52 protein-coding genes and 1 pseudogene (1 of these 53 cut by a window edge) are annotated in these 55516 nt (G+C 75.5%); 25 read left to right on the forward strand and 28 right to left on the reverse strand.

All coding sequences use genetic code 11. The features are described from left to right. The 3 genes and pseudogenes from M3185_RS03600 to M3185_RS03610 form a co-directional block, all read left to right on the forward strand. Positions 1-703: pseudogene (locus tag M3185_RS03600) on the forward strand (hypothetical protein); the annotation flags it as partial. A 144-nt stretch (positions 704-847) separates the two neighbouring features. After that, on the forward strand, positions 848-1726 hold the full coding sequence (locus tag M3185_RS03605) for a class E sortase (protein WP_445298418.1): 879 nt from the start codon (positions 848-850) through the stop codon (positions 1724-1726). A gap of 4 nt (positions 1727-1730) precedes the next feature. Beyond that, positions 1731-1895, forward strand: coding sequence for a hypothetical protein (locus M3185_RS03610; protein WP_251332314.1), 165 nt, complete (start codon positions 1731-1733; stop codon positions 1893-1895). Positions 1896-1965: 70 nt separating this feature from the next. Here M3185_RS03610 and M3185_RS03615 read toward each other — a convergent pair whose 3' ends face one another. From M3185_RS03615 to M3185_RS03625, 3 genes are read right to left on the reverse strand one after another with little or no spacing between them, the layout of a single operon-like run. Next, the gene (locus M3185_RS03615; RefSeq protein WP_251332315.1) at positions 1966-2820 is read right to left on the reverse strand and encodes a transglutaminase family protein; all 855 of its coding nucleotides are present in this window, start codon (positions 2818-2820) and stop codon (positions 1966-1968) included. Next, a complete protein-coding gene (locus M3185_RS03620) occupies positions 2817-3743 on the reverse strand; it encodes an alpha-E domain-containing protein (protein ID WP_251332316.1) in 927 nt (308 codons plus the stop codon). Before M3185_RS03620 ends, M3185_RS03615 begins: the two co-directional genes overlap by 4 nt. Further along, positions 3737-5347 carry a circularly permuted type 2 ATP-grasp protein gene (locus M3185_RS03625; protein WP_251332495.1) on the reverse strand — a complete coding sequence of 537 codons (1611 nt, stop codon included), beginning with the start codon at positions 5345-5347 and terminating at the stop codon, positions 3737-3739. The genes M3185_RS03620 and M3185_RS03625 overlap by 7 nt, the downstream gene beginning before the upstream one ends. 138 nt (positions 5348-5485) lie before the next feature. On the opposite strand from M3185_RS03625, the gene M3185_RS03630 reads away from it, so the two are divergent. From M3185_RS03630 to ppgK, 4 genes are all read left to right on the forward strand, one after another. Further along, positions 5486-5638 (forward strand): hypothetical protein, encoded by a 153-nt coding sequence (locus M3185_RS03630; RefSeq protein WP_251332317.1) that lies wholly within the window; start codon positions 5486-5488, stop codon positions 5636-5638. Then, positions 5635-6534: a glycosyltransferase family 2 protein gene (locus M3185_RS03635; protein WP_251332318.1), complete on the forward strand. Its 900-nt coding sequence runs from the start codon at positions 5635-5637 to the stop codon at positions 6532-6534. The genes M3185_RS03630 and M3185_RS03635 overlap by 4 nt, the downstream gene beginning before the upstream one ends. Further along, the gene (locus M3185_RS03640) at positions 6531-7481 is read left to right on the forward strand and encodes a glycosyltransferase family 2 protein (protein ID WP_251332319.1); all 951 of its coding nucleotides are present in this window, start codon (positions 6531-6533) and stop codon (positions 7479-7481) included. The genes M3185_RS03635 and M3185_RS03640 overlap by 4 nt, the downstream gene beginning before the upstream one ends. A gap of 137 nt (positions 7482-7618) precedes the next feature. Then, entirely contained in the window at positions 7619-8410 is a 792-nt protein-coding gene (gene ppgK, locus M3185_RS03645; RefSeq protein WP_374238461.1) for a polyphosphate--glucose phosphotransferase, read from the forward strand. A 40-nt stretch (positions 8411-8450) separates the two neighbouring features. Here ppgK and M3185_RS03650 read toward each other — a convergent pair whose 3' ends face one another. From M3185_RS03650 to M3185_RS03690, 9 genes are all read right to left on the reverse strand, one after another. Then, entirely contained in the window at positions 8451-9467 is a 1017-nt protein-coding gene (locus tag M3185_RS03650) for a UDP-glucuronic acid decarboxylase family protein (RefSeq protein WP_251332320.1), read from the reverse strand. Between the two features lie 80 nt (positions 9468-9547). Continuing rightward, positions 9548-10543, reverse strand: coding sequence for a glycosyltransferase family 9 protein (locus M3185_RS03655; RefSeq protein ID WP_251332321.1), 996 nt, complete (start codon positions 10541-10543; stop codon positions 9548-9550). After that, positions 10533-11942: a D-glycero-beta-D-manno-heptose 1-phosphate adenylyltransferase gene (gene rfaE2, locus M3185_RS03660; protein ID WP_251332322.1), complete on the reverse strand. Its 1410-nt coding sequence runs from the start codon at positions 11940-11942 to the stop codon at positions 10533-10535. Before rfaE2 ends, M3185_RS03655 begins: the two co-directional genes overlap by 11 nt. Further along, positions 11939-13813 carry a glycosyltransferase gene (locus M3185_RS03665; protein WP_251332323.1) on the reverse strand — a complete coding sequence of 625 codons (1875 nt, stop codon included), beginning with the start codon at positions 13811-13813 and terminating at the stop codon, positions 11939-11941. The genes rfaE2 and M3185_RS03665 overlap by 4 nt, the downstream gene beginning before the upstream one ends. Then, a complete protein-coding gene (locus tag M3185_RS03670) occupies positions 13810-14769 on the reverse strand; it encodes a glycosyltransferase (protein ID WP_251332324.1) in 960 nt (319 codons plus the stop codon). Before M3185_RS03670 ends, M3185_RS03665 begins: the two co-directional genes overlap by 4 nt. Then, complete coding sequence (locus M3185_RS03675) at positions 14757-15851, reverse strand: glycosyltransferase family 9 protein (RefSeq protein WP_251332325.1); 1095 nt, start codon at positions 15849-15851, stop codon at positions 14757-14759. Before M3185_RS03675 ends, M3185_RS03670 begins: the two co-directional genes overlap by 13 nt. 2 nt (positions 15852-15853) lie before the next feature. Then, entirely contained in the window at positions 15854-17467 is a 1614-nt protein-coding gene (locus M3185_RS17315; RefSeq protein ID WP_251332326.1) for an HAD-IIIA family hydrolase, read from the reverse strand. Then, positions 17464-19101, reverse strand: coding sequence for a carbamoyltransferase family protein (locus M3185_RS03685; protein ID WP_251332327.1), 1638 nt, complete (start codon positions 19099-19101; stop codon positions 17464-17466). The genes M3185_RS17315 and M3185_RS03685 overlap by 4 nt, the downstream gene beginning before the upstream one ends. Before the next feature lie 49 nt (positions 19102-19150). Next, a complete protein-coding gene (locus M3185_RS03690; RefSeq protein ID WP_251332328.1) occupies positions 19151-20092 on the reverse strand; it encodes a polysaccharide pyruvyl transferase family protein in 942 nt (313 codons plus the stop codon). Positions 20093-20264: 172 nt separating this feature from the next. On the opposite strand from M3185_RS03690, the gene M3185_RS03695 reads away from it, so the two are divergent. Together M3185_RS03695 and M3185_RS03700 are read left to right on the forward strand one after the other, a co-directional pair. Next, the gene (locus tag M3185_RS03695; protein WP_251332329.1) at positions 20265-20621 is read left to right on the forward strand and encodes a hypothetical protein; all 357 of its coding nucleotides are present in this window, start codon (positions 20265-20267) and stop codon (positions 20619-20621) included. Then, on the forward strand, positions 20618-20866 hold the full coding sequence (locus M3185_RS03700) for a hypothetical protein (protein ID WP_251332330.1): 249 nt from the start codon (positions 20618-20620) through the stop codon (positions 20864-20866). The genes M3185_RS03695 and M3185_RS03700 overlap by 4 nt, the downstream gene beginning before the upstream one ends. Positions 20867-20894: 28 nt before the next feature. On the opposite strand, the gene M3185_RS03705 is transcribed toward M3185_RS03700, so the two are convergent. Together M3185_RS03705 and M3185_RS03710 are read right to left on the reverse strand one after the other, a co-directional pair. Continuing rightward, the gene (locus tag M3185_RS03705; protein ID WP_251332331.1) at positions 20895-21686 is read right to left on the reverse strand and encodes a cytochrome c oxidase assembly protein; all 792 of its coding nucleotides are present in this window, start codon (positions 21684-21686) and stop codon (positions 20895-20897) included. Beyond that, the gene (locus tag M3185_RS03710) at positions 21683-22180 is read right to left on the reverse strand and encodes a DUF2243 domain-containing protein (protein ID WP_251332332.1); all 498 of its coding nucleotides are present in this window, start codon (positions 22178-22180) and stop codon (positions 21683-21685) included. The genes M3185_RS03705 and M3185_RS03710 overlap by 4 nt, the downstream gene beginning before the upstream one ends. Before the next feature lie 104 nt (positions 22181-22284). Between M3185_RS03710 and pepN the strand changes: the two genes are divergently transcribed. From pepN to M3185_RS03725, 3 genes are all read left to right on the forward strand, one after another. After that, a complete protein-coding gene (gene pepN, locus M3185_RS03715) occupies positions 22285-24897 on the forward strand; it encodes an aminopeptidase N (RefSeq protein ID WP_251332333.1) in 2613 nt (870 codons plus the stop codon). Positions 24898-25020: 123 nt separating this feature from the next. Further along, positions 25021-26181, forward strand: a complete 1161-nt coding sequence (locus tag M3185_RS03720; RefSeq protein ID WP_251332334.1) for a hypothetical protein — start codon at positions 25021-25023, stop codon at positions 26179-26181. Then, the gene (locus tag M3185_RS03725) at positions 26178-27860 is read left to right on the forward strand and encodes an ABC1 kinase family protein (RefSeq protein WP_251332335.1); all 1683 of its coding nucleotides are present in this window, start codon (positions 26178-26180) and stop codon (positions 27858-27860) included. The genes M3185_RS03720 and M3185_RS03725 overlap by 4 nt, the downstream gene beginning before the upstream one ends. Before the next feature lie 37 nt (positions 27861-27897). Here the strand turns inward: M3185_RS03725 and M3185_RS03730 are convergent, their stop codons facing one another. Beyond that, complete coding sequence (locus M3185_RS03730; RefSeq protein ID WP_251332336.1) at positions 27898-29328, reverse strand: aldehyde dehydrogenase family protein; 1431 nt, start codon at positions 29326-29328, stop codon at positions 27898-27900. 215 nt (positions 29329-29543) lie between these two features. Here M3185_RS03730 and M3185_RS03735 point away from each other — a divergent pair, with 215 nt between their 5' ends. The 6 genes from M3185_RS03735 to M3185_RS03760 all read left to right on the forward strand — a co-directional run bounded on the left by M3185_RS03735 (position 29544) and on the right by M3185_RS03760 (position 35144). Then, entirely contained in the window at positions 29544-30245 is a 702-nt protein-coding gene (locus tag M3185_RS03735; protein ID WP_251332337.1) for an SDR family oxidoreductase, read from the forward strand. A 220-nt stretch (positions 30246-30465) separates the two neighbouring features. Beyond that, positions 30466-31152 (forward strand): hypothetical protein, encoded by a 687-nt coding sequence (locus tag M3185_RS03740; protein WP_251332338.1) that lies wholly within the window; start codon positions 30466-30468, stop codon positions 31150-31152. Positions 31153-31315: 163 nt separating this feature from the next. After that, on the forward strand, positions 31316-32215 hold the full coding sequence (locus tag M3185_RS03745) for an oxygenase MpaB family protein (protein WP_251332339.1): 900 nt from the start codon (positions 31316-31318) through the stop codon (positions 32213-32215). 92 nt (positions 32216-32307) lie between these two features. Further along, complete coding sequence (locus M3185_RS03750; protein ID WP_251332340.1) at positions 32308-33231, forward strand: ABC transporter permease; 924 nt, start codon at positions 32308-32310, stop codon at positions 33229-33231. 3 nt (positions 33232-33234) lie between these two features. Then, positions 33235-34299 (forward strand): taurine ABC transporter substrate-binding protein, encoded by a 1065-nt coding sequence (locus tag M3185_RS03755; protein WP_251332341.1) that lies wholly within the window; start codon positions 33235-33237, stop codon positions 34297-34299. Further along, entirely contained in the window at positions 34296-35144 is an 849-nt protein-coding gene (locus tag M3185_RS03760; RefSeq protein ID WP_251332342.1) for an ABC transporter ATP-binding protein, read from the forward strand. Before M3185_RS03755 ends, M3185_RS03760 begins: the two co-directional genes overlap by 4 nt. 16 nt (positions 35145-35160) lie before the next feature. Here M3185_RS03760 and M3185_RS03765 read toward each other — a convergent pair whose 3' ends face one another. The 5 genes from M3185_RS03765 to M3185_RS03785 form a co-directional block, all read right to left on the reverse strand. Next, positions 35161-36822, reverse strand: coding sequence for a glycosyltransferase (locus M3185_RS03765; protein ID WP_251332343.1), 1662 nt, complete (start codon positions 36820-36822; stop codon positions 35161-35163). A gap of 265 nt (positions 36823-37087) precedes the next feature. Beyond that, positions 37088-38149, reverse strand: a complete 1062-nt coding sequence (locus M3185_RS03770) for a lipoate--protein ligase family protein (protein ID WP_251332344.1) — start codon at positions 38147-38149, stop codon at positions 37088-37090. A gap of 133 nt (positions 38150-38282) precedes the next feature. Beyond that, positions 38283-38543 carry a type B 50S ribosomal protein L31 gene (locus M3185_RS03775; protein WP_251332345.1) on the reverse strand — a complete coding sequence of 87 codons (261 nt, stop codon included), beginning with the start codon at positions 38541-38543 and terminating at the stop codon, positions 38283-38285. 401 nt (positions 38544-38944) lie between these two features. Next, the gene (locus tag M3185_RS03780) at positions 38945-39499 is read right to left on the reverse strand and encodes an AMIN-like domain-containing (lipo)protein (RefSeq protein ID WP_251332346.1); all 555 of its coding nucleotides are present in this window, start codon (positions 39497-39499) and stop codon (positions 38945-38947) included. 160 nt (positions 39500-39659) lie between these two features. After that, entirely contained in the window at positions 39660-40484 is an 825-nt protein-coding gene (locus M3185_RS03785) for a TrmH family RNA methyltransferase (protein WP_251332347.1), read from the reverse strand. A gap of 147 nt (positions 40485-40631) precedes the next feature. On the opposite strand from M3185_RS03785, the gene M3185_RS03790 reads away from it, so the two are divergent. Further along, on the forward strand, positions 40632-41687 hold the full coding sequence (locus M3185_RS03790) for an alpha/beta fold hydrolase (protein ID WP_251332348.1): 1056 nt from the start codon (positions 40632-40634) through the stop codon (positions 41685-41687). Between the two features lie 60 nt (positions 41688-41747). On the opposite strand, the gene M3185_RS03795 is transcribed toward M3185_RS03790, so the two are convergent. The 5 genes from M3185_RS03795 to M3185_RS03820 form a co-directional block, all read right to left on the reverse strand. Beyond that, positions 41748-42560 carry a sulfite exporter TauE/SafE family protein gene (locus M3185_RS03795; protein ID WP_285859450.1) on the reverse strand — a complete coding sequence of 271 codons (813 nt, stop codon included), beginning with the start codon at positions 42558-42560 and terminating at the stop codon, positions 41748-41750. Between the two features lie 66 nt (positions 42561-42626). Then, entirely contained in the window at positions 42627-43412 is a 786-nt protein-coding gene (locus tag M3185_RS03800) for an ABC transporter ATP-binding protein (RefSeq protein WP_251332350.1), read from the reverse strand. Between the two features lie 96 nt (positions 43413-43508). Then, positions 43509-44444, reverse strand: coding sequence for an enoyl-CoA hydratase/isomerase family protein (locus M3185_RS03810; RefSeq protein ID WP_285859430.1), 936 nt, complete (start codon positions 44442-44444; stop codon positions 43509-43511). Then, complete coding sequence (locus tag M3185_RS03815; RefSeq protein ID WP_251332351.1) at positions 44441-45703, reverse strand: CaiB/BaiF CoA transferase family protein; 1263 nt, start codon at positions 45701-45703, stop codon at positions 44441-44443. Before M3185_RS03815 ends, M3185_RS03810 begins: the two co-directional genes overlap by 4 nt. Positions 45704-45755: 52 nt before the next feature. Then, positions 45756-47123 carry an SLC13 family permease gene (locus M3185_RS03820; protein ID WP_251332352.1) on the reverse strand — a complete coding sequence of 456 codons (1368 nt, stop codon included), beginning with the start codon at positions 47121-47123 and terminating at the stop codon, positions 45756-45758. 198 nt (positions 47124-47321) lie between these two features. Between M3185_RS03820 and M3185_RS03825 the strand changes: the two genes are divergently transcribed. Further along, a complete protein-coding gene (locus M3185_RS03825; RefSeq protein WP_251332353.1) occupies positions 47322-48020 on the forward strand; it encodes a FadR/GntR family transcriptional regulator in 699 nt (232 codons plus the stop codon). A 55-nt stretch (positions 48021-48075) separates the two neighbouring features. Then, positions 48076-49005 carry a phosphoserine phosphatase SerB gene (gene serB / locus M3185_RS03830; protein WP_251332354.1) on the forward strand — a complete coding sequence of 310 codons (930 nt, stop codon included), beginning with the start codon at positions 48076-48078 and terminating at the stop codon, positions 49003-49005. A 73-nt stretch (positions 49006-49078) separates the two neighbouring features. On the opposite strand, the gene M3185_RS03835 is transcribed toward serB, so the two are convergent. Beyond that, positions 49079-50527: a CitMHS family transporter gene (locus M3185_RS03835; RefSeq protein ID WP_251332355.1), complete on the reverse strand. Its 1449-nt coding sequence runs from the start codon at positions 50525-50527 to the stop codon at positions 49079-49081. Positions 50528-50767: 240 nt separating this feature from the next. Between M3185_RS03835 and M3185_RS03840 the strand changes: the two genes are divergently transcribed. After that, positions 50768-52582: a sensor histidine kinase gene (locus M3185_RS03840; protein ID WP_251332497.1), complete on the forward strand. Its 1815-nt coding sequence runs from the start codon at positions 50768-50770 to the stop codon at positions 52580-52582. Then, positions 52579-53250 (forward strand): response regulator, encoded by a 672-nt coding sequence (locus tag M3185_RS03845; protein ID WP_251332356.1) that lies wholly within the window; start codon positions 52579-52581, stop codon positions 53248-53250. Before M3185_RS03840 ends, M3185_RS03845 begins: the two co-directional genes overlap by 4 nt. 10 nt (positions 53251-53260) lie before the next feature. On the opposite strand, the gene M3185_RS03850 is transcribed toward M3185_RS03845, so the two are convergent. Further along, complete coding sequence (locus M3185_RS03850; protein WP_251332357.1) at positions 53261-53653, reverse strand: hypothetical protein; 393 nt, start codon at positions 53651-53653, stop codon at positions 53261-53263. A 176-nt stretch (positions 53654-53829) separates the two neighbouring features. Between M3185_RS03850 and M3185_RS03855 the strand changes: the two genes are divergently transcribed. Continuing rightward, positions 53830-54624, forward strand: a complete 795-nt coding sequence (locus M3185_RS03855) for an amidohydrolase family protein (RefSeq protein ID WP_251332358.1) — start codon at positions 53830-53832, stop codon at positions 54622-54624. Here M3185_RS03855 and M3185_RS03860 read toward each other — a convergent pair. Then, positions 54585-55139 (reverse strand): dihydrofolate reductase family protein, encoded by a 555-nt coding sequence (locus tag M3185_RS03860; RefSeq protein WP_251332359.1) that lies wholly within the window; start codon positions 55137-55139, stop codon positions 54585-54587. The genes M3185_RS03855 and M3185_RS03860 overlap by 40 nt on opposite strands. 109 nt (positions 55140-55248) lie before the next feature. Between M3185_RS03860 and M3185_RS03865 the strand changes: the two genes are divergently transcribed. Next, positions 55249-55516 carry the 5' portion of a VOC family protein gene (locus M3185_RS03865; protein WP_251332360.1) on the forward strand. Its footprint extends 149 nt past the window's final position, so only the first 268 of its 417 coding nucleotides appear in the window; the start codon lies at positions 55249-55251; its stop codon lies off the right edge, out of view.

Consider the following 55516-nt stretch of genomic DNA (forward strand, 5'->3'; position numbering starts at 1 on the left):
CCGCGACCACGACCGCGACTGGGACAAGGACCGCGACCACGACCGCGACTGGGACAAGGACCGCGACCACGACCGCGACTGGGACAAGGACCGCGACCACGACCGCGACTGGGACAAGGACCGCGACAAGGACTGCGAGTGGGTGCCGAACCCGGACAAGGGCCACGACTGGGGCTCCGACTGGGGCTCCGACAAGGGCCACGACTGGGGCTCCGACAAGGGCCACGACTGGGGCTCCGACAAGGGCCACGACTGGGGCTCCGACAAGGGCCACGACTGGGGCTCCGACAAGGGCCACGACAAGGGCCACGACTGGGGCCACGACTGGGGCTCCGAGGACTGCGAGGATGAAGCTCCCGTAGAGGAGCAGCCCACCGAGGAGCAGCCCACCGAGGAGCAGCCCACCGAGGAGCAGCCCACCGAGGAGCAGCCCGTGGCGGAGCAGCCCGTGGCAGAGCAGCCCGTGGCAGAGCAGCCCGTGGCAGAGGTGCCGGATGGAGCCGGTGTCGTTGCGGACGTGGAGTCGGAGGTCCTGCCTGCGAGCACGGACACCTTCGTGGAGTCCGCACCGGAAGTGGTGAGCGATGAGGAGTCCTTCGACGTGCTGGCTGACACCGGCGTCGGCTCCGGGGCGCTGATCGCCGCCGGACTGGGCGTCGTGCTGCTCGGCCTTGGCGTGGCACTGCGGCGCAAGTGGGCCTGATCCGGGTCACCAGTCCCGCTGCCTGATCGGGGGATGACCCCGGGTCCATGACCCGGGGTCATCCCCCGATCACCGTCTCGTCGAGACGTCCGCCGGCAACGACCCCGAACCGACCAAGAATCCGACCAAGAAAGAGTGGCACTCGTGGACGTCAGGACAGTCACCGCTCCCCACCCCGCGGAGCCGACCGGACCGGCCACGACGGGTGGACGCGACGCAGTGCGTCGGGCCGCGCGGACAGCGGGTGAGCTCCTGATCACCGTCGGCCTGGTGCTGGTGCTGTTCGTGGTGTGGCAGCTGTGGTGGACCAATCTCGATGCCTCCGAGACCCACGGCCAGGCGGTGACGCGAATGGCCGACGAGTTCGGCGGACCCACCGCTCCAAATCTGGAGGCGCCCGTGTGGACACGACCTGACGACCCCCCCGGGGGCAACGCCGTGGGCGGGTCCGGTGACGCCACCTCCTCCGCGGGGCGCCGGATGGACGACGGCGAGGTCGGGACGCCTCCGGTGGCAGCCCCGCCCGGCTACGGGGAAGCCCTCGGCATCGTCTACGTGCCGCGGTTCGGGGCGGACTACGCGCGCCCGGTGATGCAGGGCACCGGGCGAGACGTTCTGGACACCCTGGGACTCGGGCACTACCCGTCCACGGCGATGCCCGGGCAGGTCGGCAACTTCGCCCTCGCCGGGCACCGGCAGACGAACGGGAAGGTGCTCGATCTCGTCCACACCCTGGTGCCGGGCGACCGGATCCACGTACGGACGGCCCAGGGCTACTACACCTATGTCTTTCGTGACAGCGAGATCGTGCTGCCGACGGAGACCAGGGTGCTCGCGCCCGTGCCATCGGACCCGGCGGCACGACCCACCGAGAGAGTGCTCACGCTGACCACCTGCCACCCGCGCTACGGAAGCACCGAGCGCTTCATCGCGTACGCCGTCCTGGAGTCCTGGAGACCGACCGCGGCGGGCCCGCCCGCGGAGATCGCCGCGACGGTCGCCGACGAGACCGAAGGGAGGTGAGCCGATGTACGGATGGATCTTCTCCCGGCTGCCCGGCCCGCTGTGGGTGCGCGTCCTCCTCGCCGCCGCGATGATCGTCGTGGCGGTGGCGGCGCTCATGGAGATCGTCTTCCCCTGGGCAGCTCAGTTCTCCCCGCTGACCAGCGGGGTGACCCTGGCGCGGGAGTGACCGCCCGCTCAGCCGCGGCCGGGGCACCCGCCGCGGCAGGTGCCCCGGTCTGTCGGGCAACGCCGCGGCGTCAGGCGGTCTGGGTGACCTCGACGCGCACCTGCAGCCCCGAGGTCCCGCCCCCGCCGGTGACCATGCCCTTGAGCGGGGTGACGTCGGAGTAGTCCCGGCCGCGGGCCACGGTGACGTGGAAGTCGGTGAGCCGGGTGTGGTTGGTCGGGTCGTAGGCGTACCAGCGGTCGTTCCACCACTCGACCCAGGCGTGGGACTCCCCCGGCACCGTCCGGCCGATGCCGGCCTCGTAGTCGGGGTGCAGGTAGCCGGAGACGTACCGGGCGGGGATGCCGATGTGGCGCATCATGCCGATGGCGACGTGCGCGAGGTCCTGGCACACGCCCTTGGCCTCCCGCCAGGCGGCCTCCGCGTCCGTGTGCACGCCGGTGACCCCGGGCACGTACTGCATGTGGGTGGCGATGCCCTCGAAGATCGCGCGCGCGGCGTCGGCGGGGTTCGCCGCCGCCGCCCGCAGCTCCTCCGCCACCCCTTCCAGCTCGGGGCCGATCCGCGTCAGCGGGGTCTGGGCCCCGTAGTCGGAGACCGCGTCCTGGAGCTCGGGGGTGGCCAGCTCCTCCCAGCTCAGCCCGTCGGCGGCCTCGTCGCCGGCGGCGCGGTGGACCTCCACGGTGGCCGTCGAGCGGATCTCGAGGTGCCGGTGCCGGCCCTGGATGTCAAAGGCGGCGACCCGGGTGCCCCAGTAGTCCCGGTAGTTGCTGACCGTGGCGGTGCCGGGGCTCAGCGTCAGCTCGGCCTCGAGCACCACCTGCTCGTCGTCGGAGATCGGCGTCATCCGGGCCTCGTTGTAGGACTTGGAGACGCTGTCGTTGTAGTCGTAGCGGGTCACGTGGTCGATCTTGAGCCGGGTCACAGGATCCCTCCGAACCAGGACGCCTCGACGGCGTGCGAGAAGTACTTGGCGCCCACGGCCTCGGAGGCCCGCGCGCAGGCGGCCTGGACGTTGTTGAGGTGCTCGGGCAGCACGGCGATGAGGTCCTCCGCGTGGTGGAACTCCAGGGCGGTGCGCGCCTCGCCGATGATCCGGCGGGCGTCGTTCTTGAACCCGACCCGCTGGATGCCGGGCTCCAGCTGGACGAGGACCTCCTCGGCGGTGGTGAGGCTGTGCAGGATCGAGCCCGGGAAGAGCCGGTCCAGGAGCAGGAACTCGGTGGCGGACTCGTCGTTGAACGTGCCGTAGCGGGTGCGCAGGAACGCCTCGTAGGCGCCGGCGCAGTGCAGGATCGACACCCAGGACATCCCCGAGGTGGACGTGGAGCGGGTCCACAGCAGCCGGGAGGTCATGTCCGCGCGCTCGATGGCAGCACCCAGGGACAGGAACATCCAGGACTCGTCGCGGGACATGGTCATCTGCACCTGCCCGCGCACCGTGGCCATCCGCTCGACGGTCCAGTGGCAGACGCGGAAGGTGCCCACCACGTCGCGGCGGTGCTGGCCGAGTCCGTAGAAGGTGGAGTTCAGCGCCTCCCACATGGGCGAGGACATGCTCTCCCGGGCGCGGCGGGCGTTCTCGCGGGCGGCGTGGAGCGCGCCCGAGATGGAGGTCAGGCAGTCCCGGTTCCACGCCAGCTCGTGGATCATCGACTTGACGCTGTAGACCCCGTCGGTCGGGGTCACGCCCATGACCTCCATGATCCGCCGGACCTCGGTCTCCTGCTGGCCCGGGGGCAGCTGGGTGATGCGCTCCAGGTGGACGTCGAGGATGCGGGCCACGCCGTCGGCGCGCTCGACGTAGCGGCCGATCCAGAACAGCGACTCGGCGATGCGGCTCAGCACGACGGCTCCTTCCCGGCGGCCGGGCGACCGGCCTGTTGCTGCTGCTGCTGCACCTGGCCGCCGTCGCCCTCGTCCTGCCACGAGGCCGAGACGGGCCAGGTGTGCACGGTGTCGTCGACGTCCGCGTGCCGGGCCAGGCCCGGGTCCAGGTCCTGGTTCTGCGGCCGGCCGAGCACCCAGGTGTCCTTGGACCCCCCGCCCTGGGACGAGTTGACGATGAGCGAGCCCTTCTTCATGGCCACGCGGGTGAGCCCGCCCGGCAGCACGTAGATGTCGTCGCCGCTGTTGACGGCGAACGGGCGCAGGTCGACGTGCCGGGGGCTGAACTCCCCGTCGGCGAACGTCGGCACGGTCGACAGCTGCAGCACCGGCTGGGCGATCCACCCGCGGGGGTCGGCGAGCACCTTGGCGCGCAGCTCCTCCAGCTCGGCCTCCGTGGCGTGGGGGCCGATCACCAGGCCCTTGCCGCCGGAGCCGTCCACCGGCTTGACCACGAGCTCGTCGAGGTGGTCCAGGACGTACGCGCGGGCGTCGTCCTCCTCCAGCCGGTAGGTGTCCACGTTGGGCAGGACCGGTTCCTCGTCCAGGTAGTAGCGGATGAGGTCCGGCACGTAGGAGTACGTGAGCTTGTCGTCGGCCACGCCGTTGCCGATCGCGTTGGCGATCGTCACGTTGCCGACCCGGGCCGCGTTGACGAGCCCGGAGCAGCCGAGCACGGAGTCGGAGCGGAAGTGCAGGGGGTCCACGAACTCGTCGTCGATCCGCTTGTAGATCACGTCCACCCGCTGCTCGCCGGCGGTGGTGCGCATGTACACCTTGTCCCCGCGGACCACGAGATCCCGGCCCTCGACGAGGCGCACGCCCATCAGCCCGGCCAGCAGCGTGTGCTCGAAGTAGGCGGAGTTGAACACGCCCGGGGTCAGCACCACGACCGTGGGGTCCTCGGCGGCCTCCGGCGCGGTGGCGCGCAGCGCCCGGTAGAGGTGGCGGGGATAGGCCTCCACCGCCCGGATGGACTGGGACATGAACGCCTCGGGCAGTCCCTTGGCCATGGCGCGGCGGTTCTCGATGACGTAGGACACGCCCGAGGGGACGCGCACGTTGTCCTCGAGGACGCGGAAGACGCCCTGCTGGTCGCGGATCACGTCGATCCCGGCCACGTGGATGCGCACCCCGCCGGCGGGGTGGAAGCCCCACACCGCGCGGTGGAAGTGCGCCGACGACGTGATCAGCGAGCGCGGCACGATCCCGTCGGCCACGACGCGCTGCTCGCCGTAGACGTCGTCGAGGAAGCACTCGAGGGCGCGGACCCGCTGCTTCACGCCGCGCTCGATGATGTCCCACTCCTCGGCCGTGATCACGCGCGGGACGAGGTCCAGGGGGAACGGGCGCTCCTCCCCGGCGAAGTCGAAGGTCACGCCCCGGTCGAGGAAGGACCGGGCCATGGAGTCCGCGCGGGCGTTGACGTCGCTGAGCGAGAGGGCGTCCAGGACCTCCCCGATCTGCTCGTACCCGGGCCGCGTGCCCCGCTCCTCGGTGAACATCTCGTCGTAGGCCGCCGCTGTGGCCATGTCGGCGGCGTAGTTCTCGAACAGGTCGGACATCTGGGGGGTCACGCCCCTTTCCGGGTTCTCGCTGGCTGTACGGGGAGTATGGACGGTCCGTGTTTCGCCGCTGTAACCCGATTGTGTCACGCGCCATGGGCCCGGGCCGGGCAGGACGTGCCCCTACGATGGGATGACGTGCCCGCGCCCGCGGGCGCGTTCCCCCGCCCGTCCCTGCCGCTCGTTCCCACGGAGGACCTCGTCTTGCGCACCGACCACGCCCGCGCCCGGGCGACCGACCGGACCGCCGACCTGCCCCGGGGCGGGTCCCTGCTCCGCCCGGTGCGATGAGCGCCGGCGTCCCGCAGCGCGTCACCGTGGTCGTGGCCACCCGCAACCGGCGGGACGAGCTCGTCGCGAACCTGGGCCGGCACGAGGGTCCCGTGGTCGTCGTGGACAACGCCTCGACCGACGGCTCGGTCGAGGCCGTGCGCGCGGCGCACCCGCACGTGCAGGTGGTGGCGCTGGGGACCAACGTGGGCGCTGTGGCCCGCACGATCGGCGTGCGCCTGGCGGGCACCCCGTACGTGGCGTTCGCCGACGACGACTCGTGGTGGGCCCCCGACGCGCTGGCCCGCGCGGCCGCCGTCCTCGACGCCCACCCGCGCCTGGGCCTGATTGCCGGCGCGATCGCCGTGGGCCCCGATGAGCGCCCGGACCCGCTCAACGCCGTGCTGGCCGCGTCCCCGCTCGGCATCCCCCGGGGCTGCCCGGGCCCGGCCCTGCTGGGCTTCGTGGGCTGCGGCTCGATCGTGCGTCGGTCGGCGTTCCTGGAGGTCGGGGGCTTCGACGACGTCGTGCGCTTCCCCGGCGAGGAGGAGCGCGTGGCCCTGGACCTCTTCGACGCCGGGTGGCGGCTGGCCTACGTCCCCGAGGTCCGCGCGCACCACCACCCGTCCCCGAGCCGGGAGAGCGACGACCGGCGGCAGGCGGAGCTGGTGCGCAGCCGGCTGCTGACCGCGCTGATGCGCCGGTCCTGGCCGGCCGTGGCCCGCGAGCTCGCCGGCGCGGTGCGCGGCGGCCGCCGGGGACGCCGCGGCCTGCTGGGCGCCCTCCCCCGCGTCCCCGCCGCCCTGCGCGCCCGGCGGCCGGTGTCCGCCTGCACGGAGAGCGCGCTCGCCCTGCTGCACGGCGACGCCCCCGCGACCCCTCACCCCGACCCCGTCCTCCCGGAGGAGACCCCGTGACCGAGACCGTCCCCACCGCCTCGACCGAGCCCGCGCGCGATCCGCAGGCGGGCCCCGACGGCCGGGTGGCCGTCGTGATGATCACCTACAACCGCCGGGACGAGGCGCTGCTGGCGCTCTCCCGGCTGCGCGAGCTGCCGGAGCGCCCCCACGTCGTCGTCGTGGACAACGGGTCCGCGGACGGCACCGCGGACGCGATCCGGCGGGCGCACCCGTGGGCGGAGCTCGTGGCGAGCCCCGTGAACCTGGGCGCCGTGGGCCGCAACGTGGCGATGGATCGGGTGGGGACCCCCTACGTCGCATTCTGCGACGACGACACGTGGTGGGAGCCCGGCTCCCTGCGCCGGGCCGCCGACGCCCTCGAGGCGCACCCCCGCCTGGGGGTCGTCACGGGCAGGATCCTCGTCGAGCCCGGGGCCCGCGAGGACCCCATCAACGCCGAGCTGCTGTACTCCCCCGTCGAGGGTCCCGCGTGGCTGCCGGGCCCCGCACTCGGCAGCTTCCTCGCCGGCGCCTCCGTGGTGCGCCGGGAGGCCTTCGCCGAGGTCGGCGGGTTCAGCGAGCGGCTGTGGCTGGGCGGTGAGGAGGAGCTGCTCGCGGCGGACCTCGCCACGGCCGGGTGGGAGCTGTGCCACCTGCCCGACGTCGTGGTCCACCACCAGGCCTCCACGGTGCGCGACCCCCACCTGCGGCGCCGGCACGGGCTGCGCAACACGCTGTGGTTCATCTGGCTGCGCCGGCCCCTGCGGGCCGCGCTGCGCCGGAGCCGCGACGTCATCGGCGGCGCGCCCCGGGACCGGGTCACGGCCCTGGCCCTGCTCGACGCCCTGCGCGGCGCCCCGTGGGTGCTGCGGGAGCGCCGGCCCCTGCCGGAGCACGTCGAGCGGCGCTTCCTGGCGCTGGAGGAGTCCCAGCGCACCAGCGCCGCGCGCCGCTACGTCAGCTGACCGGGTGGCGCGGCGCCCGCGCCCGCCCGGTCCGCCCCCGGACCGCCCACCAGGACCCGCGACCAGGACCACGGAGGCCCCTCTTGGACCCGCACCCCGTTGACCGTGCCGCCCCGGCGAGCTCCGGCTGGTCGACCCTGCACCGCCACCACATCGGCATCGACGTCGGCAGCGCCTCGATCACGTACGCCGTCGTGGACACCGCCGCGGGCCGCCCCACCGGCCCGGTCCGGAAGGTGCCCACGCCCGATCCGGCCAGCCCGGTGGCCGTCGCCGAGGTGCTGTGGGCGCTGGTCGAGGCGCTGTCGGCCGAGCCGCGGGCCCCGCACCCGGAGGCCAGCGTCGGGGTGGCCCTGCCGGCCATCATCCGCCACGGCGTGGCCCGCTCGGCCGCGCACATCGACGACGCCTGGATCGGCCTGGACGTCGGGCGCTTCCTCACCGACCGGCTGGGGCGCGCCGTGCACGTGATCAACGACGCCGACGCCGCGGGCCTGGCCGAGGCGCACTACGGCGCTGGCCGCGGGGAGGCGGGCCGCGCGGTGACGGGGACGGTCCTGGTGATCACCCTGGGCGCCGGGATCGGCTCGGCGCTGATCGTGGACGGACGGCTGGTCCCGAACCTGGAGCTCGGCCACCTGGAGATCGACGGGGCCGCGGCGGAGGTCCTGGCCTCCGCCGCGGCCCGCGAGCGGCAGGGCCTGGACTGGCCCGCCTACGCCGAGCGGCTCCAGCGCTACCTCTCCCACCTGGAGTTCCTCTTCTCCCCCGACCTGATCGTCGTGGGGGGCGGGATCTGCGTGGACCACGAGCAGTTCCTCCCGCGCCTGCGGCTGGGCACCCCCGTGGTGCCCGCGGGGCTGCGCGACGCGGCCGGCGTCATCGGCGCGGCGCGCCACGCCTACCTCGCGCTGCCGCCCCTGGGATGAGGCCGGACGGCGGAGCGGTCCGCCCGCCCGGGCGGCGGCGTCAGCGGAGCCGGCCGGCGGCGGGCACCTGCGCGGGCCGGGCCGCCTCGCGGAACCACTCCACGGTCCGGGCCAGGCCCTCCGTCCAGGGCACCTCGGGGACCCAGCCGAGCACCTCGGTGGCCAGCGCCGTGTCGGGGCGGCGGACCTTCGGGTCGTCGACGGGGCGGTCGACGAACGCGATCTCCGACGCCGAGCCCGTGGCGGCGATCACGTCCTGCGCGATCTGCAGCACGGACAGCTCGTGCGGGTTGCCGATGTTCATGGGCCCGCTGTGGCCGCTGCCGGCCAGCGCCAGGATGCCGCGCACGAGGTCGGAGACGTAGCACACCGAGCGGGTCTGCGCGCCGTCGCCGGTGACGGTCAGCGGCTCCCCGGCCAGGGCCTGGCGGATGAAGGTGGGGATCGCCCGGCCGTCGAAGGGCCGCATCCGGGGTCCGAAGGTGTTGAAGATCCGCACGATCGCGGTGTCGACGCCGTGCTCCGCGCGGTAGGCGACGGTGAGGGCCTCCGCGAAGCGCTTGGCCTCGTCGTAGACGCCGCGCGGGCCGACCGGGTTGACGTGGCCCCAGTAGCTCTCGGGCTGGGGGTGGACCTGGGGGTCGCCGTAGACCTCGGAGGTCGACGCCAGCACGAAGCGGGCGCCCTTGTCCTTGGCCAGGCCCAGGGCGTGGTGGGTGCCGATGGAGCCGACCTTGAGGGTGTGGATGGGCAGCTTGAGGTAGTCGATCGGGGAGGCCGGGGACGCGAAGTGCAGCACCAGGTCCACGTCGCCGGGCACGTGCACGTAGTCGGTGACGTCGCACTGGACCAGCCGGAAGCCGGGGTCGCCCACGAGGTGCTCGATGTTGGCGGCGGAGCCGGTGAGGAAGTTGTCGAGGCAGACGACCTCCACCTCGCGCCGGCGCAGCTCGGTGCACAGGTGGCTGCCGAGGAAGCCGGCGCCGCCGGTCACGACCGCCCGGCGGACGGGGCGGCCGGCGCCGGGGGTGGTGGTCGCGTCTGTCGTGGGGTTCACGGTGCTCCTCGGGGTCGAACGGGCAGGGTCTCGGGCGGGCGGGATCTTCCAGCGGGCGGGCAGGTCTTCGGGCCCGGCGGTCAGGGACCGGCGCGGACCGGGGCGGGGCGGGCCAGCTGGGCCCGGGCGGCGGCGAGGACCTCGGCCACGGTCACGGCGGCCAGGCGCTCGTCGAGCACGTCCGCGTGGGGGTCGCCCCACGCGTCCGCGGCCGGGTCCCCGTGCCATAGCACGGTGTGCAGCTCGTGGTCCACGGCGGGTCCCCACCAGGCGGGCGGGGTGGGGCCGAAGAGCACCACGGAGCGCACCGCCAGGGCGGTGGCCACGTGGGCGACGCCGGTGTCCGTGCTCAGCACGGCGGCGGCGGCCCCGACGGCCGCGGCGAGCTCCGCCAGGGACAGTGCGCCGCAGACGTTCTCGGCGGCGTCCAGGCCGTCGGCCACGGCGGCGGCGAGCCCGGCCTCGGCCGGGGACCCGGTGACGAGGATGCGGTGGCCGTCGGCGGCGAGGGCCTCGGCGACGCGGCGCCAGCGCGCGGCGGGCCAGCGGCGGGAGGCCGAGGCCGCCCCGGGGTGGAGCACCACGGGTGCGCCCTCGGGCGCCGGCACGTGCGGGCGCAGCCGCAGGTCCTCGGGCCCGCAGGCCCCGCCGGCCGCGTCCACCAGCCGGCACCAGCGCCGCACCTCGTGCTCGTCGGCCCGCCACGCCGGCCCGTCGTGGCCGGCCGCGGCGAACGCGACGAGCCGCTGCGGGCGGGTGGCGAGCAGGAGCTCGTGGCTGCGCGGCCCGCGGCCGTGCAGGTTGACGGCCACGTGCCCGCCGGGCAACGCCGGCAGCGGCTTGAGGCCCGCCGTGGGCAGCACGGCGTCGACGACGCCGAGCTCGGCGAGCCAGGTCCCGATCCCCTCGGGGGCGGCGAGGACCAGCCGGTGGCCCGGCAGCATCCGGCGCACGCCCCGCAGGGGGGCCACGCCGGCGAGGGCGTCGCCGAGGCCGAGCGCGCGCAGCACGAGGACGTCGCCGGGCCCGACCGTCGCCGGGTCCACGGTCGCCGCGCGGCGGGGCTCAGCGCTCACGGCCGGCCCGCTGCAGGATCGCGGTCGTGGACCGGCCGGAGAGGTAGGGCAGGACGGTGACCTCCCCGCCCCAGCTGCGCACGTCGGCGGCCTCGGGCAGCTGCTCGGGGGTGTAGTCCCCGCCCTTGACCCACACGTCCGGGCGCAGCAGGTTCAGCGCGGCGCGCGGGTCGTCCTCGTCGAAGACGACGACCGCGTCGACGCTGCGCAGGGCCGCGAGCACCCGGGCGCGGTCGCCCTGGCCCACGACGGGGCGGCCCGGGCCCTTGAGCCGGCGCACGGACCCGTCGGAGTTGAGCAGCACCACCAGGGCGTCGCCGAGCCGGCGGGCGGCGTCGAGGGAGGCGATGTGCCCGGCGTGCAGCACGTCGAAGCACCCGCCGGTGGCCACCACGGTCCCGCCCCGGGCCCGGACCTCGGCGAGCAGGTCCTGGACCTCGCGCGGCAGCCGCTCGGCCCCGGGGTGCAGCCCGGGGCGCTGCCGGGTGCCGGCGGCGCGGCGGGTGCGGTACGTGGCCGCCCCGCCGGCCGCGACCCACTGCCCGGCGGCCTCGACCGCGGTCTCCACGGCGGCGGTCACGTCCGCGCCGCCGCCGAGGGCGAGGGCGGCCGCGGAGGCGAAGCGGTCACCGGCCCCGCACGGGTCCGTGTTGCGCACGGGTGCGGCCGGGAGCAGCTCGGTGCCGGCGGCGGACGCCAGGTAGGCGCCCTCCGCGCCGGCGGTGACGGCCACGGCGCGGGCGCTCCAGCGGCGGCGCAGCGCCCCCGCGAGCTCCCGGGGCCCGGCGCCGTCGTCCTCGAGGGCGCCGGCGGCCTCGGCGGCGTTGGGGGTCACGAGCGCGCACCCGGGGACGGGCTCGCCGCCGCGGGGGTGCGGGTCCCACACGACCGTGCCGGTGCGGGCGTGCTCCTCGAGCGCGGCCCGCACGGCCAGGTCACGGGTGATGCCTCCCCCGTAGTCGGAGACGAGCACGGCGTCGGCGCCGGCCAGGACGGCGGCCACGTGCGCGGCCGAGACGCCGACCGGGGTGCCCGGCCCGCCCTCGTCGACGCGCAGGAGCGTCTGCCCGGCGCTGCGCACGCGGGTCTTGGTGCGGGTCCCGCCCTCGTGGCCGAGCCGCTCGAGGGCGACGTCCCCGAGGGCGGCGGCGAGCTCGTGGCCGGCGGCGTCCGCGGCCACGGGCGCCAGCAGGGTCACGGAGACCTCCGCCGGGACGGAGCCGACCGCGGGCGGCTCGGCGCACAGCAGCGCGGCCAGCCCCGCACCGCCCGGGCTGGCGAACACGTCGTCGACGTCGACGACCGGCACGGGCGCGTCCGGGCTCAGGCGCGTGGAGGTGCCGGCGACGTCGCGGTCGAGCAGGGCGTCGCCGACGACGACGATGCGGGCGGCGCTCATGCGACCCCCGCCCGCACGGTCGCCGGCTCCTCGTCGGCGGGCTCCCCTGCCGCCTCCCCGGCGGGCGGGACGAGCAGCTCGTCGACGGGCCGCGGGGCCAGCCGGGCGTCGACGGCGGCGCACACCGCGTGCAGGAGCATGAGGTGGACCTCCTGGATCACCGAGGTGCTGGGCGCGGCGACGGTCAGCACCTCGTCGGCGAGCTCGGCCAGCGGGTTGGGGCCGGGTCCGGTCAGCGCCCACACGTCCAGCCCGTGCTCCCGGGCGCGCTGCGCGGCGGCGAGCACGTTGGGGCTGCGCCCGCTCGTGGAGAGGACCACGAGCACGTCGCCGGGCCTGCCGTGGGCCTGAACCTGGCGGGCGAAGACCTCCTCGATGCCGTAGTCGTTGGCGATCGCGGTCACGCTGGAGGTCTCGGCGGAGAGGCAGACGGCGGCGAGGGGCTGCCGGTCGTCGACGAAGCGCCCCACGAGCTCGGCGGTGAAGTGCTGGGCCTCCGCGGCGCTGCCGCCGTTGCCGACGGCCAGGACACGGCCCCCGGCGGTCAGCAGGCCGGCGAGGCGGGCGCCCCAGCGGTCCACGACGCCGGCGTGCCGGGTGGCCTCGCCCGCGGCGACGGTGAGCTCGTCGAGGTGGCTGCCCAGCCACCTCTGCGTCTGGGCGAGCAGCGGGGGGTGCTCGCGGCGGTGCCGCTCGAGCACGCGCTCGTAGGCGCGCTCGGTCTGCTCGGCCACGCGGGCCCAGCCGAAGAGCCGCTCGACGCGGGCGCGCCCGGCCCGGCCCATGCGGGCGGCCAGCGCGGGGTCGTCGAGCAGGGTGCGCAGCGCGTCCGCGGTGCCGGCGACGTCGCGCGGCGGGACGAGCAGGCCCGTCACGCCGTCCTCGACGCTGTCGAGCAGCCCGCCCACGGCGGTGCCCACCACGGGGCGCGCGCAGGCCATGGCCTCGAGGGGCACCATGCCGAACGGCTCGTACCACGGCAGGCAGGCGACGACGTCGGCGCCGGCCAGCAGGGCGGCGGCGTCGCCGTGGTCGACCCGCCCGAGCAGCTCCACGCGCTCGGCCACGCCCAGCTCCCGGGCCAGGGCCCGCAGGCGCAGGGCCTCGGGGTCGCGGTCGAGCTCGGCGCGGTCGGGGCCGCCGGCCACCACCAGCTCGGCGCCGGGCAGCTGCGCCAGGGCGCGGACGACGACGTCGACGCCCTTGCGCTCCACGAGCCGGCCCAGGGCGAGGATCCGGCGCGGGTGCGCCTCGGCGCGCGCGGGCGCCGGGGCGAAGGCGTCGAGGTCCACGCCGCAGGGCACCACCTCGATCCGCGACGGGTCCCCGCCGAGGGCCAGCAGCTCGGCGCGCTCGTCCCGGCAGGTGGCCAGGACGAGGTCGGCGGCGGCGACGATCTCGTTCTCCGCCGCGAGCCGGCCCGCGGGGCTGGTGTCGGCGGCGCCCTGGTGGCGGCGCTTGACGGCCCCCAGGGCGTGGAAGGTCTGCACCACGGGGATCTGCAGGGTCCCGGCGGCGCGGCGGGCGGCGAGCCCGGACATCCAGAAGTGCGCGTGCACGAGGTCGGGGGCGCCGTCGCGGGCCCAGTCGCGGGCCAGCCAGCGCCCGAACTCGTCCATGTAGGGGGCGAGGTCGTCCTTGGGCAGCGGGCTGGGCGGGCCGGCGGGCACGTGCACGACGCGCGCGCCGGGGGCGAGCTCGACGACGTCGGGCAGCCGGGCGTCGTCGCGCCGGGTGTAGACGGTCACCCGGTGGCCCCGGCGGGCGAGGCCCTCGGCGAGGGCGGCCACGTAGACGTTCTGTCCTCCGGCGTCGACCCCGCCGAGCGCGGCCAGGGGGCTGGCGTGCTCGGAGACCATTGCGATTCTCATGCTGTCACCTTCTCCAGGATGCGGTCCCAGTCCGCGAGGAAGCGGTCCAGGCCGTAGTGTCTCAGGGCGTGCTCGCGGGCGGCGGTGCCCGCCGCGGCCGCCGCGTCGGGGTCGTCGAGCCAGTGCCGGGCCTGCGCGGCGAGGGCCTCCGGGTCGTTGGAGAGCAGCCCCGCCTCCGGCGGCACCGCGCGCGGTGCCTCCGTGGTCGAGAGCCCGAGCACGGGCATCCCGATGGTCATGGCCTCGAGCAGCGCGAGGCCCAGGCTCGTCCACCGGTACGGGTGGAAGTAGGCCCGGTGGCCGCCGAGCGCCGCGTGCAGCTGCTCCTGAGGATAGTTCTCGTGCAGCCGCCCGGCCATGTGGGGCGCGAGCTCGGCCAGCCGGTCCATGCCCATCCCGTACACGTCCACGGGCAGCTCCCGCGCCAGCGCGGTGACGAGGTCGGTGCCGGCGAGGCGCCCGCGGCGCACGGGCTCGTTGACGACGACGGCGAGGCTGGCGCTCGTGCCGGTGTACAGCGGGCCGGGGTCGACGATGCCGTGCTCGACGACCTCCGTGGGGGCCTCGCCGTTGTCCCACATCATCCGGTTGAAGTGCGTCACGTGCACCACGGGGATGTCCGAGCGCTCCGCCAGCGGGTGGCGGGTGGTCACGGCGGTCCCGCGGGGGGTGTCGTGCTCGACGTAGACGGCCGGGACGTCCGTGCCGGGGCGCCGGCCGGTCCACCGCTCGAGGAGCTCCAGCTCGTGGGGGCGCTGCAGCAGCACCACGTCGAAGTCGGCGTCGGCCAGCTCCGCGGGGGTGAGCTCGCGCGCGGCGGCGGGCCACTGCCAGGTCCGGGCGCGCCCGCGCCCGTCGGGGCCGCGGTCCTCGACCACGGGCAGCAGGTACTCGTGGGGACCGTGCACGAACGACGTCGTCCACGACCCGTGGACGTGCCAGGTCAGGATGCGCACCTGGGTGCTCCTTCCGTTGCGTTGACAGCGCCGGGTGCGCCCGCCGTGAGCCGGGCGACGGCGGCGACCACGGCGGCGGGCGGCACCGACGACAGGCACGGGTGCCCGGGGACCGGGCACTCCCGGGCCCGGGAGCCGCGGCAGTCCGCGGTCCGGTCCCCCAGCAGCACGACGGGCACGCCGTAGGGGGCCCACCGCTCGGCCGGGACCACCGGGGAGAACAGGGAGACGACCGGGGTGCCCACGGCCGCCGCCAGGTGGGCGGGCCCGGTGTTGCCGACGACGACGCAGCGGGCGGCCTCCAGCACGGCGGCCAGCCCGGCCAGGTCGGTGCGCCCGGCGAGGTCGAGGACCGTGGCCCCGGGCGCGGCGGCCCGGGCGGCGGCGACGGTCGCGCCGGCGAGCTCCCGCTCCCCCGGCCCGCCCGTGACGACGACGGCGTGCCCGGCCGCGGCGAGCCCGGCCGCCAGCGACCCGGCGTGCGCGGGGGTGAGCCCGCGCGAGGGCACGGAGGCGCCGGGGTGCAGGGCCACGAACCCGCCCGGCAGCGCGGACAGCTCCGCGGGCAGCGCGGGCAGGGGGCGGCGCACGGCCAGGCGCAGGTCGGCGTCCGTGGGCGCGGGGGCCCCCGCCGCGACGGCGAGCTCCATGGCCGCCTCCACCTCGTGGCCCCCGCCGGGCGGGTCGGCCCGGCGGTGCCGGACGTCGAGCAGGGACCCCGGGTAGTCCTCGCTGGTGGCGACGACGCGGGGGATCCCGGCCAGCCGGGCGAGCAGGGCCATGGGCAGCGCGCTCTGGTGGTAGGACGTGAAGACCACGGCGAGGTCGTAGCCGCGCGCCGCGAGGTCCTCCACGAGCCCGAGGGCCGCGGCCCGGTCCACCGGCGGCGGGCGGAAGCCCGACCACGGCGCGGCGTACTCGAGGACCTCGGCCACCCCCGGCAGCAGCCGGGCCGCGGCCGCCCCGGCGGGCGAGGCGAGCAGGTCCACGGGTCCGCCGCGCCGGGCCAGCGCCCGGACCGCGGGCCCGCTCAGCAGGACGTCCCCGTCCGAGTCGAGGCGGACGGCGAGGGTGCGTGCCACGCTCAGCCCCGGAGGCCGGCCGGGACGGGCACGGGCCCGCCGGACAGGACGGCGGCCACGGCGTCGCGCAGGGTCGGGGCCACGGCGGGGGCGGCGGCGACCTCCTCGGCGCGGGTCACGGGCGTGGGCACGAGGACGCTGCGGGCGCCGGCGGCCTGGGCGGCCTCGACGTCGGCGCCGATGTCCCCGACGAGCACGCACTCGCGGGGGTCCACGCCCAGCTGCGCGGCGGCAGCCAGCACCATCCCCGGCGCCGGCTTGCGGCACGGGCACCGCTCCTCGGGCGCGTGCGGGCAGACCTGCCAGGTGTCGAACGGACCGAGCAGCTCGGCGAGGCGGGCGTTGACCGCGTCCACCTGCGCGCGGGTGAGCAGGCCGCGGCCGATCCCGGACTGGTTGGAGACCACGCCGACCCGCAGGCCCGCGGCGCGCACGGCGTCGACGGCCTCCCTCGCCCCCGGCACGAGCTCCACCCGCGCGGGGTCGCCGTTGTAGGGCACGTCGTGGACGAGGGTGCCGTCGCGGTCGAAGAGCACGGCGCGCACCGGCACGGGCCAGGGCCCGGTGCGGCGGTGGCGCCACCAGCCGCGGACCTTGTGCCGGACCGCGGCCACGGGGATGGCGGCGCTGGTGCGCGCCATCCGGGACAGCTCGGGCAGGAACTCCGGATCGCCGGGCCGGGGCCCCGGCGCCAGGCGCAGCAGCAGGAACCGGCCGGTCCGCCAGCTCCACGCGGCGGCGCCGGCGGCCGCCACGACGAGGGCGCCGCGGGCGGCCGGGCGCCGGCCCAGCGCCGCGGCGGCGAGGGCGGTGCCGGTACCGGCGGCGGCGGCGGCCAGGGCGGAGACGGTCGCGACGTGGCGCGGGAACGCGCCCGCGGGGGCCTCGGCGGCTGCGCGCCAGCCGGGCCCGTGCAGCCGGCGCATCAGCGCGTCGTCGGCGTTGCCGGCCTGCACCCGCAGGCTCACGAGGTCGTCCGCGGGGCGCACGGGGTGGGTGATCCACCGCTGCCCGCGCACGAGCTGCCACCCGGCCCGGCGCACGCGCAGGGCGAGGTCGGCGTCCTCGCGGTAGGCCCGCGGGAAGCGCTCGTCGAAGCCGGAGACGGCCTCGAGGGCCGCGACGCGGTAGGCCATGTCGGCGGTGGCCCAGTCGGCGCCCTCGAGGGACGCGGTGTTGCGCTCCCAGTCGGTCGGCGGGCGGTGGCCGGGCAGGGGCACCTCGATCCGGCCCTGGCTGGCACCGATCTCGGGCCCGCACACGGCGAGGTCGTCGGCGAGGCGCCGGGCCCAGCCCGCGGGCAGCTCCACGTCGTCGTCGAGGAACGCGATCCACTCCGCGCCCGACGCGCGGGCGGCGCGCCAGCCGCGGTTGCGGGCGGCTGCCGGTCCGCGGCCGTAGCCGCGGACCGTGCGCACGGTCCAGGCGACGGTGTCCGGGACGGTGGGCTCCAGCGGTTCCACGTCCCCGCGCCGGTCGTCGACCACGACGACCTCGAGCGGGCCGGGGTGCTGCGCGTCGACGTCCTGGGCGGAGAGCGTGTCGAGCAGCCACTGGAGCGTGGGCCGGCCCACCGACGGGATGACGACGGCGTACGTCGCGGGCGCGGCCGTCACCGGGCCTCCTGGAAGAAGGAGGCGCGGCGGACCAGGTGCGGGCCGAGCACCAGCGCCGCGACCGGGGCGGAGCCGAAGAGCTCGAGGGCGTCGCGCGGGTCGTCGACCATGGGCCGGCCCGCGGTGTTCAGGGACGTGTTGACGACGACGGGCACCCCCGTGCGCTCGTCGAACGCGCGCAGCAGGGCGGCGATCCCGGCGTTGTCCTCGTCGGTCACGGTCTGGATGCGGGCGGTGCCGTCCACGTGCGTGACCGTGGGGATCCTCTCCCGCCACTCCGGGGCCACGTCGTGGACGAAGAGCATGAAGGGGCTGGGGATCGGCCCGCCGCTGAAGATCTCCCCGGCGCGCTCGGCGAGGACCATGGGCGCCACGGGGCGGAACTGCTCGCGGCCCTTGACGTCGTTGAGCCGCTCGAGGTTGTCCGGGTGCATGGGATTGGCGATGAGGGAGCGGCGGCCCAGCGCCCGGGGGCCGAACTCGCTGCGGCCGTCGAACCAGGCGATGACGCCGTTGTCCGCGAGGATGTCGGCGACCTCCCCGGCGAGGTCCTCGGGGGTGGTGAAGGGCACCTGGGCGGTGGTCAGCCACTGCGCGAGCGCGTCGTCCGACCAGCTGCGGCCCAGGGCGGCGGTGGGCTGGGGCGCGCCGAGGTCCCCGGCCTCCTGGGCCAGGTGCAGGGCGGCGCCGAGGGCGGTGCCGGAGTCGCCGGAGGCGGGCTGCACCCACACCTCCTCGAACGGGGTCTCGCGCCAGATCCGGGAGTTCGCCACGCAGTTCAGGGCGGTGCCGCCGGCCATGGTGAGCACGCGGTCCCCGGTCTGCTCGTGCAGCCAGCACGCGAGCTCCACCAGCACCTCCTCGACCACGGCCTGGACGGAGGCGGCGAGGTCGGCGTGGTCGCCGCCCCACGTGCCGTCGTCGACCCGGCGGGGGGCGAAGCGCGTCCAGTCCGGGGCCTGGGCCCGGAAGCCGCCGTCGCCGGTGGCGCGGACGATCTCGCGCAGCTGCGGCAGGAAGCGGGGCTCGCCGTAGGAGGCCAGCGCCATGACCTTGAACTCGTCGGAGGAGCGCAGGAAACCGAGGTGGTCGGTGAGGGACTCGTAGAGCAGCCCCAGGGACTCGGGCAGGGCCTGGCGGGCCAGGATCTCGAGCTGCCCGTCCCGGTAGCGCCCGGCGAGGTGGGAGTGCGCCTCGCCGCGGCCGTCCACGACCAGGACGCTGCTCGTGCGGGACGGCGCGGCCAGCCCGGCGGAGGCGGCGTGGGCCACGTGGTGCTCCACGAAGCGGACCTTGGAGCGGTCGAGGCCGGGCAGCACCTCGGCGATGAAGCCCGGGGCACGGCGGGCGTAGTCCACGCGGACGTGGTCGTAGGGGTCGTCGGGGATCTCGGCGGCGACGGAGGGGTCGAAGGAGTAGCCGACGACGTCGATGTCCTCGGGCTTCAGACCGGCCTCCGCGAGGCACCAGCGCATCGCCTGCTCCGGCAGCTCCCACGCCGAGAAGGGCACGGGCCGCTTGCCGTGCTTGCGCCGGGAGAAGCGCTCCTCCTCCGCGGCCGCCACCACCTTGCCGTCCACGACGAGAGCCGCCGCGGGGTCATGAAAAATCGCGTTGATGCCCAGGAAGTTCATGATCCGGAGTATTACACAGTGTGATCAGGCGGCTGACATTGGATCCGTGTCACCCCTGGTGGGGGCCGGACAGGGCCAGGTCCTCGGGCTCGTGCGCGGGCTCCGGGGCCAGCAGCCCGACGAGCTCGTCCAGCTGCCCGGACCCGCTGGGGGCCAGCGCCGCCCGGGCGGCCGCCGCGTCGCGGCCGGCGTCGGACAGGCACCACTGCAGCAGCTCGTCGAAGCGGGCGGCGCCGGCGTCCTCCGCGGGGACCACGGCCGGCCAGTTCCACGCCCGGGCCTGGGCGGTGACCTTCCCGCCCCCGGCCACGGGGTCGACGGCGAGCACGGGCACCCCGGCGCGCAGGGCCAGGACGAGCCCGTGCAGGCGCATGCTCACCACGGCGTCGAGGCGGGCGATCACCGAGCCGACCTGCGCGGGGGTCGCCGGCAGGCGCCAGTCCCGCGGGTCCAGCCGGGTCTCCAGCGGGAGGCGGGCGGCGTCCAGCCCGCCGAGCCACTGCTCCAGACCGGCGCGCACGGCCTCGTGCCGCCGGCGCGGGCCGTACTCCTGCTGGCCGGAGGTGAGGTAGACGCCCAGCACGGGCGCGAGCCGCGGCCCGGGCCGCGCCGCCAGGTCCCGCCGGGCCCCGGCCCCCGGACGGTCCCGGGCGATCACCCGGTGGAAGCCGGCGGTGACGGGGTCCTCGGGGTCCAGCACGCTCACGCCCACGGCGATCCGCCGACAGTGGGCGAAGCGGGCGTGCAGCTCGGCCACGGAGCGGCCGGTGGCCGGGCCGCAGACGAACACGAGGTCGGTGTAGCGGGCGGGGTCGGCGTCGTCGAGCCGCAGCCCGCCCGGGGGGCACATCACCGCGCTCCACGCGACGTCGTGGGCGATGCCCGCGCCCGCCAGGGCGTCGGCGACGGCGACGGCGTCCATGGCGAGGACGTCGCCGGCCGTCGCCTCGCCGTGCAGGACGCTGGACCAGCCGACCACGAGTGTGCGCATCCCCCGAGGCTAACGGCTCCCCGGACGCGCACGGGCGCCGACGCGGCCGCCTGCGTGATCCGTTCTGTAACGACTGGGCGAAGCGGCTAGTGGCAACCGGATGGCGCGTCTACGCTCGGTAGCACTGGTCGAGCAGAAAGCCAGGGAGCCCCGTCGTGGAAGGACCCCGCTCATGGACCACAACTTGTCCGTCGTCGTGCAGGTGGACCTGCACGGCCGGTACGTGCACCTGGTCGTCACCGGATGCCTGACCGAGCTCAACCACCGGGCGCTGCCGCCCCTGATCCGCCGGGCGCGCGCCCTCGTCCCCGACGTGACGGTCAACGTGGACCTCACGAGCGCCCAGCACGTCGAGCCCCTCGCGCTCGAGCTGCTGCAGCGCTGGGTCGAGGCCGTCCACGCGCAGGAGCCGGGCGGGCCGGTGCGCGTGCTGACCCGGCCCGTGCCGTTCGGCTTCCCGGGCGCGACCGAGCCCTTCCAGCCGGCCGGCCGGTGGACCGTCGGCGACCTCGACGGGGTGGCGGCATGAGCGAGCTGCACGTGGCCCCCGCCGCCGCGGACGCCGGGCAGTGCGAGACCTGCCTGGCCCCGGAGTGCGCGTTCCCCGCCGAGCTGGGCGCCCTGACGCTCGTGGAGCTGCAGGTGCTGCACAGCCGCATCGCGTGCCAGCTCGACCACGAGTACCTGGACAACCCGGACGGGCCCCACCCCGTGACGCAGGACCGCCACGAGGAGCTCCTCGCCGAGCTCGAGTCCCGCACCCGCGCGGACTGACGCCGGTCCGCCCGGCGTCCCGGCCCGCTCAGGGACCCGGGCGGGCGTGCTCGCGCGGCCGGGTGGCGGCGTACCACCGGGCGAAGAACACCACGAGCAGCGCGACGTCGGCGACGTCGCCGCCGTAGTACATGATCTGCGCCCCGGCGCGGCCGTCGGCGGCGCCCACGCCCGCCGGCGGGTGCGCGTAGAGCCACTTGGCGAGCACCGAGTGGGCGGCGACGAAGAGCACCAGCACGGCCGAGCGCAGCGCGAAGGAGCCCCGGTGCGGGTCGGGGTCCGCCCCGGCGATCGCCGCGGTGAAGAGGTAGCCGGCGGCCAGGACGTGGGCGTGCACGACGGCGTGCAGCAGGGCCGAGGAGTGCGCGGCGGCGTAGAGCCCGGTGGTGTAGAGCAGCCACAGGCCCCCGGCGTCGAGCACCCCGGCGACCACCGGGTGGGTCGCCGCCCGCGCCCACCGGCCGCGCAGCACCCGGGACAGGGCCCGGGCCTCGCCCACCGGCAGGGCGCGCAGGGCCAGCGAGACCGGCGCGGCGAGCACCAGGGCCAGCGGGGCGAGCATGCCCAGCAGCAGGTGCCCCACCATGTGGGCCGAGAAGCTCTCGCGGGCGGCGTGGGCGAGGGGGCCCAGCAGCGCCGCGCCGGCGGCGGCGAGGCCCGCGTACCACAGGAGCGTGCGGTGGCCCGGCCAGGGGCTGCGGTGCCGGGACGCCCACAGGCCCGCCGCGTAGCCGGCCGCGGCCACGGCGAGCGCGAGGACCACGACGCCGTCGACCAGCGCCCACCCGGAGGACCCGGCGCCCCCGTGGTGGCCGGTCACCGCGCCGCGCGGGCGCGGCCGGTGCGGCGGAGCACCACCAGCCCCGCCACGAGGGCGAGGCCAGCGGTGCCGATCCAGGTCGCGTCGTAGACCAGCAGGTCCACGTCGTAGCGGATCTGGTGCAGGCGCAGGACCTTGTGCAGGAGCACGCCGTCGAGGAGCTGGAAGAGGCCGAGGCCCGCGAGCAGCCCCCCGCTCCAGCGGCCCCAGGACACGGCGCCCCGGCGCCGGACGTCGGCGAGCAGGAACAGCGAGCCGACGGTGACGAACCACCCGAAGGCGTGGAAGAGGCCGTCCGAGACCAGCGCGGCGTCCGGGGTGGACAGGTCGTAGAAGTGGTGCCAGTGCAGGATCAGGTGGAAGACGGCGAGGTCGACCACGGACGCGGCGATGCCCGCGCCCAGCAGGGCCCCCGCGAGGAGGGTGCGGCGGTCCGGGCCGGGCGTCCCGCCGGCGGGGGCGCCCCGGCCGGCGGAGGCATCGGCGGTGGGCATCGGGTGCTCCTTCGGTCGGGGCGGCGGTCGTCCCCAGCCTAGGCTCCCGCCGGCCGCTGTCCAGGGGCAGGTCCCGGGGGCGGCGCGGGTGGTTCAATGGCACCGTGCGCAACGAGAACCTGACCCGCCGTGAGGCCGCCGGCCGTTCCGAGCTCATCACCGTGCAGGGCTACGAGGTCCTGCTGGACCTCTCCGCCGCCGCGGACCCCGCCGCGGAGTCGTTCCGGTCGGTGACGACCGTGCGCTTCACGGCCGAGGAGGGGGCGCAGACCTTCCTGGACTTCATCCACGCCTCGGTGGAGTCGGTGACGGTCAACGGCGAGGAGCTGGACCCCGACGACGTCGTGGAGGGCTCCCGGATCCGCCTGCCCTCCCTCGCGGCGGCCAACGAGGTGACGGTGGCCGGGCAGGCCCGGTACTCCCGCTCGGGCGAGGGCCTGCACCGCTTCGTCGACCCGGCCGACGGGCAGGTCTACCTCTACACCCAGTACGAGCCGGCCGACGCCCGGCGGGTGTTCGCCAACTTCGAGCAGCCGGACCTCAAGGCGTCTTTCCGCTTCACCGTCCTGGCCCCGGAGGGGTGGGAGGTGTCCTCCAACGGCGTGCGCATGTCGGCCGCCCCGGCGCCCGAGGCCGAGCGGGCGGGGGCCGTGCGGCACGCGTTCTCCCCCACCGAGCGGATCTCCACGTACATCACCACCGTGCTGGCCGGGCCCTACCACCGGGTGGCCGGCGAGTGGCGGCACTCCTTCGAGGACGGCAGCCGGATGTCCGTCCCGCTGGCGCTGTACTGCCGGGCGGCCCTGGCCGAGCACCTCGACGCCAAGGAGCTGTTCGACCTCACCCGCCAGGGCCTCACGTTCTTCACCGAGCTGTTCGGCTACCCGTACCCGTTCGGCAAGTACGAGCAGGCGTTCGTCCCGGAGTACAACCTGGGGGCCATGGAGAACCCGGGGCTCGTGACGTTCACCGAGGAGTACCTGTTCCCGGACGGGGCCACCCGGGCCCAGTACCAGGGCCGGGCCAACACGCTGATGCACGAGATGTCCCACATGTGGTTCGGGGACCTCGTGACGATGTCCTGGTGGGACGACCTGTGGCTGAAGGAGTCCTTCGCGGAGTTCATGGGCGCCCACGCCTCGGTGCAGGCCACGGACTTCGAGGAGGCGTGGATCGCGTTCGCCAACCGGCGCAAGGCGTGGGCCTACCAGCAGGACCAGCTGCCCACCACGCACCCCGTGGTCGCCGACGTCCCGGACCTCGAGGCCGCCCGGCAGAACTTCGACGGCATCACCTACGCCAAGGGCGCGGCGGTGCTCAAGCAGCTCGTCGCCTTCGTGGGCTACGGCCCGTTCGTGGAGGCGTGCCGCTCCTACTTCCGCCGCCACGCCTACGGGACCACGACCCTGCAGGACTTCCTGGCCGTGCTGGAGGAGGCCTCCGGGCGGGACGTGCGCGGCTGGGCGGACTCGTGGCTGGGCACCACCGGGGTCTCGACCCTGACCCTCGACCTCGCCCGGGACGACGACGGCGCCGTCACCTTCGCGGCCCTGCTCCAGGACCCCGGCCCCGGGGTGCTGCGCCCCCACCGGCTGCTGCTGGGCTGCTACGAGCGCGGCCCCGGCGACGTCCTGGTGCGCACGGGCACCCACGGCGTGGACCTGCCCGCCGCGTCCTGCGTGGAGGTGCCCGAGCTCGTGGGCTCGACGGCCCCCCTGCTCGTCGTCAACGAGGAGGACCTGACCTACGCAAAGTCCCGCCTCGACGCGCTCTCGCTCACCACGGCCCTGAGCTCCCTGTCCTCCGTGGAGGACCCCATGGCCCGCGCGCAGCTGTGGGCCGGGCTGTGGAACACCACCCGGGACGCCGAGCTGGACCCGGCCGACTACGTGGGCGCCGTGCTCGACCACGGCCTCGCCGAGCCCCAGGCCGGGATCTTCCAGAACGCCGCGGACCGCGCCGTGGAGGCCGTGGAGCGCTACGCCCCCACCGCCCGCCGGGGCCGGCTGCGCGGGCGGCTGCTCGACGCCGTGGTGCGCGAGCTGCGGGCGGCCGACCCCGGCGGCGACCGCCAGCTCGCCCTGGCCCGGCTGACGGCCCGGCTGGCCCGCCGGGACGGCAGCCACGGCGGCTGGCTGCGGGACCTGCTCGAGGGCCGGGACGCCCTGCCCGGCCTCCCGCTGGGCCCGGAGCTGCGCTGGGCGCTGTGGACGGCGCTCGTGGCCACCGCCCACGGCGAGGACCCCGCCCTGGCGGCGGCGACCGAGCGGGAGCAGGCCGCGGACCGCACCCGCACGGGCCGGATCGGCTGGGCCCGCACCCGCGCCGCCCGCCCCGTGCCGGAGGCGAAGGCCGAGGCGTGGGCGGCGATCACCGGGGAGGAGCTGTCCAACGACCTGCTCACCGCGACGATCACCGGCTTCCAGCTGGGGCCCGCGGAACTGGTGGAGCCGTACCGGGAGCCGTACTTCGCGATGCTCGAGGAGGTCTGGGCGCAGCGCTCGATCGGGATGGCCACCCGCATCGTCGAGGGCCTCTACCCCGCGCACGCGGACCTGGAGCCCGGCCACGACCCGGCGCGCCACCCGGTCCTCGCCCGCACCGACCTGTGGCTGAGCAACCACGCGTCCGCTCCCGCGGCGCTGCGGCGGATCCTCGTCGAACAGCGCGACCACCTGCTGCGCGCGCTGCGAGCGCAGGCGGCGGCCCGCGCCTGAGCGGCGGCCCGCCGTCCGGGCCGGGGACCGGACGGCGGGCCGGCCGGGGGCGGTGGGCCGCGCCGATGCGGAATCGTGAGAAGCTGGGAGGACCCCCAGCCACCAGCTCCATCGAGGGAGACCATGACCGACTACGCGCTCAACGACCGCGGATCTCTGGACATCGTCACGGAGAACTTCTACGACACCGAGATCATGCGGGTGTTCGGCGGTCTGTCCTACGGCAAGCTGCGCACCTGGACGGGCAACGCGGCGCTCGTGCCGGAACCGGACAACCCCTTCGACCCGCACACGATCTCGGTGCGGATCGGGCGCAACAAGGTCGGTCACCTCGCCCAGCAGGACGCGCAGCGGTACTGGCCCTACATCGCCCGGGTCGTGGCGTCCGGCTACACCCCCGTGGCCCCGCTGAAGCTGGACGCCACCGTGCTGCGCCAGGACGGGCAGGCGGAGGTGGACGCCACGGCGCGGCTGTCGATCGCCGCCCCGGACCTGCTGTTCCCGCTCAACACCCCGCCCACGCACGCCGCGGTGCTCCCCCAGGGCGCGTCGATCAAGGTCCTGGACGAGCAGGAGTTCGCGGAGTACCTGCACAGCATCGTCCCCCCGTCCGGGGAGGGCCGCGTGATGCTGACCCTCGAGACCAACAAGGTGCGCAACCACCACGGGCAGACGGTGGACACCGTGGACGTGCTCTACGAGCGCCGCCAGGTCGGCCGGCTCTCCACGCAGATGTCCCAGCAGTTCATCCCGGTCATCAACCACGCGTTCCAGCACGAGCTGCTCACGGCGGTGTGGGGCACGATCCGCGGCTCCGCGTTCGAGGTGTCGATGACCCTCCAGGCGGCCCGCCCGGAGGAGATCCCCGCCGAGTGGTTCGAGCGCCTGCCCAACGACGTCCCCGAGCTCCTCCCGCCCGGGGACGCCCACCCCGTCCCCGACGCCTACGTGCCGGCCGAGGCCGACCGCTCGCGCAACGCCAAGAAGTGGCGCAAGGGCTTCGCGGTCGCCGCGCCGGCCGCGCCCGCCCCGGCGGAGGCCGCGGAGCGCCCCGACGTCGTGGCCGCTCGCCGCTCCTCCGCCCCCGCCGGGGCGGGCCGGCTCGGGCAGGTCTCCGTGGCCGTGTGGGCGCTGCTCGCGATGACCGTGCTGCTGGGCGTGGTGGGCGTGGCCTTCCTGGGCGTCGAGCCGCTGGTGAGCGCCCTGTGCTTCATCGTGGCGGTCGCCACGGGCTTCATGTCCTTCTACCTGGCCCGGATGAGCACCGGAGTGGCCGGTCGATGATCAGCCGGCGCGAACGCTTCCTGCAGATCCTGGAGGTCCTCTCGAAGCACGGCTTCGGCTTCGCCCTCGGCGGGATCAAGGAGGAGTGGCGGGCGCCGCTGGCCCGGGTGCGGCTGATCGACCCGGACAAGCTCTACAGCCAGCCGGTGCACCTGCGCCAGGCGCTGGAGGAGCTCGGCCCCACCTTCGTGAAGCTGGGCCAGCTGGTCTCCACCCGCCCCGACCTGCTCCCGGCCCGGTACGTGCAGGAGCTCGCGCGGCTGCAGGACAACTCCCCGCCCGTGCCGCCGGAGCGGATCCGGGCGATGATCGAGTCGGAGCCGGACTCCGCGGCCGAGGAGATCCTCGCCGAGATCGACCCGGTGCCCCTGGCCACCGGGTCCATCGGCCAGGCCCACGCGGCTGTCTACCACGGCGCGGACGTCGTCGTGAAGGTGCGCCGCCCCGGCGTCGTCGAGGAGGTCAACCGGGACCTGGAGATCCTCGCGGAGCTCGCGAAGCTGCTGTCGACCTACTGGCCCGCCGTGAAGCACTTCGACCTCGCGGGCCTCGCGGACGAGTTCGCCCAGTCCCTGCGGGACGAGCTCGACTACCTCACGGAGGCCCGCAACGCCCAGCGGATGGCCGAGAACTTCATGGGCGACCCGCGGATCCACGTCCCCAGGATCCACTGGGAGGCGACCACCTCCCGGATCCTCACCATGGAGCGGATCCGCGGGATCAAGATCAACGACTACCCGGCCCTCGAGGCGGCCGGGCTCGACCGGCACCTGCTCGCGGTGGACTCCACCGAGGCGATCTGCCGGATGATCTTCGAGCACGGCTTCTTCCACGCCGACCCGCACCCCGGCAACCTCTTCGTGGAGCCCGGCGGGCGGATCGGGATCATCGACTTCGGGATGGTGGGCTCCCTCTCCGAGGAGTTCCGCGACAACCTGGTCACCGTGATGCTCGGGGTGGTCCAGCAGAACGCGCGGCGGGCCGCCGCTGGGCTGCTGGGGCTGACGTGGCAGGAGCAGGACGTCGACCGGAAGGAGCTGGAGCGGGACGTCGCCCTGCTGCTGCGCCGCTACGCGAACCGTCCGCTGCACGAGGTGCGGATCGGCCACCTCATGGGGGACCTCATCGGGGTGCTGCGCCGCCACCGGATGCACCTGCCCCGGGAGTCGGCCCTGTTCCTGCGGATGCTGGTCACGGCCGAGTCCGTGGGCACCGGCCTGGACCCGGAGTTCGACCTGGTCTCCGTCCTCACCCCGTACGCCGAGCGGTTCGTGCTGCACCGGCTCTCCCCCGACGCGCTCGCCAAGCGGCTGCGGGACATCGTCCAGGACGCCGTGCAGATGGGCGTCGAGGTGCCCGAGTACCTGCGGCGGCTGATCGTGGTGCTCGAGCGCGGCGGCTTCGACGTGCACCTGCGCGCGGAGGAGCTCGAGCCGCTGCTGCAGCGAGGGGAGAGGATCGGCCACCAGGTCGTGGCCGGCGCGGTGATCGCGGCGACGATCAACGGCATGGCCTACCTCCTGGCCTCCGACCCGGAGCGCTGGAAGCGGTACCACGTCCCGCTCATCGCCGGCGGGGCCACCACCGTCGGCACGCTGGCCGGGTACCTGGTGCTCTCGACCAACGTGCCCAGGGTGCGGCGCCTGGCCCGCGCCGTGCGCGGGCGGCCGCGCTTCTGACCCTCCCCGGTCCCGGGCGCGCCCGGGACCGGAGCGCTCAGCCGCGGGCCGGGGGCATCTCCACATGCACGACCTTCACCTGGGTCATCTCGTCGAGCAGCTCCGGGCCGTAGCCGAAGCCCGCGCCGGACGCCCGGCGCGGCTGCGCGGCCCCGCCGGGGGCGCCGCCGAAGACGTTGTTGACCTTCAGCGTCCCCACCGGCAGCTCGGCCACGGCCCGCTGGGCGTGGGCGATCCGCCCGGTCAGCACGGTCGCGGCGAGCCCGTAGCGGTCCGCGGCGGCCAGGCGCAGGCCCTCCTCGAAGCTGTTCACGACCTGGACGGGGGCCACCGGGCCGAAGGTCTCCTCCTGCATCACGGTCATCGCCGGCGTGCACTCCCGCAGCACGGTGGCCGGGTAGAAGACCCCGGGGCCCTCCGGCACCTGCCCGCCCTCGACGACGACCGCGCCCTGCGCGAGGCTCTCGCGCACCTGGCGGTGCACCTCGTCCCGCATCCGCCCGTCGACCAGCGGGGCGAGCGCCCCCGGGGCGTTGCAGCGGCGGGCCTGCTCGGCGAGCGCGGCCAGGAACGGCTCCGCGACGGCGCGGTGGACGTAGATGCGCTCGACGGCCACGCAGATCTGGCCGACGTTGGCGAACGCGCCCAGGGCGGCCTGCTCGGCGGCCCAGGCGGGGTCCACGTCGTCGTCGACCACGAGGGCGTCGTTGCCGCCGTTCTCCCGCACGACGTGGGCGCCGGTCTCCACGGCGGCGCGCGCGACGGCCTCGCCGGTGGCGGTGGAGCCCACGTGCGCGAGGACGTCGACGTCGTCCAGGGCGGTGAGCGCCCGGCCGACGGCGGCGCCGCCGGTGACGGTGCTCAGCACGCCGGCGGGCAGGGCCTCGGCGAGGATCTCGCCCACCCGGGCGCCGACGTGCGGGCAGCGCTCGCTGGGCTTGTGCACCACGGTGTTGCCGGTGACGAGGGCGGCTCCCAGCAGGCCCGCGGCCACGGCCACCGGGTCGTTCCACGGGGTGAGGGCCACGACGACGCCGCGGGGCTCCGCCACGGTCCAGTCGGCCGCGAGGACGCCGCCGCGCAGGCTGTGGCCGCGGTGCACCGGGCCGAGCTCCGCGTACTGGTACAGGGTGCCGACCCCGGCCAGGACCCCGCCCAGGGCCTCCTCGAACGGCTTGCCGGTCTCCCGGGTGTTGAGCTCGGCGAGCTCCTCGGCGTGGGCGGCCAGCCGGTCGGCGGCCGCGCGCAGGGCCTTCCCGCGCTCCTCGGGCGCCGTCCACGCCCAGTCGCGGGCGGCGGCGCGGGCGGCGGCGACCGCGGCGCGGACCTCCTCCTCGGAGGCGCTGGCCACGGTGCCCACCAGGGAGCCGTCCCGGGGGTCCAGCACGGTGAGCTCCGCCCCGGCCGCCGACGGGGACGCGGGCTCGGACCCGGGGCGGGCGGTGGCGGTCGGTGTTGCGGGGGTCATGGGTCTCCTTCTCGGTGCGTCCGGGCACGGGCCCGGCGGTCCTGTCCCGATGAGCATACTTACCGGCGGCCGGGGAGCGGTTACGGTAGCTGTGACCAGGCCGGCGCACCCGCGGCGGCCTGTGTGCTGTCCCCGCGGGGACGGCACGCCCGTCCGCGGCCCCCGCCGCGGGCGGCGCAGCGCACAGCACAGGCGCACAGCAGAGAGGACATTGCATGAGTTTCCAGCCCACCAACCCGGGCCGCGTCCTGATCACCGGCGGGGCCTCCGGTCTCGGCGCCGCCGTGGTGGAGGCGGTCCGCGACAGCGGCGGCACCCCCATCGTCCTGGACCGGGACATCAGCTCGCTCGCCGGTGTCACCGCGTACGAGGTGGACGTGGCCGACACCGCCGCCGTCACCGAGACCGTCCGCCGGGCCGCCGAGGCCGCGGGCGGGCTGGACGCGGTCGTCACCGCCGCCGGCATCGACCGGTGCGGGCGGCTCGAGGACGTGGCGGTCACGGAGTGGGAGAAGGTCGTGCAGGTCAACCTGTTCGGCACCGTCTCCGTGGTGCGGGCGGCCCTGCCGGCCCTGCGGGCGTCCCGGGGCCGGGTCGTCACCGTGGCCTCCACCCTGGCCCTGAAGGGCGTCTCGGACGCGACCGCGTACTGCGCCTCCAAGTTCGGCGTCCTGGGCTTCACCCAGGCCCTGGCGGCGGAGCTCAAGGGCGAGGTCGGCGTCACCCAGCTCATCCCCGGCGGCATGAAGACCCACTTTTTCGACGACCGGGACGAGCAGTACAAGCCGCAGGACGACTCCCAGCTCAACGACCCGCAGAACGTGGCGCAGGCGGTCCTGTTCGCCCTCTCGCAGCCCAAGGGCTGCGAGATCCGCGAGCTGTTCATCGCCCACGCCGAGGAGGGCTCCTGGCCCTGAGCCGACGTGCCCGGCGGGACCCGGTGGAGCCGGGCGGGGCGCGCCCCGTCGGGCTCCACCCGTCCCCGCCCCGCCCCGGCCCGGGCCGGAGCTGACGCATCGACGCAGGTGGCGACGGGGATTGTCCCCCCATTGGGGGACCGTTTCGGAGCGCAATGACCATGAAGGCGCATCTACACTTGAGCGACCCCCACCGTCCCCAGGAAGGCCAGAACCCAGCGTGGACATCCCCTCGCGCCCCGTGGCAGCCCGCGTCCTCCGCGTCGTGCGGTGCCTCGACGCCCACGGCAAGGTTGTGAGCCTCTCGGCCCACGCCCTGGGCCGGGGCTCGGCGAACCTCCAGGGCCTGCTGCGGTGGGCCTACTCCACCGTCCGCCCGGACATGGGCGCGGAGACCGTCACCGTGTCCTTCCTCGAGGAACCGGACGGACAGCTCCAGCTCGAGTACCTCGTCCTGGACGACGCCCCGCTCCGGTGGGCCCGGCTGCGCCGGAGGAGCGCGCGACGACGGCAGGCGGAGATCCAGGCCGCGCTGGCGCGGGCGAGCATCATCGTCACCTCCCTGGTGGAGGCCGCCGGCGCCCTGGCCGCCGCCACCTGCGCGCAGTGGGCGGACGGCGACAGCCCCGACTTCGTCGACGTGGTGCTCGACGGGACGCGGGCGCTGCGGCTGCCGCGCGCCGTGCACGCGGCCCTGGACGACGACGCGGTGCTGGACCTGCTGCGCGGCACGCTGACCCTGTTCGTCGCCAACGGCATCGACCGGCTGGTCATCGGCACCGACCCCGACCGCCCCGGCCACTACCGCGAGGCCGTGGTCGGGCGCTCCCCCGTGCTCCTGCGGTTCCTGCAGGGCGGGCGCCTGACCCCGGCCGCCGGGGCCCCGGGGGTGGCCGAGGGCGCCTGACGCGCTCGGCGTCCTGCCCGCTCGCCGGCGCCGCCCAGCGGTCCGTGGCGGCCCCGTCCTCCTCGGCCGCGCGGGCCGTGTCGGAGGCGGGCGCCATACTGGTCCGCAGCCCCTCCCGGCACGACGCCCGGCGGAACGGGGTGCGGATCGGAGGAGCACCGGCATGGACCTCATCGCACCGCTGCAGAACCGGCTGCGGGTGACCTTCGCGGGCCAGGCGGACGGCGTCCCGGCGTGGGAGCTGGCCCTCGCCGACGGCGACGACGCCGGCCACTTCCGGCCGGGCTCGGCGGTCTGGGCCGTCCACGGGTCCATGGCCACCATTCCCGCCGGGATCCGCGCCCTCCTCACCCAGGCCCTGCACCCGGGGGCGCTCGCCGGCGTCGTCGAGCACTCCGACTACCGCGCGGACCCCCTGGGCCGGCTGGCCGGGACGATCCGGTGGATCTTCACCGTCACCTACGGGGACACCGCGGCCGCACGGCGCGCGTCGGCCTACGTCCGCCGCCTGCACGAGAGCGTGCGGGGCACCTACGTCGCGGCCGACGGCACCGAACGGCCCTACTGCGCCAACGACCCCGAGCTGGCCGAGTGGGTGCACCTCGCGTTCACGGACGCCTTCCTGCGCTGCCACCAGCGGTGGGGCGGGGAGATCCCCGGCGGGCCCGACGCCTACGTCCGGGAGTGGGCCGTGGCCGGGGAGCTGATGGGCGTGGCCGACCCGCCGCGCTCCGAGGCGGAGCTGGACGGGCGTCTGCACGCGTTCCGGGACCGGCTCACCGGCGGCCCGCGCGTCGACGACGTCGTGGGCTTCCTCCGCCGCCCCCCGCTGGACCCGATGCTGCTGCCCGGGTACCGCGCCCTGTTCGCGGCCGTGGCGGACTCGCTGCCCCCGGACCGCCTCGACCTGCTGGGGCTCCAGCGCTCCCGCCTCGGACCCGTGCCCCTGCCCACCGGACGGGCCGCCGGGCTGACCCTGGCCGTCGTCGGCAGGGCCCTCGGCGAAACCGGCCCGAGCGAGGCGGCCGCACGCCGGAGGCTGGCCCGGCTGGGCCTGCTGTAGGCGCACGTCCCGTAAGCTGGGACGTCAGGAACGCCTGCCGCGGCCGGCGCCCGCACATGCGGGGACCAGTGCCACCGACCCGGGGAGCGCAGATGACCGAGAACGCGACGACCGGGGAGCTGCCCGTTCCGGGGACCGCGCCCCTGCGGACCGATGCGTCGCGGGAGGCCTCGCAGGCGGTGGCGGCCGGCGCCCGCAGCGCCTCCCGCCGGTCGAGGAGCCTGCGGCTGCTCGTCCAGGCCGGGGTGCTGGTCGTGGTGGTGCTCCTGTGGTGGCTGGTCACGGCGCTGCAGCTCGTCCCCGCCCTCTACCTGCCCTCCCCCGGTGCCGTCCTCAACGCGTTCGTGCAGGCGAACTCGTGCCGGCCGATCGCGGAGGGCCTGTCCCGGACCGTGTGCGGTGAGCAGAACTACTACCTGTGGGAGCACATGGTCGCCTCCCTCCAGCGGATCGCCGTCGGCCTGGGCGCGGCCGTCGCCGTGGGCCTGGCGGTGGGCTTCCTCATGGGGTCGTCCCGGTGGCTGCAGGTGGCCTTCGACCCGTACCTGAACTTCCTGCGGGCCCTCCCACCGCTCGGCTACATCGGCCTGCTGATCGTGTGGCTGGGCATCGGCGACGCGTCCAAGAACGTCCTCCTGTTCCTGGCGGCGTTCCCGCCCATCGTCATCGCCACCGTCCAGGGCGTGGCCGGCGTGCCGGCGGACCGGGTCAACGCGGCCCTGTCCCTGGGGGCGTCCAGGACCCAGAGCATCCGGTACGTGATCCTGCCCTCGTCCCTGCCGAGCATCCTCTCCGGCGTGCGCCTCGCGGCCGGCTTCGCCTGGACCACGGTGGTGGCCGCCGAGCTCAACAACGGCATCCCGGGCATCGGCGGGCTGGCCTACCTCTCCGGCACCCAGCTCAACACCCCGCTGACCATCGCCTGCATCATCACGATCGGCATCGTGGCGGTCGCCCTCGACGCGCTCATCGTCCGGATCAGCCGCTCGCTGGTCCCCTGGCAGGGAAAGGCCTGACCCATGCCCCTCTCCTGGAAGCGGCCGCTCGCCCTCGCGGCGGTCCTCGGCGCCGTCGCCGCGACGACGGGCTGCGTCGAGTCGGGTCGCACGGTGCACCCCGACGCCGTGCAGGCCGCCGCGCAGTGCCCGGTGGAGCCCGATCCCTCCATCACCACCACGGCGCGCATCGCCTGGCAGGCGATCCCCAACGGGGACCTCGCCGTCAAGGACCTGCGGATGCTGGAGACCTGCATGCCCAGCGCGGACATCACCTGGTCGAAGTTCGACTCCGGCGGGGACGTGGTGCAGGCCTTCGGCGCCGGCTCCGTCGACCTCGGGCTGATCGGGTCCAGCCCCGCCGTGCGGGCCGTCTCCCCGCCCCTGGACATCGACCTGCGCGTCGTGTGGCTGCAGGACGTCATCGGCGCGGCCGAGTCCCTGGTCGTGCGCGACGGGTCCGTCACCTCCGTCGAGGGCCTGGCCGGGAGGACGGTGGCCGTGCCCTTCGGGTCCACCGCCCACTACTCGCTGCTCAGCGCGCTGCGCGAGGCCGGGATCGACCGCGAGACCGAGCTGATCAACCTCGCCCCGGACAAGATGATCGCCGCCTGGCAGCGCGGGGAGATCGACGCCGCCTGGGTCTGGGACCCCACGCTCTCGGAGCTGCAGGCCAGCGGCTCCACCGTCCTGACCAGCGCCGAGACCGCCGAGGCCGGCTACCCCACCTTCGACATGGCGGCGGCGACCGCCGAGTTCGTCGAGCGCAACCCGGAGTTCATGCTCATGTGGACGACGGTCCAGGACTCCGCGGCCCGCAAGCTGGCCGACGGCGACGCCACCACGATCGACTCCCTGGCCGTGCAGCTGGGCCTGCCCCCGGACATCGTCCGGAAGCAGACCGAGGGCCTCACGTACCCCGACGCCCGGGAGCAGGCCGACCAGTACTTCGGCGGCGCCCTCGGCGGGGTCCTGGCGGACACGGCGAGGTTCCTCGTGGACGCCCGGGAGATCGACGGCACCGCCCCTCCGGAGACCTACCAGCAGATGCCGTACCCGGACGCGATCGAGGAGGTGGCGGCCCGATGAGCCAGCCGGCGGACCGCAGGAGCAGCGGAGCGGCAGCGGTGACGGCGGGCACCGCACCGTGGGAGGGCACGCCCACCCGGGAGCTGGTCCTCGACGGGATCAGCCACCACTACGTGGCGGGCTCGGGCGACGTCGTGCACGCGGTGGCCCCCACCGACCTGCACATCCCCGGGGGGCAGTTCGTCTGCGTCGTGGGGCCCTCCGGGTGCGGCAAGACGACCCTGCTGAAGGTCCTGGCCGGGTTCCTCGCCCCCTCCGCGGGCGAGGCCCGGTACGGGGACCAGGTGATCACGGGCCCCTCCCACGACCGCGGCGTGGTGTTCCAGCAGGCCAACCTCTACCCGTGGCTGTCCATCCGCGGCAACGTGGAGCTCGGGCCGAGGTTCCGGAAGGTCCCCAAGCGGGAGCGCGCCGCCCGCGCCGGCGAGCTGCTCGAGATGGTGGGGCTCTCCCAGTTCGGCGAGGCCAGGCCCTACGAGCTCTCCGGCGGCATGCAGCAGCGCGCCCAGATCGCCCGGGTGCTCGCCAACGAGCCGCAGGTCGTGCTCATGGACGAGCCCTTCGGCGCGCTCGACGCCCTCACCCGGGAGCGCCTGCAGGCGGACCTGCTGCGCATCCAGCGGAAACGGCGCCAGACCGTCTTCTTCATCACCCACAGCGTGGAGGAGGCCGTGTTCCTCGGCGACCGGGTCCTGGTGATGAGCCCGCGGCCGGGCCGGATCCTGCTCGACGAGCGGGTGGACCTGGCCTCGACGTACGGACCGGACGTGGGCCCCGAGATGAAGTCGACCCCCGAGTTCATCGCGATCCGCGACCGCGTGGCCGCCGCCATCCAGGTGTCCTGACCGCGCCCGGACCGGGTCAGGCGGTGGCCTCGCGGGCCGCCGCACCCCCGGCCAGCCGCTCGTAGGCCTCGACCACGGCCGGGGCCACGACGTCCGCGGCCCGCTCCCCCACGGCGCGGCGCCGTGCCTCCTCGCCCAGGCACCGCCGCACGGCGGGGCACTCCAGCATCATCCGCAGGACGGCGGCCAGGGTCTCCGGCTGCCCGGCGGGCGTGAGCATCCCCGTGATCCCGTCGGCCACGACCTCGGCGACCGCCGGCAGCCGGGAGCCGACCACGGGCGTGCCGCTGGCCAGCGCCTCCAACGCCCCGCGGGGGGCCACCGCGCGGGCGCGGGGCCCGTCCCTCCCGGGGGCCACGAACACGTCGAACGCCCGGGAGTAGAGGGCCGCCTGCTCCGGCGGGACGTCGCCGGGCAGGCGCAGGCGCCCGGACAGGCCCAGCTCGGCGGCGAGGGCCCGGAGGTCCGGGCGCCCGGCGGCGTCCCCGAGGACGACGACGAGCAGCTCCGGCACGTCCGGGAGCACGATCGCGGCCGCGCGCAGCAGGTCCTCCAGGCCGTCCTCCGCGCCCGCCCCGGCGGCGGCACCGAGCACGCGGGCGCCCCCGGGCAACCGCACGGCCCGCCGGGCCTGCGCGAGCGGGAGGGGCTCGGGGAGGTACCGGGCGTCCAGGGCGGCGGGGACGGTGCGGGCGGGCACCGGCCCCTCGGGCAGGGCCCGGGTCTGCTCCCGCACCTGCTCGGCCAGGGCCGGGCCCGGGGCCACGACGCCGTCGGCGCTCGCGAGGGCCTCCGCCTCCCGGGCCGCGAAGAGACGGTGCCCCTCGCTCGAGGCCGCCTCGGCGGGGCGGGAGGCCGCCCACGCATCGGCCGGGAGGTCTCGGGCCTCGTAGACCCACGGCACGCCCAGGGCCTCGGCCACGGCCCGCGTCACGAGGGCGTTGGCGAAGGACGTGGTGGTGTGCAGCACCGCGGGCCGGGTGCGCAGGGCCAGCTCGAGGACGGCCTGCGCCTCCTGCTGCAGCCGGCCGGTCGCGGCCGGGGCGAGACCGGCGAGCAGGACCCGGTGGTAGGCCACGCCGTCGACGACCGCCGGCGCCGCGGCCCGCAGCGTCCTGGCCGGCACGTCGCGCCCGGGCCGCGTCACCGCCGTCACCGCCCAGCCCCGCCGGACCGTGGCCGTGAGCAGGGCGTGGTCGGGCCCGGCGGCGTCGCCGGGGGCGGGCGGGAGGGCGCCGGTGAGCACGTGCAGGACCGCGCAGGGCTGCGGCCGGTAGCCGACCACGGGCGTGAGCGTGGGCCGCCACCCGCAGAACAGCCGCAGCTCGTCCTCGTAGTGGAACAGCTGGCGCCGCTCGGCCGGGGTCGCGCGGCCGGCGGCCACGGCCCGGCGCAGTCCCACCACGGACTCCGAGAACCGCCCGACCTGCCGGTCCCGGCGGGCCTTCGCGCCGGCACGGCCCGGGGTCCCGGCGGGGACGAGGGCCAGGAGTCGCTCGGCGTCCTCGGTGCGGCCCCGGGCCAGGGCGGCGTCGGCCAGGCGCAGGAGCGCCCGGAGGTCGGAACCGCCGCTCTCGGCGCGCTCGACCCGCGCGCCGAAGCGCCGCTCGGCGCGGGCGTCGGCACCGGGCAGCACGGGATGCCGGCGCAGGAAGAGGGGAAGGAGGGTGTGCGGCATGGCTCTCTCGGGGGGGGGTCAAGAGGGGCCGTCCCGGCCGGTGCCGGGGCGTGCTGCGGGCGGGGGGGGTGGGGAGGCCCGCCGCGCCGGGGTGCGCGGTGGGCGACTGCTGCTCGTCCGGGCTCAGCGTAGCAACATCTGCGCCGGGACCGGCCTGCGGGATGGCCGCGCCGGGGCCCTCGCCCGGGTCCGTCGCCCAGGCGCCCCGGGAGGCGCCCGAGCACGGCGGCGTCGGCCGGCGTCGGGCGGGAGGGGCCGCGGCCGGTCAGGGCACGCGGGCGATCCACTCCGGGGTGGCGAACTTGGTGGCCACCAGCTCCCGCGCCGCGGCGAGCTCCCCGGCGCCGACCGCGCCCTCCACCGCCGCGTAGCGGCCGGTGAAGACCTCCATGAGCTTGGCGACGACCTCGGCCCGGGGCAGGCCGGTCTGCCGGCGCAGCGGGTCCACGCGCTTCTTGGCCGAGCGGTGGCCCTTGTCGGAGAGCTTCTCCTTACCGATCCGCAGCACCTCGGTCATCTTCTGCGCGTCGATGTCGTAGCTCATGGTCACGTGGTGGACCATCCCGCCGCCCGCGAAGCGCTTCTGCGCGGCCCCGCCGATCTTCCCGTGCTCGGTGGCGATGTCGTTGAGCGGGACGTAGAACGCCTGCAGGCCCATCTCCTGGAACGCCTGCATGACCCACTGGTCGAGGAACGGGTAGGACTCGGCGAAGCTGAGCCCGTCGACGAGGGTCTGCGGCAGGTACAGCGAGTACGTGATGCAGTTGCCGGCCTCCATGAACATGGCCCCGCCGCCCGAGACCCGCCGCACCACGGAGATCCCGTGCCGGGCCGCGCCCTCGGGGTCCACCTCGTTGCGCAGCGACTGGAACGAGCCGATCACCACGGAGGGCTCCTCCCAGTCCCACAGCCGCAGCGCGGGGCGCCGCCGGCCCGCGCCGACCTCCCGGGCGAGCACCTCGTCGAGGGCCAGGTTCTCCAGGGTGGGCCGCACGACGGGCGGGATGATCTCCCACTCGTGGTCGTCCCACGTCGTCGCCCGGGCCAGGGCGCGCCGGACCGCGGTGGCGACGGCTTCGGGGGAGAAGCCGAAGAGCACGGCGCCGGGGGCCAGGCGCGCCCGCACCGCGGCGGCGATCTCCTCCGGGGCGGCGTCCTCGCTCAGACCCGTCAGGGCCGCGTTGATGTCCTCGAGCGCCTCGTCCGGCTCCAGGAAGAAGTCGCCGTTGACGGAGACGTCGGCGAGCCGCCCGTCGACGACGGTGAGGTCCGCGACCACGAGCTTGCCGCCCAGCACCTTGTACTCGCCGTGCCGCCGCTGGTCCATCCGTGTCCTCTCGTGTCCGTCCTGCCGGGGTCCCGGACCAGCCTACGTCGCGGCGTGCGGGCCCGGGGACGGCTCAGGCCCGGACCGATCCGGTCCGGGCCTGAGCACGAGGGTCCTGCGGGAGGGCGGAACGTCAGGCGTTCGCCTTGCCGAAGTTCTTGAAACGGGCGTTGAAGCGCTCCACGCGGCCGGCGGAGTCCATGATGCGCTGCTTGCCGGTGTAGAACGGGTGGGACTCCGAGGAGATCTCGACCTCGATGATGGGGTACTCGTTGCCGTCCTCCCAGACCTCGGTCTTCTCCGAGGTGGCGGTGGAACGGGTGAGGATGACCTTGCCGGAGGCGAGGTCGCGGAAGAGCACCGGGTGGTAGTCCGGGTGGATGTCAGTCTTCATGGGTTCAAACCTTCTGTCGGTGCCTGGATTTTGCCAGGCACGGCTTCGCTCGGAGGGCGGTGCGTCGTCGTCGCGGTCCCGCGCTCCGGGAAGGGCGGGGCGCCGGGCACCAGCGGACCAGCCTACCGGATGACGGGCGCCAGGTCACCCCCGCGACCCGCGGTGCAGAGCGCCCGGCGAGGGGTGCCCGGCGAGGGGTGCACGGCGAGGAGTGCACGGCCAGGAGTGCACGGCCAGGAGTGCACGGCCAGGAGTGCACGGCCAGGAGTGCACGGCCAGGAGTGCACGGCCAGGAGTGCACGGCCAGGAGTGCACGGCCAGGAGTGCACGGCCAGGAGTGCACGGCACAGGGCCCGGCCGGAGCCGGGCCCTGTGCCGTGACGTCCCCCGGGACGGTGCGCCTACCAGCGGTGGGCGACGTCGACCACGAGCCGTGAACCGCGGTTCGGGCCCTCGAGCACGAACACGCGGAACGGCAGGCGGGCGCGGACCCCGAGGCCGACCGAGGTCCTCGCCTCGTAGCTGCCGCCCCAGGCGACCTGGCGGAACGTCCGGTAGTCGCTCACGTCCACGAGCTCCCGGCCGTTGCTGAACTCGTACGTGGCGTCGCCGTCGGCGTCGTAGGCAGGGGCGTTGACGGTGATCACCAGGTCCGTCCCGCGCAGCGGGATGGCGTCGCCGGAGCCGATGCCCCTGAACTGCTTATAGCGGACGTCGTAGCCCCGCAGCTTGCCGTCCAGGTCGATCACCAGCCGGTCGAAGCAGCGGTGCTCCCCCGCCCGGACGTTGGTGACGTGGGGGTAGCGGGGAGTGGTCGCCTCGCCGTCCCGGGTCTTCGCCCCGGAGCCCCATGTGATGCCGCAGTAGGGGGCCGCGGCACTCGCGCTGCTGGGGACGATGAGCCCCAGCCCCATGGCCAGCACGATGGCCGCCAGCCATGAGATCAGCTTCTTCATGACACACCTTCTCGGTCGTCCGCCCGCCGGCCGTCGGCTGGTGCCTCGGTGTGTGGACCGGCCGCAGACGCTTCCAGGATAGTCTTCGCGGACGCCAACAGCCCTGGTCGAAAGCGAATCGACGCCCGAACCGTTATGGCCGAGACCGGCTCCCGCCCGGTCAGCGCCGGCCCGGGCGGGTCTCCCAGAACGCCACCGCGGACGCGGCGGCCACGTTGAGCGAGTCCACCCCGTGGGACATGGGGATCCGCACGACCAGGTCGGCGTGGTGGACGGCCGCCGCGCTCAGGCCGTCCCCCTCGGTGCCCAGCACCAGCGCCAGCTTCTCGTCCCGGCGCGCGGACAGCTCCTCCAGCGTGATCGAGTCGTCGCTCAGGGCGAGCGCCGCCGTGGTGAACCCCGCGTCCTTGACCCGCTGGAGGTCCGCGCTCCAGTGCTCGAGCCGTGCCCACGGGACCTGGAACACGGTGCCCATGGACACCCGGATCGCGCGCCGGTAGAGGGGGTCGGCGCAGCGGGGGGTGACGAGGACCGCGTCGACGTCGAGCGCCGCCGCGGAGCGGAAGATCGCCCCGACGTTGGTGTGGTCCACGATGTCCTCGAGGATCGCCACGCGCGACGACGCCGCCAGCAGCCGCTCCAGGTCCACGGGCTCGGGCCGCTGCATGGCCGCGAGCGCCCCGCGGTGCAGGTGGAAGCCGGTGATCTCGGTGAGCACCTCGTCGGGTCCGACGTAGAGCGGGACGTCCGGGTGCTCGGCGAGGACGTCGGCGAGGTCCTCCAGCCACTTGTGCGCCATGAAGAAGGACCGGGGCCGGTGCCCGGCGGCCAGGGCGCGGCGCAGCACCTTGGAGGACTCGGCGATGTACATCCCCCGCTCCGGTTCGAGCTTGCGGCGCAGCTTCACGTCGGTGAGCCGGGCGTAGTCGGCCACGCGGGGGTCGTCGGCGCTGTCGAGGCGCACGAGGCGGGGGAGGTCGGTCACGGGATCTCTCGGGGTCGGCGGCGGGGTCGCCCCGATCGTAGCGGGTTCCCGGCCGGGGCCGTCACGGAGCCGGGGCCCGTTGTGCCGGTGCGGGCCGGGACCTAGGCTCGCACGCAGAGGCGTGGACACCGGCTCCCGGGAGGCGCAATGCGGCTGCTCCGCCGTCGTGGTGCCGGGGGTCCGCCCGGCCCCGGCACCCTGCCCGGGCCCGGCGCGCGGCGCCGGCCGTGGTGGCGCCGCGCCGGCCGCGCCCTGGGCGCCGGAGCCCTGGCCCTCGTCGCGCTCCTGCTGGCCTCGACCGCGCTGAACCTGGCGCTGGTGCGCTACGAGCGGGCCACCCTCGCCCCCTACGGGGAGCGGGTGCGGGTGGGCGACGGGGCCGTCAACGTCGTCGACCACGGCGGGGAGGGCCCGGCCGTGGTCCTGCTCGGCGGGCTCGGCACGCCGGCCCCGGCGCTGGACTTCGCCCCGCTGGCCCGGGAGCTGGAGGGCCACCGCGTGGTGGTCGTCGAGGGGTTCGGCTACGGCTACAGCGACCTCGAGGCGCCCGCGCGCACCGTGGAGAACGTCTCCGCGGAGCTGCACGCCGCGCTCGCGGCCCGGGGCGTGGAAGCGCCCTACGTCCTGATGGGCCACTCGCTGGCCGGGTTCTACATGCTCGACTACGTCGACCGCTATCCGGGGGAGGTCTCCGCGGTGGTCGGCATCGACCCCACGGTGCCGGCGGCCGGCCCGGAGGAGCCGGAGGACGGGGGCCCCGGGATCCCCTGGCAGCGGCTGGCGGCGGACACGGGCCTGCTCCGGTGGACGCTCCTCGTCGCCCCGGGGCTGGGCGAGCCCGACGGGCCGGGCTACACGCCCGAGGAGCGGCGCCGGATCCGGCTGATGACCGCGTGGAACTACGGCAATCCGGCGGTCGTCGACGAGACGCGCCGGATCGCGGACAACGCCCGCCGCCTGCGGGGCGTGGGCTATCCGCCCGACCTGCCCGTCCTCGTGCTCCTGTCCCGGGAGACGGTGGAGCTCCGGCCCGAGTGGCTCCCCCGGCACGAGGAGCAGCTGCGCGCCGTGCGCCGCCACGAGCTCGTGGTGCTCGACGGCGGCCACTACCTGCACTGGACCCGCTCCCCCGAGATCGCCCGGGAGGTCACCGGCTTCCTCGAGCACCAGGGCGCCGGCCGGGCCGCGCCGCCGGCCGGCTGAGCCCGGTCCCGGCCGGGCGCGCAGGCCCGCCCCCGGGAGCTCGGAGGAGCTCAGGGCAGCTCAGAGCAGCTCGGAGACCATGCTGACGAGGGCCACCGTGCCGAGCACCACGATCACGGTGCGCAGCGCCACCGGGGAGAGGCGTCGGCCGATCTTGGCCCCGGCCCACGCCCCCACGGTGGAGCTGAGCGCGATGAGCAGCACGGCCCACCAGTTGATCCGGTCGAGGGCGAAGAGGACGTAGGAGGTCGCGGCGACGATGTTGACCGCCGCCACGAGCACGACCTTCGCGGCGTTGGCCGCCTGCAAGGACGCGAGCAGGAAGACGCCGAGGATGCCCAGCAGCAGCACGCCCTGGGCGGCCACGAAGTACCCGCCGTAGACGCCGGCGAGGAGCACGAGCACGTACAGCGACGCCGGCTGCGGGGCGCGGTCCGGGTCGATGGGCCGCGGGGTCAGGCCCCGGGCCGCGGCGGCGGCCGCCGCGGCCGCCGCCTGGGCGTCCTTGCGCCGGCGCACCACCGCCTGCAGCCGCGGCTGGAGGACGACGAACGCGAGGGCGACGACGATCAGCGCCGGCGCGGCGTAGCCGAACACCTCCTCGGGCAGGTGCAGCAGCAGCCACGCGCCCAGCACCCCGCCCAGGGCGGAGCAGGGCAGGAGCTTCAGCAGGGTCCGCCCGACGCCCCGGAGCTCGTGCCGGTAGTGCCACGCGCCGGTGAGGTTGCCGGCGATGAGGCCCATGGCGTTGGACATGGACGCCGTCACGGGGGGCACGCCCATGGTCACCAGCACGGGGAAGGTCACCAGGGTGCCCGAGCCCACGATGGTGTTGATCAGCCCGGCGGCCACCCCGGCCAGCAGGATGAGCAGGACCTGCCACCAGTCGAAGGGGAAGCCGGCGGCGAGGTCGGTGAGGAACTCGGGGAGCACGACGGGTCAGGACCGGGCGAACGCCGCGTAGCGGTGGCCGACCTTCACGAGCTTCAGCGGCAGGCCGAAGGTCGCGGAGAGGTTCTTCTGCGTCATCACCGTGCCGACCGGGCCCGCGGCCACGACCCGGCCCTCGCGCAGCAGCAGCGCGTGGGTGAAGGCGTCCGGGACCTCCTCGAGGTGGTGTGTGACCATGACGATCGCCGGGGCCGACCCGTCCCGGGCGAGCTCGTCCAGGCGGGCGACGAGGTCCTCGCGCCCGCCCACGTCCAGCCCGGCCGCCGGCTCGTCGAGCAGCAGCAGCTCCGGGTCGGTCATCAGGGCCCGGGCGACGAGCACGCGCTTGCGCTCCCCCTCGGACAGGGACCCGAAGCGGCGCTCGGCCAGCCGGTCGATCCCCCACGCGGCCATGAGCTCGCGGGCCCGGGCCTCGTCGGCGTCGTCGTAGCGCTCGACCCACCGCCCGGTCACCCCGTAGGCGGCGGTGACCACGCAGTTGAGGACGGTCTCCCCGTCGGGGATCTGGGTGGCGAGCACGGCGGAGCTCAGGCCGATCCGCGGGCGCAGCTCGAAGACGTCCACCGCGCCGAGGATCTCGTCGAGGATGTCGACCATCCCGCGGCTCGGGTGCAGGCGGGCGGCGGCGATGGACAGCAGCGTCGTCTTGCCGGCGCCGTTGGGTCCGAGGATGACCCACCGCTCGCCCTCCTTGACGACCCAGTCCACGGAATCCAGCAGGGTCTTCTGCCCGCGGACCACACTGACGTCCACCATCTCCACCACAGCGCTCATACCGGCCACTCTAGGACACGCGGGACGTCGCTCCGGGCACGGCCCGGCCGGGGCGGGCCCGGCGCCCGCGGTCCGGGCGCCGGGCGCCGGCCGCCCTCAGGAGCGTGCCCGGGACCGGGCGGACCGGCGCGGCCACCGGCCCCTGATGATGGAGGCGCGGTGCTCCCGGCGCGCCCTGGCGGGGGTGGCCCGGGCGGCCCAGAAGTCCTCGCCGGCCCACTCGAAGACCGGGGCCTCCTTGGCCAGGAACGCCCGCTGCCCGATCCGGGCGTCGGGGCCCTCCAGGACCTGGCGGAACAGCGCCTCGGAGATCGCGTCCGTCCCGAAGCCGCCCGCCTCGGTCTCGGCGCCGCCGGCCTGGCGGAGGAGGTGCTTGTGCGCCTGCATGCTCAGCTGCGAGCGCTGGGCCAGGCCGGAGACGACCTCGTCCAGGACCTCCTCGAAGTCGGCCTCCGCCACGACGCGGGTGAGCATGCCCCACCGGTCGGCCTCGGCGGCCGTCACCGTGTCGCCGGTGAGCAGCAGGTAGGAGGCCACCCCGGGACCGACCAGCCGCACCAGGGCCCGGACCCCGGAGGCGGGGAAGACGATCCCGATCCTCGCGGGGGTCAGCCCGATCCGCAGGCCGGTCGCGGCGATGCGCAGGTCGCAGGCGGCGGCCAGCATCCAGGCCCCGCCCATGCACCACCCCTGAAGGGCGGCGACGGTGGGCTTGCGCACCCCCGCCAGGGCCGCCTCGGCGTCGCTGAGCAGCCCTCCGCGGGGCAGCCCGGTGCCGGGCTCGCCCAGGCAGTCGAAGACCTCGGTGAGGTCGGCCCCGGCGGAGAACACCCCGCCGGCCCCGCGCACCCCGATCACCCGCACGGTGGGGTCCGCGTCGAGCGCGGCCAGGATCCCGGGCAGGGCGGCCCACATCGCCGGGGACAGCGCGTTGCGCCGCCCGGGCCGGTCCAGCACGACCCAGGCCACGGGGCCGTCGCGGCGCACCCCCACGGTGCCGGCCGGGGCGTCGGGGAGGGGGTGGGCGCTCATCGCGGGGGCTCCGGCGTCTCGGTCGCCGCGCCGGAGCCGGCGCCCGTGGCGTCGAGCCAGGCGCGGACGGTGGCGCCGTGCTGGTCGAGCACGGGCGGGGCGGCGTGGGCGCGCCGGGTCGTCTCGGCCGCGTCGCCGGGGGCGAAGAAGCGCACGGCCGGCCCGGGCAGCTCGATCGGCCCGAGCACCTCGTGGTCCACGCCCACGACCAGCCCCTGGGAGCGGACCTGCTCCCAGGCGTAGACCTCGTCGAGGGCCCGAACCTTCCCGGCGGGGATGCCGATCCGGCCCAGCCGCTCCAGCAGCTCGACGGGCTCGTGGGCGGAGAAGGCCTGCTCGACGGCGGCGATCACCGCCGGGCGGTTGCGGACCCGGTCGGCGTTGGTGGCGAACTCGGGCCGGTCCGCCTCCAGCCCGAAGGCCTCGGCGAACGTGCGCCACAGCTTCTCGCTGCCCACGCTGATCTGCACCTTCCCGCCGCGGCAGGAGAACAGGCCGTAGGGGGCGATGGAGGGGTGGTGGTTGCCCTGGGCGAGCGGCACCTCGTGGGCCACGGTGGTGCGGGTGCCCTGGAAGGCGTGCACGCCCACCACCGAGGAGAGCAGGGAGGTGCGGACCACCTTGCCGGCCCCCGTGCGCGTCCGCTCGTAGAGGGCGGCCAGCACCCCGTAGGCGCCGTTCATCCCGGCCAGCAGGTCGGCGATGGGCACGCCCACCCGCTGCGGGTCCTCGGGCCCGGAGCCGGTCAGGGACATCAGCCCGGCCTCGCCCTGGACGATCTGGTCGTAGCCGGAGCGCCTCGACTCCGGGCCGTCGTGGCCGAAGCCGGTGATGGACAGCACCACGAGCCGCGGGTTCAGCCGGTGCAGCTCCTCGACGGAGAACCCGAGCCGGTCCAGGACCCCGGGGCGGAAGTTCTCCACGAGCACGTCGGCGCGCGCCACGAGCTCGCGCAGCACCCGGGCCCCGTCCTCGGACTTCAGGTCCAGGGCGACGGACTCCTTGTTGCGGTTGCAGGAGAGGAAGTAGGTGGCCTGCGGGTCGTCCTCGGGCCCCACGAAGGGCGGGCCCCAGCCGCGGGTGTCGTCGCCGGTGCCGGGGGTCTCGACCTTGATCACCCGGGCGCCGAGGTCGGCCAGCATCATCCCCGCGTGCGGGCCGGCCAGGGCGCGGGAGAGGTCGACGACGAGGGTGCCGGCGAGGGGTCCGCCGGCGGGCTCCGGGTCCGGGGTGGTGTGCGGGGTGGTGTGCTGGTTCATCGTGGGGGTCCTCCGGGGTCGGATGGGCGGTGGGGTGCGCGGGTGGTGCGGCCTAGAGCCAGCCGGGGGCGACCATGACGCCCCAGGCCAGCAGCGGGCCGATCACCACGACGCCGGTGGCGTAGACGAGGATCTGCTTGTAGAAGCGGTCGCGGTCCATGCTCTCGGGCGCGTTGGCGAGCACGAGCGCGCCGTTGGTGGAGAACGGGGAGACGTCGACGATGGTCGAGGAGACCGCGAGCGCGCAGATCAGCCCGGCCGCCCCGATCTGGCCGCTGAGCAGGAACGGCACGGCGAGCGGGATGAGCGCGGCCAGGATGGCGGTGGAGGACGCGAAGGCGGAGACGACGGCGCCGATGTAGCAGATCAGCAGGGCGGCCAGCAGCGGCACGCCCATCCCGGCGACGCCGTTGGAGACGTACTCGATGGTGCCGGCCTCCTGGAGCACGCCCACGAAGGTCAGCATGCCGGCGAGCAGCAGCACGGTGGACCAGTCGATCTTGTTCACGGCGCCCTTCTGCGCCTGCGGGGACACTAGGGCCAGCAGCACGGCGATGGTGATGGCGACGAACCCGACGTCCACGCCGAAGCCCAGGGCCACGACGGCCAGCACGACGAGGCCGATGATCGTGGCGACCTGCGGGCCGAGTCCCTCGCGCCGGGCGGGGGCCTCGGAGGAGCCGGCGGGATCGGTCGGGCCGTACATGCCCGAGCCGAAGCCCTTGAAGTCCACGTCCTTGTCCCCGCCGTGGGCGATGCGGGAGCGGGCCAGGCGCGCCTCGGAGGCGCGCTCCACGAAGTCCTCCGCCCGGGCCGAGAGCAGGCCCCGCCCGCCCAGGACCAGGAACAGGCCCACCGCGATGAGGAGGTTGAAGACGAGGCTGGACAGGAACACGGCCGTGGGGCTGACGTCGAGGCCGGACTCGGCGACGATCCCGTTGACCGTCACGCCGTAGACCGCGATCGGCGAGAACCCCCCGCCCTGGGCGCCGTGGATGACCATCATGCCCATCATCAGCGGGTTGATCCGGTACTTGGCCGCGAAGCTCAGAGCGATGGGGGCGATGATGGCCACCGCCGCCGGGGACAGGGCGCCCACGGCGGTGATCACGGCGGTGATCAGGAACATGATCCACGGGATCAGTGCCACCCGGCTGCCCACGAGCCTGACCGCTCCCTGCACCAGCAGGTCCACGGTGCCGTTCTTCTGGGCGATGGCGAAGAGGTAGGTGACGCCCACGATGGTGAGGAACAGCCCGCCGGGGAACGCCTCGAGGATCTGGTCGGTGTCCATGCCCAGGACGAACACGCCGAGGACGAAGGCCCCGACGAAGGCCAGCGCGCCCATGTTGACGGGCAGGACGGTGGCCACGACGAACATCGCGGCGAGGATGACGATGGAGAGCACTTCTGGGCCCATGGGACTGCTTTCTGAGGAGGCGGGGATTCCCGGCGGCTTCGGCCCGGGCCACGGAGTGTGACCCGCACCACAGGTTTTGGACTAGCCAATAGGACACCTGTCCCGTTGTCAAGCACACGGGTAGCATTCCGGTACGGGCGCCGGGGAGCGGCGCGCCCCAGCACGATCCGGGCCGCGCCCGGGCGACGGAGGTGGAACATGGCCGGGCCCCGAGGGCTGGACCGCGTGGAGCGGCCGCGGCTCTACGAGCAGGTGGTCGAGCGGCTGCTCGACCACGTCATCGAGCAGCGCCTCGAGCCCGGCGACCGCCTGCCCCCCGAGCGCGATCTCGCGGAGCGGCTCGGCGTCTCCCGCGCCACGGTGGCGCAGGCGCTGGTGGCCCTCGAGGTGCTGGGCGTCATCGACGTCCAGCACGGCAACGGCGCCGTGCTGCTCTACCGGCCCTCCAGCGCGGCCGTACTGCGCGGCGTGCGGGAGCACACCGACCGCCTGCCGGACATCGCCGACGCCCGCAGCGCCGTCGAGCCGAAGCTCGCCGAGCTCGCCGCCGCCCGGCGCACCCCCGAGGACCTCGCCGCGATCGATGCCGCCCTCGATGAGATGGCCCGCGACATCGCCGACGGCGGGCGCGGGCTGCGCGGGGACGAGCAGTTCCACGAGGCCGTCACCGCCGCCGCCCGCTCCTCCGTCCTGGCGCGGATGATGGCCGAGATCTCGGGGCTCGTGCGCGAGACCCGCCTGGAGTCGCTGAGCCAGCAGGGCCGTCCCGAGCGCTCCCTGGAGTCCCACCGGGCCATCGCCCGCGCCGTCCGTGAGCAGCGGCCCGAGGAGGCCGCCCGGGCCATGCTCGAGCACATCCGGCTCGTCTCCGACGTCGCGGCGCTCAAGCCGCTGTGAGCGCCGCCGCCCGCCCGCGGCGGGCGGCGCTCCCCGGCGCGGATAGACTGGGCCCATGACCACCGATCTCGCCGTGATCGCGTTTGCCCAGAATCCGGACCCGGAGGCGCGCGAGCGCATCCTCACCACGATCCACGACGTCGGCGCCGAGGTCGAGCACTTCTCCGCCGTGCGGGTCACTGGCTCGGGCTCCGCGGGCCCGGACGCCCAGGTCCCCGGCTACAACGCCTTCACCGCCCACGTGCGCGGCTCCGACGCCAGGGCCCTGCTCGCCGCCCTGCGCCCGGACCCCCTCTCCCAGCTGATGCCCGGTGTGGACGTCAACGTGGTCCCGACCCGGCTGTTCGACCCGCAGCGCAAGAAGATGCTGATCCTCGACGTGGACTCCACGCTGATCCAGCAGGAGGTCGTGGAGCTGCTCGCCGCCCACGCGGGCCGCGAGGCGGAGGTCACCGCGGTCACCGAGGCGGCCATGCGCGGGGAGGTGGACTTCGCCCAGTCCCTCCACGCCCGGGTGGAGACCCTCGCGGGGCTACCGGCGTCGGTGGTCGACGCGGTCTGCGCCGAGGTGCGCCTGTCCCCCGGCGCCGACGTGCTGGTCAAGGCGTTCCTGCGGGAGGGCCACGCCGTCGCGGCGGTCTCGGGCGGCTTCCAGGGCATCCTGACGCCCCTGGCCGAGCAGCTGCAGCTCACCCGGCACTACGCCAACACCCTCGAGGTCGCCGACGGCCGGCTCACGGGCCGGATCCAGGGCGAGGTCGTGGACTGCACCGTCAAGGAGCGCTGCCTGCGGACGTGGGCCGCCGAACTCGACGTCGCGCCCGAGGACGTCATCGCGGTGGGCGACGGCGCCAACGACCTCGACATGCTCGCCGCCGCGGGGCTCGGCGTGGCCTACAACGGCAAGCCCGCGCTGCGGTCGGCCGCCGACGCGCAGGTCAACCTCCCCAACCTGGACGCGGTCCGCTTCTTCGCGGACCTCTGAGGGACGGCATCGACGGCAGAGGACCGCCCCGGCGCTGCGTCGGGGCGGTCCTCTGCCGTCGGGGGCGCGGGTCTCAGCCCCAGGGCACGGCCCCGAGCAGCACGCCCACGGCCAGCATCGTCAGGGCCACGACGGCGGAGCGCCACAGCACCTTCTTGTGGTGGTCGCCCAGCTCCACGTTCGCGAGGGAGACGAGCAGCAGGATCGCCGGCACCAGCGGGGACTGCATGTGCACGGGCTGGCCGGTGATGGAGGCGCGCGCCATCTCGGCGGCGGAGATCCCGTAGTGGCCCGCGGTCTCGCTCAGCACCGGCAGCACGCCGAAGTAGAAGGCGTCGTTGCTCATGAAGAACGTCATGGGGATGCTCAGCAGCCCCGTGACGACGGCCAGGTACGGCCCCATGGACGTCGGGATGATGCTCACCAGCCACTGGGACATGGCGTCGACCATCCCCGTGCCGCTGAGCACGCCGGTGAGCACGCCCGCGGCCATCACCATCGAGACCACGGCGACCACGCTGGGGGCGTGCGCGACGAGCTGGGCGGCCTGGTCCTTGACGCGCGGGAAGTTCACGAGCAGCGCGACGGCGGCGCCGACCATGAAGACGAACGCCAGGGGCACGACGTCCAGCACGAGCACGACCATGACGGCGAGGGTGAGGGCCAGATTGAACCAGAACAGCTGCGGGCGCAGCGTGGCGCGGTTCGGGTCCAGCGCGGAGTCGGCCATGGCGGCGTCGGCGTCGTCGACGAGCTCCGGCGCGTCGAGCACCGCGACGGACGCCCCGCCCGGGGCGCCGTCGCCCCGGCGCCGGCGCGGCCGGCGGGTCCGCGGGCCGGATCCGGCCGCTCCCCCGGAGCCGCCGGGGCCGCCGGAGCCGGTCCCCGCCCCGCTCCAGCCCGTGCTGCCGCCCAGGCGGGCGCGCTCCCGCAGGCCCAGGGTCCAGGCGAAGACGAAGACGACGGCCATGCCCGCCAGCAGGGCCGGGACCATGGGCACGAACACCTCGGTGGGCGAGACGTCCAGCGCCGCCGCAGCGCGCGCGGTCGGCCCGCCCCACGGGACGATGTTCATGGTGCCGTTGGCGAGGCCGGCCACGCAGGTGAGGACCACCGGGCTCAGGCCGAGCCGGCGGTAGATCGGCAGCATCGCCGCGGTGGTGAGGATGAACGTCGTGGAGCCGTCCCCGTCCAGGGAGACCACGGCCGCCAGGACGGCGGTGCCGAGCACGACCTTGGCCGGGTCGTCGCCCAGCACCCGCAGGATGAGGCGCACCAGCGGGTCGAACAGCCCCACGTCGATCATGAGGCCGAAGAAGATGATGGCGAACATCAGCAGGGCCGCCGTGGACGTCAGCGACGCCATCGACTCGAGCACCATGTCGCCGAGTCCGAGGCCGGCTCCGGCGAACAGGCCGAAGACGGTGGGGACCAGGATCAACGCCAGCACCGGCGTCAGCTTCTTCGTCATGATCAGGCCCATGAAGACCGCGATCATGGCGAAGCCGAGGAAAACGAGCACGACTACTCCTTCAAGCACAGAGGGCCGGTGGTGTGACCGGCCTTACGACGCTACGGTGCGCTGGGTCACGCCTGGCGCTTTTGCGCACTTGAGGTGCATACTGCCCATTGCGCAACTTCTGCTCGTTTAGCTCATCCGACGGCCCGTCCGGCGGGACAGGGCTCGACCGACGCCCGGACCGGAGGACCCACCGTGACGACGACCGACGGGACCCGGCTCCGCCTGGGGTTCCTCACCCGGATGCTGCTGCTGCAGCTGGGCGTCGTCGCCGTGGTGGTGGCGGCCACGGGCTGCATCTTCGGCTGGCTGACCTACGAGGACCTGGGCCGGGACGCCGAGCAGCAGGCCCTCGCCATCGCCCGCTCCGTGGCGGCCGAGGACGACGTGCGCGCCGGCGTCGCCGCCTTCGCCGACGCCCCCGCCGGGGAGCTGGACCCGGAGGCCCTGGCCGCCGGCACGCTGCAGTCCTCCGCCGAGGAGGTGCGCCGGCGCACGGGCTCCCTGTTCGTGGTGATCACCGAGGACGCGGGCCTGCGGCTCGCGCACCCCAACCCCGCCCTGCTGGGCCTGCCGGTGAGCACGGACCCCAGCGAGGCCCTCGCCGGCCGGGAGGTCACCAGCCAGGAGCGGGGCACGCTCGGCCACTCGGCGCGCGCCAAGGTCCCCGTCCACGCCCCCGGCTCCATCACCCGGGTGGTCGGCGAGGTCAGCGTCGGGATCTCCCGCCAGGACGTGCTGGCCAGCCTGCAGGAGGCGATCACCCCCGTGGCCCTCACGACCCTCGGCGCGCTCGCGCTGGCCGCGGCGGCCTCCGCGGCCCTGGGCCGCCGGCTCAAGCGTCTGACCCTCGGGCTCGAGCCGGAGGAGATCTCGGCCCTGGCGCAGGACCAGGAGGCCGTGCTGCGCGGCGTCGACGAGGGCGTGGTGGGCGTCTCCGCCGACCGGCGGATCACGGTGTGCAACCGGGAGGCCGGGCGCCTGCTCGGCGTCGAGGACCCGGAGCGGCTCGTGGGCCGCCCCCTCGCCGAGGCGGGGCTGCCGGAGTCGTTCCCCGCGCTGCTGGCGGCGGCGACGCCGGAGTCGCCCGCCATCGAGCAGGTCATCGGCCCGCGCGTGCTGATCCTCTCCGCCCGCGCCGTGCTCCCTGCCCGGTCCCCGCAGCGGCGCCGGGTGCGGTCCCGGGGGCCGGCCCGGGGGGCCGCCGTGGACGGGGCCCCGGAGCTGGGCTGGGTGGTGATGGTCCGGGACCGTACCGAGCTGCAGTCCCTGACCCGCCAGCTGGACGCCGTCGGCGCGCTCAGCACCGCCCTGCGCGCCCAGCGGCACGAGTTCGCCAACCGGCTGCACACCATCTCGGGCCTGCTCGGCATCGGCGACCCCGAGGAGGCCCGCCGCTACGTGGCCGAGGTGACCGCCACGGGTCCCCTGAGCTATCCGGCCGAGCAGGCCGAGCTGCTGCGCGACCCCTACCTGCAGGCGTTCCTGGGCGCCAAGAGCGTCGAGGCCGCCGAGCGCGGGGTGATCCTGCGGATCGGGGACGAGACCCTGATCCGGGGGCGGGTCACCGACCCCCAGGACGTCACCACGGTCATCGGCAACCTCGTGGACAACGCCGTGCGCGCCGCCGTCCAGGGCGGGGCCGAACCGCGCTGGGTGGAGGTCGAGCTGCTGGACGAGTGGACGGGCGAGGAGGGGACGCTGCACGTCGTCGTGGCCGACTCCGGCAACGGGCTGCGCTCCCAGGACGCGGAGCGGATCTTCGCCCAGGGCTGGTCGACGGCGCGCCCGCCCGGCCCCCCGGACGCGGGCGGCGGCGGGGAGCCGCCCCGGGCGGCGCTGCCGGACGCGCACGGGCAGGGCTTCGGCCTGTCGCTGAGCCGGGAGCTCGCCCGGCGCCGCGGCGGGGACGTGTGGGTGGCCGACCCCGGCCGCCCGGGCGGGCCCGGCGCCGTGTTCTGCGCCCGGCTGCCCGGCACGGTGGCCGACGGGACCCCGGCGGCCGACGCCGGCTCCCGCACCGGGGGCAACGGCACGCCGACGGAAGGAGAGCGATGAGCGAGGACCTCGTGGTGCTGGTGGTGGACGACGACTTCCACGTGGGGCGCCTGCACGCCGGGTACGTCGACGCCGTGCCCGGTTTCACCGCGCTGCCCCCGGTGGGCACGGCGGAGCAGGCGCTGCGCGCGGTGCACGCCCACCGGCCGGACCTCGTGCTGCTGGACGTCTACCTGCCGGACGCCCTGGGCCTGGACCTGCTGCGCAGCCTCGACGTGGACGTCGTCATGCTCACCGCGGCCGCCGACCCGGCGGCCGTGCGCGCCGCCGTCCGCCGCGGAGCCCTCGCCTACCTCATCAAGCCGTTCACCGGGGAGCAGCTGGCCCGGACCCTGCGCGCCTACGCCCGCTACCGGCGGCTGCTCGCCGACCGCACCCCGCTGACCCAGGAGGGCGTCGACCGCGCCCTCCACGCGCTGCGCCCCGGCGGCGGGGAGGCCCCGGCGGGCGGGGAGCGCGCCCGCTCGGCCACCGAGGCGGCCGTGCTGGGGGCGCTCGTGCCCGGGGAGCCGCGCTCCGCGGCCGAGATCGCGCGGGCCGTGGGCATCTCGCGGGCGACCGCCCAGCGCTACCTCTCGGCCCTGGCCGACGACGGGGCGGTCGAGATCCAGCTGCGCTACGGCACCACGGGACGGCCAGAGCACCGCTACGGACCGGTCGGGCGGTGAGGCCCGCCCGTCAGCGGGAGAGGTCCAGGGCGTAGGCCCCGCGCGCCCCGTCGCGGCCCAGCAGCTTCTCCAGCGGGCCCTCGTAGACCTCGAGGGCCCGGCGCAGGAGGGAGGCCACGTCGTGGGCGGCGACGGTGACCGTGCCGCCCAGCGGGTCGTCGTCCGTCCAGCGGGCCACGACGCAGCGCCCGGGGTCCGGGTCGACCACGTCGCCGTCGGCGTCGAGGAGCTCGCCCACGGCGTAGTCGTGCCGGCGCCGGTCGGCGCGGAGGGTCAGCCGCACGGCCTCCGGGTGACGGTGGCGCAGCTCCTCGGCGATGAGGTCCAGCAGCGTCCGCGCGTAGGAGCGCTGGGCCCGGACCAGCTTCTCCTCGGCGGCCTCGAGCGCCAGGTCGGCGCTCACCGGGCGCTCCCGAGCCGGGCGGGGGGCCGGCCGGCCCCGCTCCTCCTCGGCGACACCTGGGTCACGGTGGTGCTCACACTCCTCGGCTGGGGGACAGGTCCGAGCAGAGCGTATCCGGGGGCGCCGCCCCTCCCCCGCAGGGACGCGCCAGCACGGCGGCGGGGGACAATGGCGGGATGATCGACGCGCACCTGCACGTGGTCGACCCGCGGTTCCCCCTAGTGGCGAACCAGGGGTACGTGCCCCCGGCCTTCACCGCGGCCGACTACCTCGCCCGCGTCCGGCCCCTGGGGGTCGTGGGCGGGGCCGTGGTCAGCGGCTCCTTCCAGGGCCACGACCAGGACCACCTGCTCGCGGCGCTCGCGGAGCTGGGGCCCGGCTTCGCCGGCGTCACGCAGCTGCCCGCGTCCGTGACGGACGCGCGGATCCTGGAGCTGGACCGCGCCGGGGTCCGGGCGGTGCGCTTCACCCTCTACCGGGGGGCCTCCGCGGAGCCGGCCGAGATCGAGCGGCTCGCCCGGCGGGTGCACGAGCTGGCGGGGTGGAGCGCGGAGTTCTACCTGGACGCCGCCGAGCTGGACGGTCTCGGCCCGCTGCTGCGCCGGCTGCCGCGCACGAGCGTCGACCACCTGGGCATGAGCGCGGCGGGCCTGCCGGCGCTGCTGGAGCTGGTCGCGCACGGGACCCGCGTGAAGGCCACGGGCTTCGGGCGCGTGGACCTCGACGTCCCGGACGCCCTGCGCCGGATCCACGCCGTGGACCCGGCCGCGCTGCTGTTCGGCACGGACCTGCCCAGCACCCGGGCGCGCCGGCCGTTCCGGGACGCCGACCCGGGCCTCGTCGTCGCGGCCCTCGGCCCGGAGGCCGCGGCCGCCGTCCTGCACGACAACGCCGCCGCCTGGTACGGGCTGCCGCGGAGCACCGGGCAGGACTACTCCGGCCACGCCTCGCGGCCGGGGCTCAGCGCGTAGCGCAGCTCCACGGCGCCGCCCTCGAAGTGGGTGGTCCGCTGCAGCCGCAGGTCCTTCGCCGCCGCCGTGGGCAGCACCGGGTGGCCCCCGCCCAGGGCGATGGGCATCAGCGTCAGCCACAGCTCGTCGAGCAGGCCCGCGTCGGCGAACTGGGCGGCCAGCCGGCCACCGCCCACCACCCACAGGTTGCGCCCTCCGGCGGACTCCCGCGAGGCCTCGGCGTGGAGGGCCACGGGGCCCTGGACGAAGCGCAGGTCCGCGCCGGCGATCCGCGGGAGCTCCCGGTGGGCGAAGACCCACGTGGGCAGGCCGCCGTAGGGCCACTTCTCGCCCTGGCGCAGGACGAACTCGTAGGTGCTCGCCCCCATGGCGAGCGCCCCGACGTCGGCGAGGAAGCCGTCGTAGTGGTCCTGGTAGGCCTCGAAGCCGTACTGCAGCAGCCAGTCGAGGTGGTTCTCGCGGTCGGCGATGTACCCGTCGGCGCTCGCGGCGACGTAGTACTGCGTTCTGCTCATGGGCACCACGTTACGCACGCACGCGCACGGATCCCACCGTCTCTTCCCGGGCGCGTGCGCCGCACGACATCATGGGGGCATCGACCGGACCGACGCGGAAGGCGCGACCATGGCCATGATGCTCAACCCCTACCTCACCTTCCGGGACACCGCCGAGGAGGCGATGGAGTTCTACCGCTCGGTCTTCGGCGGCGAGCTGACCGTCATGCGCTTCAGCGAGTACGGCGCGAGCGAGGACCCCGCCGAGGCGGACAAGGTCATGCACGCGATGCTCGCCACCGACGAGGGCCTGGTGCTCATGGCCTCGGACACCCCCGCCGGTATGGACCTCACCCCGGGCGACAACGTGTCGATCTCCGTGGCCGGGGACGACGAGG

Origin of the sequence: Kocuria rosea, from assembly GCF_023715525.1 — a bacterium.
GTDB classification, from domain to species: Bacteria; Actinomycetota; Actinomycetes; order Actinomycetales; family Micrococcaceae; genus Kocuria; species Kocuria rosea_A.

Excerpts from the sequence above, each read along its gene's own strand:
- M3185_RS03610 (WP_251332314.1), top strand. The coding sequence starts at position 1,731 with ATGTACGGATGGATCTTCTCCCGGCTGCCCGGCCCGCTGTGGGTGCGC.
- M3185_RS03625 (WP_251332495.1), bottom strand. The coding sequence starts at position 5,347 with ATGTCCGACCTGTTCGAGAACTACGCCGCCGACATGGCCACAGCGGCG.
- M3185_RS03635 (WP_251332318.1), top strand. The coding sequence starts at position 5,635 with ATGAGCGCCGGCGTCCCGCAGCGCGTCACCGTGGTCGTGGCCACCCGC.
- rfaE2 (WP_251332322.1), bottom strand. The coding sequence starts at position 11,942 with ATGAGCGCCGCCCGCATCGTCGTCGTCGGCGACGCCCTGCTCGACCGC.
- M3185_RS03665 (WP_251332323.1), bottom strand. The coding sequence starts at position 13,813 with ATGAGAATCGCAATGGTCTCCGAGCACGCCAGCCCCCTGGCCGCGCTC.
- M3185_RS03685 (WP_251332327.1), bottom strand. The coding sequence starts at position 19,101 with ATGAACTTCCTGGGCATCAACGCGATTTTTCATGACCCCGCGGCGGCT.
- M3185_RS03690 (WP_251332328.1), bottom strand. The coding sequence starts at position 20,092 with ATGCGCACACTCGTGGTCGGCTGGTCCAGCGTCCTGCACGGCGAGGCG.
- M3185_RS03695 (WP_251332329.1), top strand. The coding sequence starts at position 20,265 with ATGGACCACAACTTGTCCGTCGTCGTGCAGGTGGACCTGCACGGCCGG.
- M3185_RS03700 (WP_251332330.1), top strand. The coding sequence starts at position 20,618 with ATGAGCGAGCTGCACGTGGCCCCCGCCGCCGCGGACGCCGGGCAGTGC.
- M3185_RS03710 (WP_251332332.1), bottom strand. The coding sequence starts at position 22,180 with ATGCCCACCGCCGATGCCTCCGCCGGCCGGGGCGCCCCCGCCGGCGGG.
- M3185_RS03720 (WP_251332334.1), top strand. The coding sequence starts at position 25,021 with ATGACCGACTACGCGCTCAACGACCGCGGATCTCTGGACATCGTCACG.
- M3185_RS03725 (WP_251332335.1), top strand. The coding sequence starts at position 26,178 with ATGATCAGCCGGCGCGAACGCTTCCTGCAGATCCTGGAGGTCCTCTCG.
- M3185_RS03730 (WP_251332336.1), bottom strand. The coding sequence starts at position 29,328 with ATGACCCCCGCAACACCGACCGCCACCGCCCGCCCCGGGTCCGAGCCC.
- M3185_RS03735 (WP_251332337.1), top strand. The coding sequence starts at position 29,544 with ATGAGTTTCCAGCCCACCAACCCGGGCCGCGTCCTGATCACCGGCGGG.
- M3185_RS03745 (WP_251332339.1), top strand. The coding sequence starts at position 31,316 with ATGGACCTCATCGCACCGCTGCAGAACCGGCTGCGGGTGACCTTCGCG.
- M3185_RS03750 (WP_251332340.1), top strand. The coding sequence starts at position 32,308 with ATGACCGAGAACGCGACGACCGGGGAGCTGCCCGTTCCGGGGACCGCG.
- M3185_RS03755 (WP_251332341.1), top strand. The coding sequence starts at position 33,235 with ATGCCCCTCTCCTGGAAGCGGCCGCTCGCCCTCGCGGCGGTCCTCGGC.
- M3185_RS03760 (WP_251332342.1), top strand. The coding sequence starts at position 34,296 with ATGAGCCAGCCGGCGGACCGCAGGAGCAGCGGAGCGGCAGCGGTGACG.
- M3185_RS03765 (WP_251332343.1), bottom strand. The coding sequence starts at position 36,822 with ATGCCGCACACCCTCCTTCCCCTCTTCCTGCGCCGGCATCCCGTGCTG.
- M3185_RS03770 (WP_251332344.1), bottom strand. The coding sequence starts at position 38,149 with ATGGACCAGCGGCGGCACGGCGAGTACAAGGTGCTGGGCGGCAAGCTC.
- M3185_RS03775 (WP_251332345.1), bottom strand. The coding sequence starts at position 38,543 with ATGAAGACTGACATCCACCCGGACTACCACCCGGTGCTCTTCCGCGAC.
- M3185_RS03780 (WP_251332346.1), bottom strand. The coding sequence starts at position 39,499 with ATGAAGAAGCTGATCTCATGGCTGGCGGCCATCGTGCTGGCCATGGGG.
- M3185_RS03790 (WP_251332348.1), top strand. The coding sequence starts at position 40,632 with ATGCGGCTGCTCCGCCGTCGTGGTGCCGGGGGTCCGCCCGGCCCCGGC.
- M3185_RS03800 (WP_251332350.1), bottom strand. The coding sequence starts at position 43,412 with ATGAGCGCTGTGGTGGAGATGGTGGACGTCAGTGTGGTCCGCGGGCAG.
- M3185_RS03810 (WP_285859430.1), bottom strand. The coding sequence starts at position 44,444 with ATGAGCGCCCACCCCCTCCCCGACGCCCCGGCCGGCACCGTGGGGGTG.
- M3185_RS03815 (WP_251332351.1), bottom strand. The coding sequence starts at position 45,703 with ATGAACCAGCACACCACCCCGCACACCACCCCGGACCCGGAGCCCGCC.
- M3185_RS03820 (WP_251332352.1), bottom strand. The coding sequence starts at position 47,123 with ATGGGCCCAGAAGTGCTCTCCATCGTCATCCTCGCCGCGATGTTCGTC.
- M3185_RS03825 (WP_251332353.1), top strand. The coding sequence starts at position 47,322 with ATGGCCGGGCCCCGAGGGCTGGACCGCGTGGAGCGGCCGCGGCTCTAC.
- serB (WP_251332354.1), top strand. The coding sequence starts at position 48,076 with ATGACCACCGATCTCGCCGTGATCGCGTTTGCCCAGAATCCGGACCCG.
- M3185_RS03840 (WP_251332497.1), top strand. The coding sequence starts at position 50,768 with ATGCTGCTGCTGCAGCTGGGCGTCGTCGCCGTGGTGGTGGCGGCCACG.
- M3185_RS03845 (WP_251332356.1), top strand. The coding sequence starts at position 52,579 with ATGAGCGAGGACCTCGTGGTGCTGGTGGTGGACGACGACTTCCACGTG.
- M3185_RS03855 (WP_251332358.1), top strand. The coding sequence starts at position 53,830 with ATGATCGACGCGCACCTGCACGTGGTCGACCCGCGGTTCCCCCTAGTG.
- M3185_RS03860 (WP_251332359.1), bottom strand. The coding sequence starts at position 55,139 with ATGAGCAGAACGCAGTACTACGTCGCCGCGAGCGCCGACGGGTACATC.